The organism is Streptomyces sp. UG1 (assembly GCF_049974585.1).
Lineage (GTDB): Bacteria > Actinomycetota > Actinomycetes > Streptomycetales > Streptomycetaceae > Streptomyces.
Genome location: NZ_JBNGGG010000001.1, coordinates 283787 through 338184 on the forward strand (window position 1 = coordinate 283787; position 54398 = coordinate 338184).

Here is a 54398-nt window from a genome sequence, read left to right on the forward strand (position 1 = left end):
GACACGCTGGCCCGGCGCTGGGGCTGCCATCGGGACGGGCCCGGCAAGACGGTGTGGTTCGAGCTGGGCACCTGCGAGTGCGTCCCGCCCTCTTGTCGGTTCCCGGTCATTGCGCTTTCTTGATCTGCATGGCGGACACCACAGGAAACCCCACGTCCACTGAGGCCTCCACCGGCAACAACCCCCCACTCACCAAATCCCGTTGGCGCTACCTCGGCCCCGGCATCGTCGTCGCCGCGACCGGTGTCGGCGCCGGCGACCTCGTCGCCACCCTCATCGCGGGCAGCAACTTCGGGTACACACTGCTCTGGGCCGCGATCGTCGGGTGCCTGGTGAAGATCTCCCTCGCCGAGGCGGCCGGACGCTGGCATCTGTCCACCGGCCGCACCCTGTTCGACGGCTGGGCCAGCCTCGGCCGCTGGACCACCTGGTTCTTCGGCGTCTACGCGGTGATCTGGGGCTTCGTCTACGGCGCGGCCGCGATGTCGTCCAGCGCGCTGCCGCTGCAGGCGCTGTTCCCGAACGTGATGGACCTGGAGTGGTGGGCCATCGGCTGCGGTCTGCTGGGCCTGGTCTTTGTCTGGTTCAACCAGTACGCGATCTTCGAGAAGGTCATGACGGTCCTGGTGGGCGTCATGTTCGTGGTGACGGTGTATCTCGCGATCCGCGTCACGCCGAACCTCGGCGACGCCTTCGCCGGCCTGCTGCCCGTCCTGCCCGACGAGAAGGACTCGATCCTCAACACCCTCGGCCTGATCGGCGGCGTCGGCGGCACCATCACCCTCGCCGCGTACGGCTACTGGGTCAACGCCAAGGGCTGGACGAACACCGGCTGGATGAAGGTCATGCGGCTCGACAACCGCGTCGCCTACGCCACCACCGGCGTCTTCGTCATCGCGATGCTGTTCGTCGGCGCGGAGCTGCTGCACTCGGCGAACATCGCCATCACGAGCGGAGGCAAGGGCCTGCTCCAGCTCGGCGACATCCTGGAGGCGGAGTACGGCACGGTGACGGCCAAGTTCTTCCTGATCGGCTTCTTCGCCGCCTCCTACACCTCCCTGATCGGCGTCTGGCACGGCGTGAGCCTGATGTTCGCGGACTTCGTCGCCCGCTTCCGGGGCGAGGGCGAGCAGAAGGGCGAGAAGGTCGCCTCCGGCACACGCGAACGGTCCTGGCCGTTCCGCGCCTATCTGCTGTGGCTGACCTTCCCGCCCATCATCCTGCTCTTCCAGGGCGAGCCCTTCCGTCTGATCATCATCTACGGCGTCCTGGGCGCGGCCTTCCTGCCGTTCCTCGCCGGCACCCTGATCTGGCTCCTCAACTCCTCGCGCACCCCGAGGGAGTGGCGCAACGGGCCGGTGAGCAACGCGATGCTCGCCATCGCCGGGCTGCTGTTCCTGGTGCTGTGTGTGAAGCAGATCTGGGACCAGCAGTGGTCGGACTTCTTCTGACGGGTGCTTGTGGTGGTTCTCAGCTGACGGCCTGCCACTGCGGGGCGAGGGCGATTTTCCGCAGCCGGTCCATCGTGAGGGCCGGTGTCCCGCGGGTGGCCGGGGTCGTCTGTGACCCCGCGTTGAACGCGCTGATCAGGACACGGCGGCCGTCGGGGCGCAGGGTGTCGACGGTCCACATCACGACGCCGTCGATCCCCTTCTCGCCGGTACCCTGGCGCATCGAGACCCGGGTCCCGTCGGCGAGGGTCTCGTCGTCGGGACCGAACAGCTCGTCCCGTACGTCGCTCATGTCCGGCTGCACATTGACCTGGACGAAGCTCTCGCCCTTGCCGTCGTCGACGACGACGTAGGCGTACTCGGACTCCTGGCCGCCCTTGTCGACGACCTTCATGCCACTGGGCAGCAGGCGGGTGAGAACCCCGGCGATCTGCTGGCCGCCGACGCTCGGTGGAGTGTCCGAGGGGGAGGGGGCGCCGGTCGGCTTCTTCCTGTCGTCTTCGGGGATGGCGTCGACGAAGGGGAGCCAGGCCTCGGCCGTGACGATGGTCTTCATCTGCGCCGGAGACAAGGGGGGTTCGGGACGGCTGACCGGCTTGCCCTTCTCGGCCGGCGCGTTCCACTCGCTCACGCTCACGTGCTGCCCGGTCGCCGTGATCAGCTCCGCGTACCAGAACTTGGTGTCCGCACGCCGGTCCGGGTACTCGTACCCCTGGAAGACCTTGAACACGGAGCCGTTGGGGAGGCGCTGTACGGAGCAGTCGTCGTGGTTCGTCAGCCTCTTGTCGGGACACTCGCTCCTCAGGCGGGCGTCCTCGCCACCCGGCTCCAGCCGGTCCAGACCGACGGAGATCGCCGCCGCGCCCTCGCCGTCGTCGAAGACGACCGACGCGTACGGCAGGATCACGGGATGTGCGCCCCGGCCCTGTTCCTGGCTGACCTTGCCCTCCGGGAGCAGCGACTTCAGGGTGCTGATCATCTGCTCGGCGGTGACGCCGTTCGGTGTGGATGTGGGCGTGGATGTGGGCGAGGGGGAGGGGGCCCGAGTGCCCTCCGCGGCCACGGACGAGGTCTGCGGCTTGTCGTCGGCTCCGCTGCTGCCCGACACGAGCAGCGCACCGCTCACACTGGCGAGCGCGATCGCGGCCGCGCCCCCCACCACGGCGGCGTGCCGACGCGCCCGGAGCCGCCGGCCACGGGCCGTACCGGAGGCCGCCAGCGCGGCGCGGTCGGTGTCGAAATCGCTGCCGGTCGTGTGCAGGGCGGCGGAGAGCCGGTCCTCGAAGGGGTCGTTGTGCTGATTGCCGTGCTGGTCGTTGTGCTGGTCCATGGGCATGGGGCACCACCGTTTCGGGTCGGTCGGTGAGGAAGGAGGCAAAGAGGGCTGGGAAGAAGGAGACAAAAAGGGGCTGGGAAGAGGGAGGCAAAAGGGACTGGTCAGGGCGTGGCGTAGGCGCCGATGTCCTCGCCGAGCAGATCCCGCAGCCGGGCAAGGGCGCGCACGCACCGGGTGCGTACGGCGGCGGAGCTGGTATCCATGGCGTCCGCCGTCTCCTGGATCGACCGGTCCTCCCAGTACCGCAGGACGACCACGGCCCGGTCCTTGGCGGGCAGCTGCCCGAGCGCGTCGAGGAGGGTGAGCCGCAGCAGGGAGTCGGAGGCAGCCGCGGCCGTCTCCGGCAGGACATCGGTGGCGCGCTCGGTGCTGCTGCGCCGCCGCTGATGGGCGAGGAAGGCCCTGGTGAGCACGGTCTGCGCGTACGCGGCGGGGTTGTCGACGCGGGAGACCCGCCGCCAGCGGACGTACAGTCGGCCCAGCGTCTCCTGCACCAGGTCCTCGGCGAGATGCGTGTCCCCGGCGGTGAGCAGACACGCGGACCGATACAGATGCCCGGCGCGCGCCGCCGCGAACTCCGCGTACTCGTCCGCGCGGGCCTGTCTCATGCGTTTCCCCCCGATGCTGTGTGGCGGCCTGCCGACCGCCGATGAGGTCCTCACTTCACTGATGCGGCGGGGCAGGGAGAATGTTTCACGACAGCACCGAGAAGTTCACCGCGAGCACGAGGAACAGGACCCAGGACCCAACGGATGACCGAGCAGCCGCCACCCCCACCCGGTCCGGGCTTCGGCCCACCCCCACCGCAGTACGCGCCTTCCAGCGCCCCCGCGCAACCCCCATACACCTCCGCACCACCCCCATACGCCCCCGCGCAACCCGCGTACGCCCCGGCCCCGCCCCAGCCGGCCCCGCCCGGCCCGGAGTTCCTGGCCGTCGACAAGCACAACGCGGTCGTCGTCGACGCGTCCGGCGTCGTCTTCGAGCTGTCCGGCTACACCCTGGAGTTCCGCTGGCCGGAGATCCGCAGCGTCCACTACAAGGCGAGCCCCGACGGCAAGGCCCTGATGGTGGCCGTGGTCCACATGGACGGCCGTTTCTACGAGTGCGGCGTGCAGGCCAAGCCCCGGGCCCGGCTACAGGAGTGGTTCGCGCAGCTCGCCTGGGTGCTTGGCCATTACCGGCCGGCGGGGTGAGGCCGAGGGCCGTTTACGGCAGCCCGTGCACGTGCGGCCCCACCGCGTTCGACCACGCGTTGCCCGCCGCCGCGTCCCAGTTCGTCGACCAGGTCATCGCGCCCCGCAGGTCGGGATAGGTCCGTGAGGGCTTGAAGGAGCCGCACCCCGTGCCCTTGGTGAGGCAGTCCAGGGCGCTGTTCACGACCGACGGCGACACGTAGCCGCTGCCCGCAGCCCGCGTCGAAGCCGGCAACCCCAGCCCCACCTGGGACGGAGCCAGGCCGCCCTCCAGCTGGATGCAGGCCAGGGCGGTCAGGAAGTCCACCGAGCCCTGGCTGTAGACCTTGCCGTCGCAGCCCAGCATCGAACCGCTGTTGTAGTACTGCATGTTGACGACCGTGAGGATGTCCTTCACATTCAGCGCGGTCTGGAAGTAGGCGTTCGACGTCGACTGCATGTCGATCGTCTGCGGTGCCATCGTGAGGACGAGCGACGAACCGGCCTTCCCCGACAGGGAGCGCAGCGCCTGCGTCATGTACGTCGCGTTGAGGCCGTTCTCCAGGTCGATGTCGACGCCGTCGAAGCCGTACGTCTGCATGAGGGAGTACACGGAGTTCGCGAAGTTCGTCGCCGACGCGGCGTCGTTCACGCTCACCGTGCCGCGCTCGCCGCCGACGGAGATGATGACCTTCTTGCCCGCGGCCTGCTTCGCCCTGATGTCCGCCTTGAACTGGTCGACGGTGTAGCCGCCGAGACCGGCCGAGTCCAGGTTGAAGGTCACCGCGCCCGGCGTCGAGGTCGCGTCCGCGAAGGCGACGGCGATGATGTCGTACTGGGACTGCACGTCGGAGAACTTCTGGACCGTGGCCCCGTTGTTGAAGTTCTGCCAGTAGCCGGTCACCGCGTGCTTGGGCAGGGACGGGCCCGTCGGGGCCGCCGTGGTCGTGCCCGTCACCGTCGCCGACTTCGGTGACTCACCGGCCGCGTTGGTCGCCGTGACCTGGAAGGAGTACGACGTCGAGGCCGCGAGCCCGGTCACGGTGGCCGACGTGCCGGTCACCGCGGTCACCTTGGTGCCATTGCGGTAGACGTTGTAGCCGGCGGCGCCCGAGACCGTGTTCCAGGCCAGGGAGACCGAGGACGAGGTCGTGCCGGACACTGTCAGCCCGCTCGGCGCTCCGGGGATCGTGGGGGAGGGGTCGCCGCCACCGCCGCCGTCGGGGCCGTACACCGACACGTCGTCCGCGTAGTACGCCGCCTGTCCGTACCAGCCGTGCGTGTACACCGTGACGGAGGTCGTCGAGGCGCCGGTGGTGAAGGTGGTCGAAAGCTGCTTCCAGGACGACGAGTCGGGCGTCCAGGTCGACACGTCGGTGGTGCCGGTGCCCGTCACGCCCAGGTAGGTGTAGCCGCCCTGGACCCAGGCGCTCAGGGTGTACGTCGAGTTGGGGCGGACGGCCACCGGCTGGGTGCAGCGGGCGTTGTCCTGGCCGGCCGGGGTCGCCTTCAGGGCCGTGGCGCCGCCGTGCACGGGGGAGGAGACGGTCGTGCCGCTGTTGGCGGAGCAGGTCCAGTGGGTCAGGCCGGACTCGAAGCCGGCGTTCTTGGCGTTGTTGACGTCCGCTGCGGACGCCTGGCCCGCGGGGAGGAAGGCGAGGGCGAGGGCCGCGATGACCGCGCCCACCCGGAATCTGCGGTGTATGGACATGACAAGAGGCATGGTGAACAACTTGGTCCAGACCAATTCAACTGTCAAGAGACTCCGATGGTGGAGAAATTGTGTGCGCAACCTGCCCCGATTTGGTGTGACTTGTGCGATGAGAGTTGCTTCTCGGCTAGAGAGAAGCTGTTCTCCGGCCATGGGGGCGTGGATACAGTGCTGAGATAGTCACGCAATGAAGTCATCGGGGAGCTGCGCGTGCCAACTGCCATTGCCGTGACCAGCGCCGACATGGCGCTGCCGGCGCAGGACGAGCGAACCGTGCCCGCCGTCGTGCTCCAGGACCTCGAACGCGAGCCGCTGGAGCGGTCGCTGGCGGGCATGCAGACGCTCATCGAGCAGCACGGCCATGTCATCGTCGTCTGCTCGCACGCCGCCCCGCGGGCCACGCAGCAGCGGCTGCACACCGTACGGTCCCTGCTGGAGAGCGACCGTATCGCCGTGTTCCGGCCCGAACTGCCCCCGCTCGGACTCGCCGTCCTGGCCCGCCAGTTGCGCCAGCTCGCCTCCTGCGACCTCAGCCCCGGAGTCCTCGCCTCGGCTGGCCGGCTGCTCACCCACTACATCCACGCCGGGGCGCTCCTCGGCTCCGTCACCAAGCTCGACCGCGTCCCCGTCGACCTCAAGTCGCACGCCAAGTCCTGGATGCCCGGCAGCCAGTTCGGCGTCCTCGCCCACCCGGTCCCGCACCTCGTGCGCGTCGCCCCCGGCGTCACCCTGCCCGGCCCCGAGTTCGGCACCTCGATGCTGCTCGCCCAGGGGCAGCTCCAGTCCGACTGGGTCACCGCCACCCTGGCCAAGTCCTGGAACGCGCAGGGCCTGCGCGAGGTGGTGCTGCCCGCCGAGTCTGCGGCCTGGTGGGGCACCGCCAAGCTGATCGAGTTCTGCGCCTATCTCCCCGACCTGTCGGTGCTGTACCAGCTCGTCACCTCCGTACGGCAGAACTCCTGCCACTGGTGCGGCATCGACGTCATCGGCGACCGTTGTGTCTTCTGCTCCGCCACCCCGCCCACTCATGAGCAACCGGCCCGCGCGGGCTGAACCGGCCGCCGAGGCCGCCCCGACTCCGACCGACCGATTCCCCCAATGAGGTTGCACGGTTCATGAACTCCCGTCAGCGCCGCGGCGTGATACTCCTGCTCCTGTCGATCGTCTGCGCCCTCGGCGCCTTCGCCGGCGTCCTGTCCGTCATCAACGACGTGAAGTCCAAGGTCGGGCCAGAGGTCACCGCCTATGAGGTCAAGCGGCAGGTGGCGCCCTACACCCCGCTCAGCGCGGGCCAGTTCGAGAAGATCGAGATGCCCGAGCGATGGCTGTCGAAGAACGCCGTCACCAGCCTCCGCGAGATCCAGGGCAAGATCGCCGTCACGACCCTCAAGGAAGGCTCCCTGCTACAGAGCGACATGATCGTCGACCAGCCCGCCCTCCAGCAGGGCGAGCAGGAACTCGCCATCATGATCGACGCGGCGACCGGCGTGGCCGGCAAGATCACCCCGGGTGCCACCGTCAACGTCTACGCCACCTTCGAGGGCGAGCGCGACGGCGCCCCCGACCAGTCCAAGCTCATCGTCGAGAACGCCCGCGTCATCGACGTGGGCGAGCAGACCTCGCTCAAGCCCGACGACAACGACCGCCGTCGCGAACCCACCGACGCCGTCCCGATCACCTTCGCGCTGCAGCCCCTCGACGCCCAGCGCATCACCTACGCCGAGTCGTTCGCCGACGAGGTCCGGCTCGCCCTGGTGGCACCCGGCGCCGACTCCTCCGTCTCCCCGACGGACCGCACCTACGAACTCGCCAAGGACAAGTGAGAGGCCCCCATGCCCACGAGGATCCTCCCGGCCGTCGGCGACGCGGACGCGGTCCGGTCCCTCACGACGCTGCTCAGCCAGCTCCCCGACGCCGAGCCCGTCGCCCCGGTCACCGACTCCACCCAGCTCGTCGACACCCTCGCCCGGCTGGCCGCCGAGTCCATCGACGAACTCCCCGAGGTCGTCGTCGTCCACGAGCGCATCGGCCCCGTCCCGGCCCTGGAACTCATCCGCGAGGTCGCCCTGCGCTTCCCTGCGGTGGGCGTCATACTCGTCACCTCCGACGCCGGCCCCGGCCTCTTCCAGGCCGCCATGGACTACGGCGCACGGGGCCTGGTCGCCCTGCCGCTGAGCTACGACGAGCTGGCCAGCCGCGTCAACGCGGTCGCCCAGTGGTCCATGGGCGTACGGCGCCATCTGGGCGCCGGCGGCGACGTGTTCAGCGGCGTCGGCGGCACGGTCGTGACGGTCAGCGGCGCCAAGGGCGGCGTGGGAGCGACCCTCACGGCCATCCAGCTCGCCCTCGCCGCCCAGGCCTCCGGCCGTAGCGCCGCCCTGCTCGACATGGACCTCCAGACCGGCGACATCGCGTCCTACCTGGACATCCAGTTCCGCCGCTCGGTCGTCGACCTCGCCGCCATCAACGACATCACGCCCCGTGTCCTCGCGGACGCGGTGTTCCGCCACGACACAGGGGTGGCGTTGCTGTTGGCCCCGGGTGACGGCGAGCGCGGCGAGGAGGTCACCGACCGGGCCGCCCGCCATGTCGTCGGCGCCCTGCGCTCCCGCTACGAGGTCGTCGTCATCGACTGCGGCGCCCAGATGACCGGCGCGAGCGCGGCCGCCGTGGAGATGGCCGACACCGCGCTGCTCGTCACCACCCCGGACGTGGTCGCCGTACGCGGCGCCAAGCGCACCGTGCGGATGTGGGACCGCCTGCAGATCCGCAAGGCGGAGGAGACCACGATCGTCGTCAACCGCCACACCCGCGGCACGGAGATCCAGCCCGCCCTGATCCAGCGCATCACCGGCACCGGAATCGCCGCCACCGCGATCCCCGCGAATTTCAAGGAACTCCAGGGCGCCGTCGACGCCGGCCGGGTGCACGAGCTGGACGCCAAGAGCACGGTCAAGCAGGCCCTTTGGACGCTCGCCGGCGAGCTGGGGCTGGTCAAGGGCACGGAAGGGGCGGTCCAGCAGCGCCGCAACGGCAGGGCGCGGGGCGGCGGCGACCGGGCGGCGCTGACGTTCCGCAGGCGGAAGGAGATAGGGAGGTGAGGCGGCGGGGGGACAAGGGCCAGGTCACGATCGAGTTTCTGGGCATGACCCCGCTGATCATCATCACCCTGGTGCTGCTGTGGCAGTTCGTGCTGCTGGGGTACACGTTCACGCTGGCGGGGAATGCTGCGGACGAGGCGGCTCGCGCGGGAGCGGCCTCCGAGGGGCAGGCGGCCTGCCAGGAGGCGGGACTGAAGCATCTGCCGGGCTCGTGGGAGGGCGGCGCGAGCGTGCAGTGCCAGGCGAGCGGCGGTTACGTCACGGCCGATGTGCACCTGGAGGTGCCCGTCCTCTTCCCCGGCGCGATCGGCTTCCCGTTCACCGTCGACGGCCACGCGGGGGCCGTTCAGGAGGAGAAGGACTGAGATGTCGTACGACGCCGAAGTCCGCCGAGCCCGCGACCGCGGCCAGGTCGCCATCGAATACCTCGGGTTCATCCCGATCCTCATCCTCGTCGCCATGGCGGGCGTACAGATCGGGCTGATCGCCTACACCGCCCAGCAGGCCGGCACGGCGGCCAGGGCGGGGGCGCGGGCCGCCTCGCTGGAGGAGAGCGCGCAGGACGGCTGTGCGCGCGCCATCAGCGACTGGCTGTCCGTCACCTGCGCCCCCGCGGTGGGCGGCGACGAGGTCACCGTCACCGCCACCGTCGAGATCCCGTCGATCGTCCCCGGCTGGGACTTCGACCCTGCCCAGAAGACCGCGACCATGCCGCTCGACCGCTGAACGAGGATCCACATGAGCCTGAGGTCACGCATCAACACCCCCGAGGAGCACGGCAGCCGGGGCGAGGACGGCCATCTGGTCGCCTCCTACCGGGCCAAGCTCCTGGAGGAGATCGACCTCGCCGAGATGAGTTCGCTGGCCGCCGCCGAGCGCCGGGCCCGTCTCGAGCGGGTGCTCGGGCACATCATCAGCCGCGAGGGTCCGGTGCTGTCGACGGTCGAGCGCTCGCAGCTCATCCGCCGGGTCGTCGACGAGGCGCTCGGACTCGGCATCCTGGAACCGCTCCTCGAGGACGCGTCGATCACCGAGATCATGGTGAACGGCCCGGACGCGATCTTCGTCGAACGCGGCGGCCGGGTGGAGCAGTTGCCGCTCCGCTTCCCCTCCCACGACCAGCTGATGCAGACCATCGAGCGCATCGTCTCCACGGTGAACCGGCGCGTGGACGAGTCGAACCCGATGGTGGACGCCCGCCTGCCGTCCGGCGAGCGCGTCAACGTCATCATCCCGCCCCTGTCGCTCACCGGCGCGACCCTGACGATCCGCCGCTTCCCGCGCTCCTTCACCCTGCACGAGATGACGGGTCTCGGCTCGCTCGACGAGCCCATGGTGTATCTGCTGGCCGGATTGGTGCAGGCAAAGTTCAACGTCATCGTCTCGGGCGCCACAGGCACCGGAAAGACGACGCTGCTCAACGCGCTCTCCGGCCTGATCCCGGAGTCGGAGCGCATCATCACCATCGAGGACTCCGCCGAACTCCAGCTCCAGCAGGCCCACGTCATCCGCCTGGAGTCCCGCCCGCCGAACGTCGAGGGCAAGGGCCAGGTCACCATCCGCGACCTGGTCCGCAACTCCCTGCGGATGCGCCCCGACCGGATCGTCGTCGGTGAGGTCCGCGGCGGCGAGTCGCTGGACATGCTCCAGGCGATGTCGACCGGCCACGACGGCTCGCTGGCCACCGTGCACGCCAACAGCGCCGAGGACGCGCTGATGCGGCTGAAGACCCTCGCGTCCATGGCCGACGTCACGGTCCCCTTCGAGGCGCTGCACGACCAGATCAACAGCGCGGTCGACGTGATCATCCAGTTGACCCGCTTCCCGGACGGGGCGCGTCGAATCACCGAGATCGCTGTGTTGGACAGCCATGGGGCGGAGCCGTACCGCCTGGTGACGGTGGCCCGCTTCAACGCCCAGCCCATGACGCCGGACGGCCGCGTCCACGGCGCCTTCGCGTACCACCCCCTCCCGCGCCGCACCGCGGACCGCCTCTACATGGCGAGCCAGCCGATACCGCAGGCCTTCGGCGTCGCCCAGTCACCACTCGAACTCGCGACCAGAGAAGCCAGGTAGACGGGTCGGCCAAGTCACGTAGGACAGGCAGGACAGGTAGGACAGGTAGGACAGGTACCCCCATGGATCTCCAGACCCGCATCACACTCACCACCGGCATCGCGCTGCTGACCTGCGCGCTGGCCGTGGCGGGCGTCCACGCCTACGGCGCCGGTCGGGCCCAGCGCCAGGCCCTCGTCGAGCGCCTGTCCGCCACCGGCCAGATCACCGGCCCCGGCGGCCGCCGACGCCGCTTCGCCGACCTGGACCGCCGCCTGCGCCGTACGAGACTGGGCAGGCAACTGGAGCTGCGGCTGGTGGCGACGGGCCTGGACGTCACGCCCGGCGAGTTCTTCGTCTACATGCTGGCGACGGTGGCGGGCCTGTGGCTGATCGGCCAGGCGGCCCTCGCCCCCTTCTTCGGTCCGATCGCGGGGCTGCTGGGGGTGTGGGCCGCGGTCCAGTTCCTGAACTGGCAACGGCAAAAACGCATCGAGAAGTTCATCAACCAGCTCCCCGAACTGGCCCGCATCCTCGCCAACGCCGCACACGCGGGCCTGGCCCTGCGCACCGCGATCAGCATGGCGTCGGAGGAGCTGGAGGCCCCCGCGGGCGAGGAGCTGGCCAAGGTCTCCAACCAGTTGTCCCTGGGCGCCTCGATGGACGACGCCCTGGGCGAGCTGGCGGAACGCCTCCCGTCCCGCGAACTGGTCGTCCTGGTGACGACCCTGGTCCTGTCGAACCGGGCAGGCGGCCAGGTGGTGAGCGCGCTGCGGAACCTGACGGAGACGCTGGAGGAGCGCAAGGAGACGCGACGGGAGATCCGTACGCAGTTGTCGCAGGTGAGCATGACGTCGTACGCGGTCCCGGTGCTGGGTGTGGGGTCGCTGTTCCTGATGAACGGGGTGAAGGACGGCGCCCTGGACCGCATGACGGGGTCGCCGCTGGGGCAGGCGGCGGTGCTGATCGCGTTCGGCCTGTACGCGGTGGGCTTCATCCTGATCCGCCGTATGTCGCGGATCGACGTCTGAGGGCGGGGGACTGGTCATGGGATCGGGAATCGGACTTCTACTGGCAGCGGTGATGGCCCTGAGCGTCTGGGGCGTCTTCGCCGGCATCCGGATGTACCGCGCGGAGACGAAGCTGCCCAGCGATCTCGCGCTGGCGTTGGAGATCGGCGCCACCCGCACCGGCGCCGTGGACTCCCTCATCGACCGCATGGGCATGCGCTACGCCCCCGCCGTACTGCGCCTGATGGGCCCCAAGCTGGTCGCCAAGTACCGCCGCAGGATCGACCTCGCGGGCAACCCCGGCGGCCTGACCATCGACCGCTACGCGGCCCGGCGCGCGGTGTACGGCTTCCTCGGCGCGGTCGGCTTCCTGGTGTTCCTGCTGCGGGGACAGTTCCTGGTGGCGTTGCTGCTGCTGGCGTTCGGCGCCTTCTGGACGGAGGTCGGCATCTGGTCGGCGATCCGGATCAGGAAGGACGAGATCGAGCGCACCCTGCCGGACTTCCTGGACGTCCTGGCGGTCGTGGTCAGCGCCGGCCTCGGCTTCCGCCAGGCACTCGATCGGGTGGCGTCGAAGTACGAGGGCCCCTGGGCGGACGAACTGCGCATCACCCTGCGCCAGATGGACCTCGGCATGAGCCGCCGCCAGGCCTTCGCCGAGCTGCGGCGCAGGAACGACTCCGAGCAGGTGGCGATGTTCGTGACGGCGCTGCAGCAGGGGGAGGAGCTGGGAGCCCCGATCGTGGACACGCTGGTGGCCCTGGCCAAGGACATGCGCCGCACGGACGCGCAGAACGCGCGCCGGAAGGCGGCGAGGGCAGTACCTCGGGCCACGCTGATGATCACGACGTTCATGGTGCCGGCGACGATGATCCTGCTGGGGGCGGGGCTGTTGCTGGGGTCGGGGACGGACTTCGGGTCGTTGACGGGGGAGTAGGGGGGGGTGACAGGGGGTGACAGGGGGGTGGCCATGAGAGCTTTCATTGATCGCGTGAGCAAACAGCCAACCTCCAACTACTCCAGGCCTCTCCCTGACTTTCCCTTCGAACACCTTTCGCGACTGCAACTGGATGTGGGACAGTTGACGTCTTGCAGGTCACGATTCCAGCTGAGCGGGAGGGGGGCGGAGGACATGGGCCTCGACGGTCAAGAACCACATCAACCCAATCTTCGCCAAACTCCACAGCACCAGCCACGCGCATTCCGCCGCCAAGTGGCTGGACAGGCCTCGGGTTCACCCCAGGACGGAGCTGGCCGGCGATGACAGAGCGATGGTTTTCGGCCGAGGCCCGGAATTGGGCCCGGGGACCCTCTGGTGTTCGGGGTATGCACGCTTACGTTTCTCCCGATACTTCTCATAGGACTTGCGAGCCCAGAGGGGAACACCATGATCAACTGGATCAACACCGCCGTCGCCCACCTACGCTCTCGCGCCGCTCGCGACGACAAGGGGCAGACGGCGGTGGAGTATCTGGGCATCATCGCGGTGGTTGTGGCGATTGTGTTGGCTATTACGGGGACGGACATCGGCAACACGATCTATACCGCGATCACGGACAAGGTCGCCGAAGTCGTAGGCGGCTGATGCGGCGGCCCCGTAGGTACGACGACGCAGGGCAGGCCTTCCCCATCTACATCACGGTGGTGGCAGGCCTGCTCTTTCTCGCGTTCGCTTACCTTGCGGTCGGCCAGGCCGCGGCGAATCGGAACGGCGCCCAGACAGCCGCCGACGCGGCAGCGCTGGCGGCGGCGCAGGAGACCCGGGACCAACTCGCGGGGGACTGGTTGGAGGTCGTGGGCGACCCCACGAAGTGGCAGGACATCCTTGACGGCGGCGGCGCGGTGTTCAACGGCTGCTGGCGGGCGTACGAGCTGGCGGCCCAGAACGACGCCGGCGTCGAGGACTGCGGGGAATCGGGGGTGTTGGGCTACGAGGTGGTTGTCAGGACCGACAAGTCCGTGGGCGACTCCATTGTCCCCGGCACGGAGGACTTCAGGTCGACGGCGTCGGCCAGGGCAGTGATCGAGCCTCGCTGCGGGTTCGAACTGCCCGGTGGGGACCCCGACGACGGTGATGGCAACGACACGCTGCCCCTGCCGCAACTCACCTGCGGGGACACCGACTGGGACCCGGACCCGGACGACCCGGCGACGCTTCCGGACCCCGAGGACCTCTTCGACGTCCACCTGGCCGACTGAAAAGCGAACGACGAGTGACGAAGGAAGCAGAGGCATGAGCATTCGGTTCACCACGAAGGCCCGCAGGGGGATGGTCGCGATGACCGTCGCGGCCGGACTGGCCCTCGGTGTGGCCGGCTGCGGAGGCGGGGGCGACGATGACAAGAAGCCGGAGAAGTCGGCTTCGGCCCCTCAGGACCGCGGGTCCGATCCAAGTGCTCAGGAAGGCCAGTCCGACACACCCCTCGCCGAGATGAAGGGGGCGAGCGGCCTTCTGCTCCAAGTCACCTCAGCCGAACGCGACTCGGGGGGCTTCGTCACCGTCAGCGGCACGCTGAAGAACGACGGTGCACAACGGGTCACCGTGCCCGCAGCGGTGAGGGGCGACGAGACGGAGATACTGCGTCACGGCATGTCGCTCGGTGGCGCGACCCTGGTGGACAGCAAGGACAAGAAGCGTTACTACGTGCTGCGCGACACGGACGGACGGCCCCTGACGACCACGGGCTTCACCTCCTTGAAGGCGGGTGAATCGCTCGCCGTGTTCATCCAGTTCCCGTCCCCGCCCTCGGGCTCGTCCGAAGTGACCCTCCAGCTTCCGACGTTCGCCAGCGCCCCGATCACGATCTCCGGGTGAGGCCCCCATGACCCGCACCCCCCGCCTCCCCCTGACCCTCACCGCCGCCACCCTCATGGTCGCCGCCAACCTCCTCGGCGCCACCACGGCCGACGCCGCCGACGACCCCAGCGTCCCGCCCGGCACCGAGGCCACCGCCGCCGCGCCCGTCGAGGTGGACGCCAACGACCCCGACCTCAAGCTCCCCGAAGGCGCCACCCTCGCCGAAGCCAAGGTCCTGGACATCAAGCAGGTGGTGGAGGACCAGGGCGGCGAGGAGCGCCGCGAGGACACCAACGCGGACGTGAAGTTCGCGCTCCAGGCCGAGGTCCTGTTCCCCAAGGACAGCGCGAAGCTGACCGGCGAGGCGAAGTCCCGTATCGCCTCGATCGCGGAGGAGATCAAGACCCAGAACGCCACACGGATCCGCGTCTTCGGCTTCACCGACAACCTGGGCTCCTCGGCCCACGGCGACGTCCTGTCCCGAAAGCGCGCGAACGCCGTACAGGGAGTCCTGGCGTCGGAGCTGAACGACTCGACGATCACCTACGAGACACGGGGCTACGGCGAGGACTACCCCATCTCTTCCAACGCGACGGAGGAGGGCCGTAAGAAGAACCGGCGGGTGGAGGTGTCGTTCCCGCGGTCGGGTAGCTGACCGCGATGTGAGGCCCGCGAAACGAACATGCAGGGTCTCGAAACTCGCTGCATAACTGGCAGAGTGCCCAGCCATGGACACCTCTGAGTTCTGGACCGTCATCGAGGCCGCCCGCTCGGCCGTCGGGCCAGACAGGCCTTTCGCCGAAGCCCTGGTTGATGAGCTGGCCGCCCGCACCAAGGACGACATCCTCCGCTACCAGGAACGCTTCGACGAGCTGCATGACGCCGTGTACCGATGGGACGTGTGGGCAGCCGCCTACCTCATCGGCGGCGGCTGCTCGGACGACAGCTTCATGGACTTCCGCGCCGGCCTGATCGCGCTGGGCCGCGACTGGTACGAGAGGGCTGCGGCCTGCCCGGACAGTCTCGCTGAGCATCCTGCGGTGATCGCCGCCGCAGGGGCGTACGACGATGAAGTCGTGTTCTACGAGGACGTCAACTACGCGGCCAGCGGCGCGTTCGAGCGCGTCACCGGCGGTGAAGAGGACTTCTACGACGCCTGGGACGAGTACGCAGCCTCACGTGACCGTTCCGGACAAGACTCCGTAGATATGGTAGATATGGGCGAAGACTTTGACTTCGACGACCCCGATGAGATGCGACGCCGACTCCCGAGACTCGCCGCCCTTCACCTCCTCGACACACCACACTGAGCAGCGACAGACCGCGAGACGCGCTCTCGATAGGTCGGCTGGCAACGGGCGGAGCCCGGCACTCGATTCGAAGCGAATCCTCCCCGCCAATTGAGCCTCATGACAGACCTCGCCAAGCAGCGACTCCGTATTGCGATGTCCGCCCTCAGCGACGCCATACCTCACGTTCGTCGCCGAGATCTCCAACGGCACCTGGGAAGGCCCGTCCTCGGCGCACGGGCTGCTACCACTGAGCGAGTTTCATCCTGAAGCGGCAGGTCAGGCCCCTGGTGTGGGCGGAGACCGGCGTACTCGTGCTGCTCCTTGGCGTGATCACTAGCAGGTGATCGTCTGTCACGGGCGGCTCTCCGGGTTCCCCATCGGCACGACGGCGCCCTTCGTGGGTTCCGCGGTGGGAGGGATCTGCATGGTGGACGTGCGCTGGCGGAGATCGATGTGGAAGTGGCCTGGAGTCGGTCAACGCCCGCATCCGCCGGGCGGTCAAGACCCGAGGGCACTTCCCGAATGAGCAGGCCGCCCTGAAATGCGTCTACATGGCGATCATGGCCCTCGGTCCCACCGGCAAAGGCCAGGCCCGCTGCTACCTCAGTTACACCACTCGTTCGACAGACCCGGCTACCCGACTAAGAGCCATACCCAGCCAGAATAGTCGCCCAGGGGGCATGGTCGCGGGCGGCTGTGGGGCAAACGACCGGCACACTCAGCGACCGAGTCTGGCTAGCGTGTCCGCGTAGGAGTCGGCGTACGACGTGTGGAGCCGTCTGGCGAATCGTCGCTGCGTCCGGATGCAATGACATGACAGCTGATGGAGGAAAAAATATGACGTCCACAAGCGCAGGTCGATGGCGCCGTCGGGGTGCCTTGGCGTTGATCGCCGCGACTGGCGTGAGTATCGGTATCGCGCCGGGTACGGCCTCGGCGTATAACAGCTATACCGGCGCGACGTACGTCAAGGGCAGTTGGTCGACCAGCTCTGCCGAAGGCGTCGTCAACCTGCATACGAACGACCAGTCCGGTGCAACCTGTCTGTGGCAGGCGATGCTGTGGGCGGACGGTGCGTGGATCGCCGACAAGGGCCGGCGGTTCTACAAGTCCGATATCGACGGCGTTTTCGGTTGGGACAGCCATCAGGCGACGAGGAGCTGGCAGTACAGGCACGGCCTGTCCGTGGACGGATCAGCCGGCAAGTACTCCTGGGCCACGGCCGAGCGTCAGCTGACCTACTGGAGCGGCGGCGGCGGTACTACTCGCACGTATTACCGGGGCAAGAAGCCGAACGGCGCGGACACCGGCCGCGGCTTCTGGCTGACGAAAGACTCCCAGGGCCGGTGGAGCTTCGACGAGCCGGGAACCGGCCGGAACATCTACGCGTCGTACGAGACCAGCACGATGAAGTCTCGTTGCCTCTGACCTGGGCTCCTGTCCCGGTCCGTCCGGCAGCACCAGACGCTCCTGGTGCGTCCCGACGGCGGCAGCACCCCACAGCTCGCTGAATTCGCGGCTATCAAGCAGGTCACGGGGCTGGTGTGTGGCTGCGGTGATGTACTCGCGCCGGTCAGGGATGTGATCTTCTTCGGGAGATCGTCTGTCACCGGTGAATTTCGGTGTTCGCGAGGACGAGCAGGGCCCGCAAGAGGGTGGTGGCGTGTCGGGCGTCCACGCGGATCTTGGTCAGGAAGCGCCAGGACTTCAGGTTCGCGAAGCCGTGCTCGACGGCAGCGCGTTCGCGGTTGAGCAGGCGGTTCGCTTCCTTCTCGGCGTCGGTGAGGCGGCGGTTGCGGGTGGTCTTGCGGCCGGTGATGACGACCGGGTCGTCGGGGTCCTCGTCCAGGCCGACGAAGCCGAGGTCGGCCAGGGCTCCGAGCCCTGCCTTACGCAGATGGCCGGTGATCTTGTTGTGGCGGGCGGCAGTGATCTCGCTGGAGCGGCCGGGCTTGGCCGCGGAGATCCAGATCAGGTTGCCCCTCTCGTCGGTCAGCGCGAGAAACAGCAGGCCATGGGCTTTGTGTTTGCCGGAGAAGTTCTTCCGGTTGTCCGTCTCGTGCGACGGCGAGTGCGGACGAGGGTGCCGTCCAGCAGGACCACGACTCCGCCGCTGCGGGCGATCTTCTTCAGTGCCCGGTCCAGTCGCGGGCCCGCACAGCCAGGAGCTCGATCGTTTCCTTCACCCAGCGACGCACGGTGGAGGCGGGGACGTGGTTGCCGCCGGCCATGTCGGCCAGGCGCTGGTCGTGGCGGAGTACGGCGAGCACGACAACCGCTTGGGCGCCCGGGGTGAGCTTGCGCCACCGGGTGCCCAGCTGGTTACGTCGGCGGCGTATCAGTCCGGCGACGAGATCGATGGTCCGTTCCGACAGCGGGAGACGGACCTGGTAGACAACATCCTGAGGGCCTTCGGCGGGCTGGTTTTCGTCGCAGATTCACCAACTCCCGCCGGGGGCCGTCTTTTTACGGCAGGAATCGGCCGGTCCGCCACTGCCCTGACCTGTCAGCGCGTCAGATAGAGTCCCGCGCCGGTCCGCGAGATCCAGCCTCGGTCGGCGAGTTTGCGCAGTTGCCCGCGGACCGGCTCCACCTTCGCCGGTGTCGCATCCCACCCGCACCCGCACCCGGACCAGCCACCACCGGCTCCGGCCCGGCTCCACGATCCCCGGCGACTGTCGCCCGCTGTCTGTCGCGTCGGCCCCATGCCCAAACACCACCTCGGCGGCCTCCAGCCGGGCCACTTCCACATCGATCTCCGCCAGCTCCTTGCGCAGCACCTCGGCCCGCTCGGCCAGTTGAACCCGCCGCTCGACCGTCCACGTCAGCACGTCCACCATGCAGATCCCTCCCACCGCGGAACCTACGAAGGGCGCCGTCGTGCCGATGGGGAACCCGGAGAGCCGCCCGTGACAGACGATCACCTCCTAGTGATCACGCCAAGGAGCGGCACGAGTACACCGGTCTCCGCCCACACCAGGGGCCTGACCTGCCGCTTCAGGATGAAACTCGCTCACTGGGACAACTCCCCGAGAGCTGGCAGCGCTGGGAAGCCGAATGCTGGCTGAGCCCCTAACCATTCGATGGCACGGCCATGCGGAACCCTGCGGTGCCCTTCCCCCTCGAGGCTGAATGGCAGTGGGAGTACGACTACTACGACTGGACCTCAACGCGGCCGGATCTGGTGGCTGGGAGACGGATGTGCGGCCCCCTATGCCGATGCGGGAGAGGAAGCAGAACCGGAAGTCGACTTTGTGTCCTGGCTCCAGGACTGGCAGTCCGATCGAGGGTGGTGGTCTCAGCACCTCGAAGACCTCGACTGAGTACACCCGTGGTGGGCCAATGCCGTGAGAATCCAGGGATTTCGACGCGCCTGCGAGCGTCCGACTCCGGTGCATGTGCGCTGTCAGGCACCAGGTTCATCCCGGCCAGCGGAGATCGCTTGCCGGTGCGAGAGCGTGATGCGGCGCTGAACCAGGTCGATGTCCAGAACCTTGACCGGTAGCGCGTCACCGACTTGAACGACCAACTGCGGATGACCCGGGTGTCTCTCGCTCAGTTCGGAGTTGTGCACCAGCCCCTCGAAACCGTTCTCCATCTCTTCGATGCGAACGAACGCACCGAACGGTACGAGCTTGGTGACGTGGCCGATGATGGTCTGGCCGATCTGTCCGGTCAGCAGCGTCATCGGATCTTCGTGCAGGGCCTTGAGCGACAGTGACACGCGTTCGCGGATCGGGTCGACGTCGAGGATTTCGGCGCGGATCTCCTGACCGACAGCAACGACGTCGGAGGGGTGGTTGATGGGACGCCATGACAACTCAGGGATATTGATCATCGCCTCGAAGCCGCCGATGTCCACGAAGGTGACGCCGAAGGTGGCGATCTGGGTCACGGTGCCGGTGACGATCTCGCCTCGGTGGAGGGACTTGAGGAGGGCCCAGTTCCGGTCGCTCGGCGTCGGCTCTGTCCGCCAGCGAGCACGTACCACTCCGTCGCTGTCGGGCATGACGGCGGTGAACAGAGGCACACGCTCATCGGCGTACACGGGGAGAAGCGCTGCGGCGCCGGCACCGGACATTCGGGTGGCCAGCTCCGGGAACTCGTCCTCGTCGACAATGGCACTCTGCAGCCGACCATCCTCGTCCTGCCAGACGCATTCCACCAGGCCCTCGGGAGGGAGGGCACCGAGGACCGCGTCGATATCGGAGGACAGGTCTGGCCAGACGGCCAGCCGAGCGCGGGGGGCGAGACCGGCACGCACCGTGTCGACGGTGTCATGGGTGAGGCGGTGCCACCGCGAGGCGCCTTCGACGTATGTCTCCTCCAGGATTCCGGCACGGCACGAGGCGACGGCCCAGTGCAGACCGGCCCAGAAATCGTCGTCGCCGGGCCGCTGGACGTCTTCGCCATCGGTTTCCACGTTGCAGGGAGATGCATCCACGCGTTCCGGGAACAGCCCGAGCGCGCGAGTCCGGGCCAGCGCCTCCTCGCAGCGCTGGCTGCTGCCGATGTAGAGGTACTGGTCCCACCCCACGTGCACCGCGAAGGCATCCTCCACCTCCAGCCGACACCAGGCGCCGCTGTCGCGCAGCATGACCCGCACCAGTGCCAGTCCGATGTCGAGCGGCACCTCTGCCCCGTCGTGGAAGCCAGACAGGCCGGTCGGGAAGAGTCCGTCCAGCCCGAAGCCCTCCAGCGGCTGCTCGACACCGAAGTGGACGAGGGACGAGACCTGCGGCTCGCGAACGGCCAGGTGATCGATGCCGGTGCCCACTGCGAAGGCCTCGACCGCTTGCAGATAGGCCGCCTCGACCTGGCCATGATCGCTGACCGTGTCCTCGGCGCCGGCGTAGCAGCCGTGTTCGTCGCGGTCGGTGGGGTCGTACTTGGTGACGCGATAGACGTAGGGCAGCACATCCCCATCTTCCAGCACCCGTCGATGTGCGCTCACCCGATGTGGTGAAGGCTGGCGCTGCCCATGACCTTCCTCGTAGAGCCCGGTTCGGGCTCGTGGCCTCCAGGAAGGGCATCTGGAACCGCCCACGCCCGTTCCTCACCGTAGGCCCAGATGCCGCCTTACCAGGAGTGGGCGACGTCCACCACGAGCTTGTCGGACAGCTGGGTCACCTTGAACGGCAGGCGGGCGCGCATGCCCAGACCGACCTTGCTGTCACCCTCGAAGCTGCCGCCGAACTTGGCGTCGCGGAAGGTCTGGTAGCCCGTCAGGTCGACGCCCGGCAGCGGCTGTTTGGCCTTGCCCGGATAGGTCACCTCATCGTTGTCCAGGTCGTACGAGGCCGCTTGGACGCGGACCTCCAGGATCGCGCCGCCGGACACCGGGATCGGGTCGCCGCTGCCCTCCTGCTCGAAGGCGTCGACGTACTGGACGGTGTAGCCAAGCCGACTGGTGGTCCCTGCGGGGATGTCGAAGACGATGCGGTCGTAGCAGTCGTGACCGCCCGTCCTGATGTTCGTCAGAAACGCCGGTGCGCTATTGTTCGCCGTCTTCGGCAGGCTGCCCCAGCCAGTCTCACAGGCGGCGGCCGTCGTGCCTACGCTCCCCTCGGCGAACGCGGTCGGAGCCGCCACCACCAGGGACAGGCTCACTGTAGCGGTCGCCACGAATAACGCTCCGCGCGATGCCTTACGCATGTTTCCTCCAAGCGGAACTTGGTGATCGGTTTGGCGCCCCTTTAGACGACGACAGCAGGCACTTGGTTGTTTGCAGGCAGAGGGCTTTCACTGCGGGCCCGGTGGGGTGAACGGCAACCGTCTCGTGCTTCCACGGACCGTCTCAGGTCACGGTCTTCCGGAAGACCAGGATGCGGGAGGAAGCCGAGGTGAAGCGCGCCAAGCCGGCGAAAGAGCTGTGCGAGGCTGAGCACGGCCCCGCGCATGACGAGTGCAGTCGCGAGTTCCGGGAGCAGCTGCGAATCACACCAGCTGGAAGCTGTCGCGGGAGCGGAGGGCCGCCGAGGGCTACGTCGGGCCTCCGGAGGTCGTCGCAGAACGCGAGCAGATCCGCCTGGCACACGCACTCGGACAGCTCGTGTACGACCGCCGGGCGGCCCTGGGGCTCGGCCAGTCGGCGCTGGGCGAACGCCTGGGCATGTCCGGTGACGAGGTCGAGGCCATCGAACTGGGGGGCATGCTTCCCATCACCGCGGACTTGCTGGTCAGGTTGGCGACAGCACTCGATGTCACGGTGGAGCTGCACGTGGTTTCGGATGGACAGAACACAGTGATGTTCGAAGAACACGCGGCGTGAGTGATTCGGGACGGTCAGGCCCAGGGGCGCGATGGCCCACATGCGTGTCGGGTTCCCGGAGGGGAGGAAGCCGGGTAGGGGTTAGGGGGAGGCCGATCCGCTACGGCGTTCGGTCCCCTTGGATGGCAGGATCGGTGCCATGGGCACCGAGAAGGGCTGGGTGTACCGGGTCGACGAGCCGCACGGCTCGCAGGGCTGGCGGCCCTATGGCGCCCATCCCGAGCGCTGGCGGGGGACCGTCATCACCGACGATTCCAAAGAGACCGCCGAGTACGTCGCCGCCCTAGTCGTCACCGACCTGCTGACCGAGTGGGAGGCGAGCGGCACCGGGCAGCGGCATGTGCGCGTGATCGTCTGGGCGAACAAGGAGGGCGACGGCCCCGAGGACGCCGCGTTCACGGTGGAGATCCGGCCCGACGCCGCTGCCGTGTGACCGATCGGCGATGGGCGATCGGTGATCAGGCTCGTGTGAGGGCGCCGAGCACAAAACAGTCCCCGGTAGTGCTGCGCGTGTCCTGAAGCCTCAGTCGTCACTGCTGCCTCGGTGTCGCGCCGGCTTGCCGGGGGCCTGAACCACATCCTGTCCAAGTCACTCCGCCGGGTAGACGTCCTCACCGGCTTTGTGGCTCTTTCGGTGTTGTGGTCTATTAATTACCAATTCACACTCAGCGCTCGGAGTCAAGGGTCCTTGGGTAAAAACTTTAGTCTCCGACTCATCGGGACCACCTTCGAGCTCGCTGTGGTCGGTGCAGCGCTGCCCTGACCCGCCACCACACCTTGCGAAGGTGAGATGTTTCGATGGAGTACGTGACGACCGGCAGCCATGCGCCGTCGGGCTCGCGGCCGAGCGGCCGGCCCTCGGGCGGATACCGATCAGGGGGCTCCTGGGCCACTGACCCTCCTTCGGCCGATGGGTGCAGCCGCCGCGACTGCTCCTGCACCCTACTGGCCGGTGCCGGCCCCGCGGGCGCGCAGGGCGCGGTGACTGCGCCGCACCACCGGCACCGGAAGGTCAGTGGGAAATCCGCTTCGCGGGCGCGGCCTCGGCCAGTCTGCCGTAGAAGCCTTCACTGCCTACGTCCGGAAGCACGGGCGGACTCGTGGGGCCTCTACGCCCATGTACCCATGTGCCTCCCCCCACCGCCCAACGGTCGCCAAACCGACCCGGCGTGCATGCCCGCCGTGTCTGCGCCCACCGCCCCCGCTGAGGGTATCGCGGCTTTCGGTTCTTCCTCCGGCGGCGGGGACCGGTCCCGCGCCCCGGTGCCTAACCTGCGCCCGTGATCGCAGATGACTCGTACTCGTACCGTCGTGAGTACCGCTATTCGGGAGGCAGTTGGCTATGGCTCGGCCTGACCGCTCCCTTCGTGGCAGGCATCGGACTGATCGCACGGATGGCCCTGGACGACGAGGTGTCGGTCATCGTCCCCATCGCCGTCGGCGCGACGCTCGCCGCCCTGCTCCTGTTCGTGCTGCGCCTGGTCAAGGTGACGGCGACGATCAGCGACGAGACTCATCTGACGGCGCAGGGAGCGTTCCGCAGCCACGCCACGGCCTGGCCCGACGTGCAGGGCATCGAGATCGAGGTGAACCCCGGGGCGGGAGCGCAAGGAGCGCCGAGCCGGATCGTCGTGCTGTACGACGCGTCGGGCCGGCGGCGCACCCTGCCGCATCTCAACGACCGCAACACTCCCGACCTGGAGAGCGAGGTGGCGGCCCTGCGGGAGGTGTGGATGTGGCGCAGGGGTGAGGACTGGGCGCCCGTTCCCAAGGCGGCGAACAAGATCGCGCGCGTGCACAGGCATCCGACACCGCTGGTCCATATCGCGGTCAAGATGATGTTCGGCGGACTCGTGCTGGGAATCGTGATCTTCCTCATCGCACTGGCCTCGGGCGTGTACGACGGCTCCGACCCCAACGCGTTTGCGGACGTCGTGTTCCACCCCTTGGCGCTGATCATGGTGCCGCCCTTCGCGGCGTATATCGGAACCTTCGTGGTCGGTGCGATCCTCCGCCGTCGCTGAGGCCGGTGTTGTCCGACGGAGCCAGGCCCGACGGTCATTGTGGAGATCCGGCCGGACATCAACGCAAAGCGACCTTCGTGTCGCGGTCAGTTCCATCAGGTGTGAATCACCCCTCCGGGCGATGGCGGTCCGATCTATTTCGAACTACTTTCAAAGTCATGTCGACGGACAACAGCGCAGTGAACTTCTCCGAGCTGGTCAACAAGAACAAGCAGACACTCGCCAGACTCAAGGAATCGCCACGACTTCTGCTGCATCGCAGGGATGGTGAGGACTTGGTCCTCACCACGGCCGCCCGGGCCGAGCAGGATCAGACAGTGGTCTCGGCCGCCACCCGCATGCTGGTCGCGATGGCACGCCGGGAACCCAGCATGGAACTGCTGCTGGACATCCTTCCGGACGCGTTCCCCTGGGTCCGCTTCCTGCCGGAGCCCGATCTTCATGCCTTCGCTGTCGAACTCGTCGACACCATGCGGGCCGCCGACTCCGTCGGCAACAGTGCGTCCGTCGCCCAGATGATCATCGCCTGGCAGCACACGGCCGAGGTGTACTCCGACCCCGAATTGCTGGCCACCCTGAAGAGGGATCATGCTGAGGACTACGGTCCGGCGCCGGACCCGCGGGACGTCGCATGAGCGCGGGTCGCGGTGACCGCGCCGCACCACCGGCACCGGAAGGACAGTGGGAAGTCCGCTTCGCGGGCGCGGCCTCGGCGAAGGGCTGGGAGAACCTCGCCCAGCAGGCCCGCGAGAACACCTACCGAGCCTGGGTCATCCTGCGCACGGACCCCAGACCTGCAACAGAAACGCCCCGGCATCACCGGCTCAAGGGCAGCCTGGCGCACGGCACCTAACCGGGGACAGGCCTGCGAGCAGTGGCAGATCGAGGTGACCGGCGGAGGCCGGGTCTGGTATCTCCTGGACACTGTCCGCGACACCTGCTGGATCACGTTCGCCGGTACAGGGCATCCACGCGCTACGGATCGCTGACGGGATGGGGCAGGCCGGGATGATGGCCAGTCGCCAATCTCTCTGCTGCGGGAGGCACTTCACGCGTCACGGCCCTCTGGGGCGATCGGGGTACCCCCAGGAGTCCTGCCAGCGCCCTGGCGGCGACCGCGCGGCGCAGGGTGCGTCTCGTACCAGTACTCGTGCTCGTCATCGGTTCCCCTGTGCAGAAGCCCAACCCGTTTCAGCGGACCGTCGGTCAGCCGTTGGCCTCATCGCTCTCGTTCGGGACGTTCGCATCCACCACGGGTGGTGGGTCGGCGGGCACAGGTTCTGCGGACGTCAAGGGCCTTGAACCGTACGTGGTCGAGGTGGAGCGGGAAGAGCGGGAGCGTGAGCAGACAGGGCAGATGCGGTGCAGCGTGCCCTTGGTGCTCGCACCCGGATTCGGCCGAGGGGGCGCGGCCCGTGCCGGAGGGCCGACCTGCGGTTCTGGGATTCGGGGCGGGTTGAGGGGAGTTGGACAGCTCCGCTCCACTGGCAGCGCATGAAGCAAGGGGTCGCAGTCGTACGGAGTGGTACAGATCTGCCCAACTCAGAATCCCGGATCGACCTCACTTCCGTACGGCGTCGGACAGCTCGAACCACACGACCCTCCAGCCGGGGCCGGGTGCGTGGGAGTGACCGATCGCCGGGTAGCGGCCCCAGGCGTCCGCCAGCGCTTCCACGAGGTACAGGCCGCGACCGAAGTCCTGGTCCGGGGTGCAGGGCAAGGGGTCGGGGAGCCCCGGATGGTTGTCCATGACGCCGATGCGTACGGCGTCGCGGCGGGAACGGAGTCTGACGGTGACCGGGCCGTCCGAGTGCTTCACGGAGTTGGAGACCAGCTCGGAGGTCAACGGTTCTGCGCTGTCGGTGAGTTCGGGTGTTGGGCGTATCCGAGGAGTGCGGTGCGGTGCGGACGGTGTGGCGGGCGATCGAGAGCGCTCGCGGGTCGTTGGGGAGCTTGAGGTGACACTCCCAGGGCTGAGAGTCGGCATGCGGCGTCTCCGTGCCGGGTGAGCGGGGTGGTGAACGGCAGTTGGTGGCCTGTCTCCCTGCGCGGCCCACCCCTCCCAGGGGAGGAGGGTGCGGGCAGGCTCGCGCGATGCGCTTCCAACTGCATTGAGTTGACCGCACCCGGAGGGAACGGCATGCCACCGAGGACGACACCGACGGAGCGCCAGAGGCGACTGGGCAGTGAGCTGCGCAAGATGCGGACCGCCGCCGGGATGTCGGCGGACAGACAGCCGGCCTGCTCGGACTGGACCGGGCGAAGATCTCCAACATCGAGACGGGCATCCGCACCGTCAACCCGGAGCGGCTGCGCACTCTGGCCTGCAATTGCGCGTGCTCGGACCAGGCGTACGTGGAGGCGCTGGTGCAGATGTCCCGCCCCAGCGGGCGCGGCTGGTGGGAGCGTTACCGAGGGTCGCTCTCCCCGGGGCTCCTGGACATCGCAGAGTTGGAGTCGTACGCGGTACGTATGCGGACGGCCCACACGGCACACATCCCCGGCCTGTTCCAGACCAGCGACCACGCTCTTGAGCTGTTCCGGGCGGTCCTTCCGCCGTTGCCCGAGCATGAAGTCGCCCTGCGTCTGGCATATCACGTGGAGCGTCAGCAGGTGCTGGAGTGCGAGAACCCGCCCAAGTACGTCGGAGTGGTTCACGAGGCCGCACTGCGGATGCAATTCGGCGGACCCAAGGTCGCACGCGCGCAGCTCGAACACCTGCTGGCCGTCTCCGAGCGGCCGGCGGTGCGTCTGATGGTCATCCCCTTCGCCGCTGGTACGTTCCCTGGCGCCGGGCAGACGGTCAACTACCTCGAACGCCCAGGTCCTGGTCCGCCTGGCGCGCCAAGCCAAGCCGGCGGTCAACTGAGCGGAGGCGGTCTGTTGGATCCGTCGATCCGCCCGGTTCACGTCTCGCCGTGCGGTATCCGTAGAGCAGCGCAATGAGATCGTCTCATCCTGAAGTCGCTGGTCACGGGTCTGGTGTGACCGGTGGCCGCGGTACTTGTCCTGGTCGGCGGCGTGATCGGCTCCAGGTGATCGCCTGCCACGGGGTGTTCGCCGGAACCCGCCGCTGTTCGCGCGTGCTGCAAGCGCCCGAGCCGGTCCTACGCGGCAAGCGGCCTGTTGCGGGAGCTGGATCCTGTTCGGCAGCGATGAGTTTCGCGGTGGTACCAGGTCTGGATGTCAGACCGCTTCATCGCATTCGAATCGGGAGGTATCGTGCGGCTTCTTCTCACATCCGCCGGCATCAAGAACGCGAGCATCCACGACGCGTTGGTCGACCTGCTGGGCAAACCGGTTGCCGAGGCCAACGCCCTCTGCATTCCCACCGCGGCGTATGCCATGCCCGGCGGTGTCGGTTCGGCATGGCGGTTCATCAGTGGACGCTCCGTCATCTCACTGTGCGAGGTGGGCTGGAAGTCGCTGGGGGTGCTGGAGCTCACCGCGCTGCCCAGCCTCGGCGAGGACCTGTGGCTCCCCTCGGTCCGAGAGACCGACGTCCTGCTGGCAGGTGGCGGCGATGCCCTGTATCTGTGTCACTGGATGCGGCAGTCCGGGCTGGCCGACCTGCTGCCGTCGCTGCGCGAGACGGTCCATGTGGGAGCGAGCGCCGGGAGCATGGTGATGGCCCCCAGCGTCGGACTTCTCGATCTTCCCGCACCTGGACCACGAGAATCTCCCGGACAACTCCATGGCCAACGCGCAGATGTGGGCCGTCGGGATCCCGCGACCGGGGTACGCGATCGACGACGAGACCGCCATCAAGGTGACCGACGGCAGCGTCGAAGTCGTCTCCGAGGGGCACTGGAAGCTGTTCGCCCCTTGAGCTGGGGATGGTGTGCTCGCGCTGGTTGCCGGCGTGATCACGAGCGGGTAATCGTCCGGCGGGGGCGGTTTCCGGGGTTCTCGGGCGACGGGGCTGGGCATTCCGTAGGTTCCGCGGCGGGAGGGATGTGGATGACGGACGGGCTGACGTGGACGATCGAGCGGCGGATCGAGCTGGCGGATGGGGCCGAGCTGCTCCGCAAGGAACTGGCCGGGATTGAGTCGGAGGTGGCCCGGATGGAGGCCGCTGAAGTGGTGTTCGGGCAGTGGGCCGAGGCCACGGACGGCGGGCGTCGACAGTCGAGGATCTTGGAGCCGGAGCCGGAGCCGGAGCCGGAGCCGGAACGGGTGGTGGTCGGGCCGGGAGCCGGCGGGATGCGGCTGGTGCCGGACCGTGCCGAGGGCATGGGCGTGGAGGTCCTCACGCCCGAGTACCGGCGGATCGTGGAGATCGTGGCCGGCGCGGGCGGGCCGGTGATGGCCAAGGATGTCGCGATCGCCCTGGGCCGCGAGACGACGCCGGGCAAGGTCGAGCCGGTCCGTGGTCAGTTGCGTAAGTTGTCCGACCGGGGCTGGCTGGCGAGGACCGGGGCAGGCCGCTACCTGCCGCGCTGATCGATCGGGGCGGCGGCAGACCGGCCGGTTGTGGGCGTAACGCGAGGGCCCGCAGCGGGAGTTGGAGTGTGTGTGAAGACATCCCGCCCCGCCGAGGGCTCGCGTGACGCTGTCTATCAGGTTCGGCTTCCGGTGTCGAAGTCGACTATCACTCTCGTCGCCGTGGACCCGGGTAACCAGGCGGTCATCGTGCTCGCCGTGCTCCGCCATGACCAGCGCCTGGCCGACATGGCCGGCGGCAACAACGTCTCCGCTTCCACCGTGCGTCGCTGGCTGCAGGAGGTCGTCGAACTGCTCGCCGCCCGGGCTCCGCGCCTGGACCGGGCGCTGAAGAAGATCGTCAGGATCGGCGGTGTCGTGGTGCTGCTGGACGGCACTCTCGTCCGCACCCGCCGCCGCACCGGGACGGACAACCGGAAGAACTACAGCGGCAAACACAAGGCCCATGGCCTGCTGTTTCTCGCCCTGACCGATGACAAGGGCAACCTGATCTGGATCTCGGCGGCCAGCCCGGCCGCTCCAGCGAGACCACCACCGCCCGCCACAACAAGATCACCGGACACCTGCGGAAGGCCGGGCTCGCAGCCCTGGCCGACCTCGGCTTCGTCGGCATCGATGACCTCCCCGACGACGTCCCGGTGATCATCACCGGCCGCAAGGCCGCCCGCAGCCACCGCCTCACCAAGGCGGAGAAGGACGCGAACCGGCTACTCAGCCGCGAACGCGCTGCGGTCGAGCACGGCTTCGCGAACCTCAAGACCTGGCGCGTACTGACCAAGCTCCGGATGAACGCCCGCCACGCGACCACGCTCCTGCGGGCTCTGCTCGTCCTGGCGAACGCTGAAATCCGGCGGTGACAGACGATCACCCGCCCACGATCACGCCGCCGGCCAGCCCGATACCCCCCCTCAGCGACCCACACCAGGGATCTGACCTGCAACTTCAGGATGAAACGATCTCAATGAGCGGGTGGGGGACGGGCACGGCACCCAGTTCGCTGGGACCCCTCCCGAACCCCCTTGCCTACTCTCCGCCCATGACTGCTCCACGCAGATGGGTCTTCACGGTGGCCGCCGCGCTGATGACGGCAGGCTGTTCCAGTTCCACGGACGCCGCGCCACCGGCTTCGGCCCCGGCCTCGGCCGCGCCCAGCGCAGCGACCGCGCGGCCGAGTGCCACCGAAATCTCGGCCTTCTGCCTTAATCTGTCGACCTTCCAGGTCGGCGTCATCGCCTACAGCGCCGAAGTGGGTGCGGCGATCGAAGGGCAGCCGCTGGACTTCAAGGAGCTGCGGAGGAAGGCCGCCTTGATCGCCGACACCGGTGAACCGATGCGGGCGAGCGCGCCGTCGGACATCGCCGAAGAGTTCCGTACGGTGCTCAAGGCGATCGATACCTCGGCGAGCAATCTGAGATCGGGGGCCAAGGCGCGTGATGTCGTGGACCCTGTGTACGGCGAGCGCAACCGTCCCGCCTTCGACGCGGTGAACGACTACGACTGCGGTGCCGCGGACGGGTGACCAGCACATGATCCGGGCCGGAGGGGCGCACATGGCGGGCGCAGGGGGCGCACGTGAACTGTGTTGAAGCGCTTCCGGCGGGCCATTGTGACGCTGCCGCATCACAGCTACCCTTCAACTCCCTTTCCTCGATCGTCTTCTTTCAACTTGGCTCGCAACAGGTCGAGTTGGCCCCCATCCGGGGTCGACTCATGGCGTGGGTCCGTCACGTTGAACATGAGGGGAGTTCCGCATGACCACACCTCTCGACGGCCCCAGATTCCCGAACGACCAGGCCATTGAGTTCGTACGGGAGTTCCGGGTCACCGTGGCCCCCGAGTACGAGAACCGGGCGAAGCTTCAGACCAGTCCGCCGCTGTTCCTGCTGCGCGTGCCGCAGGCGTCGTACCGGAGCGGCGTGGACCGTGTCGTCGCCGCCCTGACCGGGGCGCTGCGGCAGCGGGTGCCGTTCGCTCATCTGCCGGCCGGAACCAGGGCGGAAGCCGACTCCAGGCTGCTCTCCGTCGGCGCCGGGACGCAGCTGTACCGCAGTGCTCCGCAGCACATGACTCCCGACCGCTTCCCGCACTTCCACGTCATGTGCGACCTGGTCGAGTACATCAGGTCGCACCCGCAGGAGTGGGCGACGAACGCGAACCAGGAAGCGGAGCTGCGAACCCACGTCAGTGAGCGACGGGCCCATCGGGGCGGTCTGTTGGCCTTCACCAGGATGGACGGACCGGCACTCGACGGGCTCGCCGGGTTCCTGGCCAACCTGAGCTGGCTGTCGTTCGTTCAGCTGCTCCCGCGGTGGCTGTGGGCCCGTCGTGCCTCCCGCAAGGTGATGCGGGGCTGGCTCGGCGCGCAGCAGGTGGCCCAGGGCAGCAACAACCTCTTCCGGCTGATGGACCGCGTGGCCGCAGAGCGATCCGTGCAGCTCATGGACGACGCATCGCACGAGGAGGCGCTCCAGGAGTTCGACTGGCTCATCCTGCGGGCCCTGCTGGAAGACCTGCGCAGACCGGCGATCGGGCGGATCCTGCCCGGTCGGCGTCGCAGAACCAGCCGCCCGGTCCTGTTCGTGGAGCTGCCTCCGGCAGGAGAGCCGGGTGCCCGTGCCGCCGAGCGTTTCCTGCGCTCCCTGCGCCGGGCCCAGGCCACCTCCCGGTCGCCGGGCCCGCTCGTCGTCGCCGTGGGCGTGCCCTCGGACGCCCTGCTGCGGGAGCTGGGTGATCCGGTCGAGAGCACGTTCCCGGAAGCGAGCGTGCGCCTCGCCGACAACGGCTCCGCCGACGAACCCGCCGTCCTGGTCCCCATCTCCGAAGGCGCCCTGGCGGCGCGCGGCGTGCCGGTCCTTCCCGTCGAGCCGAGAACGTTCAGGTTCAGCCGACACGTCCCGGCCTCGATCGTGAGCGGCGTGACCACGCTCGCCCTGCTCACAGCGGGACTCGTGCTCCCCGGCGTGATCCCCGCGGCCCGCGACTGCCTCGGCGGCACCAGTTCCGTGGCGGAGTCCGCCCCCACGGAGCCGATACCGGTGGAGGCCGCCGCCTGGTACGGGGCGGCCGTGAAGACCATCGACGAACAGAACGCGCGTGTCGCGCAGTACGCCGCCCGGGGCCGCGCCGTGCGGACCGTCGTCGCCTTCGTGTCCGACCCGCCGAAAAACGATGACGAGACGCGTTTCGACGGGACGATCCCGGAGCTGCGCGGCATTGCGATGTGGCAGGAGCGGCTGAACCGGGAGGCTGCCGCCGACAACTCGCTGATACCCCTGCGCGTGGACGTACGCGAGGCCGGAGTGGCCTTCCGCGACGCCGAGAGCGAGGCGAAGAAGCTCGTCGCGGAGATAACGGACGAGGAGAGCGTCCCGGCAGCCGACCGAGTCGTCGGCGTACTGGGCTTCGCACAGAGCCGGAAGGAGACCCAGGCCGCCCTCCGAGTCCTCGGCGAGGCGGGCATCCCCTCGATCGGCACCACCGCCACCGCCGACGAGATGCTCTCCGGCCCGGCCACCCGGACCTACTGGCCGTCCACACCGTTCAACTCGCGCGAGGCCACGATCGAGGCGGGCTTCGCGCACACGGAGAACATCGTGGCCGAGCCCGGCTCGGAGGACCGCTGCACCCCGGCCGGGCACGCGATCGTGATCGAAAGCTCCGCGGACCTGTACAGCCACAGCCTCGCCGGCCGGTTCGTCAGCGAGTTCGACGGCACGCACCAGGTGTTCGACTTCCACCAGGACGGCGACTTCGGCCCCGCGCCACTGCGCGGTGCGGTCAGCCAGCCCGACGCCGATCTGCTGGCACGGGCGCTGTGCGACGCGCTGGAGGACAAACCGGACTCGGTGGTGTACTGGTCGGCGCGGGCCAAGGACTTCACCGCGCTCATCAACTCCATGGACACCGCCGGGACGTGCACCGCGCGTGACGTGACGGTGCTCGGCGGCAACGAGCTGACCAACGTGGCGCAGACGGGCGCCTTCGCCAACAAGGACTGGCTGCGCCTGTACTACTCCGCGCACCGGCTGCCCGCCGACGATCCGGACGCGAGCGACAGGACCCGGCAGTTCGTGGCCGAGTACGACGCCTATGTGAGGGACACCACCGAAGGCACGGATCCCTGGCGCCAGGACGGCCACTCCGCGGTCTCCTACGACGCCTTCCACGTCCTGTCGCAGGCCGTGCGCCAGGCCGGGCTGCGCGACCCGGACATCGACCGCGAGTCCGTGCTGCTGGTCCTCGGCACCGGCATCGCCTTCAACGGAGCCACCGGATACGTCTCCTACGACGGTGCCAACGCCCCACCCCACGACAAGACCCTCGTCCTGCTGCGCCAGTCGGGGAACCATCCGGAGGCCGTCCTCGCCTGCGGCGCCTACCGCCAGGGCCAGTCGAGTGAGGCACAAGGGCCGCCCTGCGCGGGCTGAGCATCTGCCACTCAGGGTGGGTACCTCCCGTGCGTACCCACCCTGAACGAAGCCCGCCGCGTCAGTAGTTGGCGGCAGCCTTCCTGTCCGCCGCGCTGTACGCCGCGCTCGCCTCACGGACCGTGTTCGCGATGGCGTTCAGGGCCTGGTGGATCTCCATGGCCTTGATGTCCCTTCTGGAGGGCTTCCAGGTCCGTGTCCAGCTTCTTGGCCTGCGCGGTGATGTCCCCTGCGGCCCTCTCCAGTTCCGCGTAAGTGACCAGCATCGTGCCGTTGTCTACTGCCATGGATTGTTCAACTTCCCTTCCACGTCGGGTGCGTTGGGGGAAAGGAGAGACGCTGGTCGCGCGTTACATGCCGGAGAAGGCCGACGTCTTGCCCGCCGCCGGGGCGCCGCCGGCCGAGCCGGAGCCGCCCGCGTCGATGCCCGCCAGGGCCTGGTAGATCTCTTCGGCGGTGCTGCCGGCGATGCGGCGGTTGTCGTTGACCGCGTTCTGGAAGCGGACGAGCAGGTTGCCGATGTGGGCCATGCGCTCGTTGATCTCGGTCTGCTTGCGGTCGAAGGACACGGCACCCTGGCCTTGCCACTTGCCCTCGACGCCGTCGATCACGGCGTGGAGCTGCTGCAACTGCTGCTTCACCGACCCGAAGCGTTCGTTGAGTTCCTGCTCGAACTGCCGCAGTACGTCGTCAGTGACCTTCTGGGTTCCCGCCATCTGCCCGCCGCACGCCCTCGCCCGACGTCACAGCCGAGCAGTTGCGGGCCCGCAACTGGTGGAGCGGCACCCTTCATGCAGCGCATCAAGGAACTGGGCGCCCAGGGCGTCGTGTGCCGGCCGGGCGAGGAATCTTCGTCTCGCGCAGGCGGGGGAACCTGCTGGTGCAGACGGGCCTCATGGGAGGGGAGGGCCAGCCACGCGCGGCTCGCCCGGGAGGGGTCCCGGGAACTGCTCTGTAGCGTGCGGGGGTGAGCAATACCCGAGAAGACGTCAAAGCGTTGATCTGGGTGATCGGCGGTATCGCCGCCCTCGTCACGATCGGTCTGACCATCACCCTCGCCATCGGTGGCATCAGTTGGCTGACCGCTCCATTCCGCGGCGAAGTCGACAAGCGAGACCGCACCGACGGTTCAGGTGAGTTCCGGATCGCCACGTACGAGGAGTTCTTCGGACTCTGTTCCACGGTGCAGTCCAAAGAAGGAACCATCAAGGCCCTGGAAGAGGAGGACAAGACGGCCTCCGAGTCGAGGCGGGCTCAGATCAGAACCTCCCTCACCGCCTTGAAGTCGTCCCGGATCGAAGCGGTCAACGAATACAACGCCAAAGCCGCACAAGAGCACCGGAGCGCCTTCAAGGACAAGGACCTGCCGCCGCGGCTGGACGTGAACGACATGAGTACCACGTGTGCGCCGTGACGAAGAGGAGAAGGAGAGAAAGGGAGAAGGCCATGAAGCGCGTCAAACGCACCGCACTGGCCGTCGCCGCCGTTCTGTCGGTCGGCTTCAGCGCCGCCGCCTGCGAGGACGACTCCACACAGGCGAAGGAGACGGAGGCGAAGCAGAAGGGCTACGACAGACTCGTGGCGAACCAGCCGATCGAGGTCCCCGAGTACTCCACGACGCGCGAGACCATCAACAGGTGGATCAAGACCTGGGGGAAGGCAAGCTCGAAGGGCAAGCTCAGCTACGTCTACCTTCAGAACGCCAAGGGGGAGTACGGCTACTTCGTTCTGAAGGGCCTCCCCGTCTCGTACTGTGCGCTGGGTACGCCACCGTCGAAGACGGAGTCGAACAACAGCGGCGGTCTGGTCAACGTCCCCCTCCCGGAAATGGACGGCACCTACAGCGACGGGTCCGGGACCTGCAACACCTACTACGGCTTCGACGCCACCACGGGTGCCTACATGGAGTTCACCCTCGGCATGAACCAGAGCTTCTTCCTCTTCGACCAGCCCTCGACGCTGCCGGAGTTCAGCTCCGCGTCCCAGATGGGGCCCAGCTCGATCGAGGACGTGGCCCCCTGAGCGGCCGAGGCGCGGAAGATCCGGCGAACCTGCACACCGTTCACCGAGTGGTCATACGAGACCTGAGCGGCCGTCACGTTCCGAGGAGTGCCGAGGAATTTGGCGGGGATTTGCCCGCTGTGGAAACCGGGGCGCAACACCGTGCGCGGAGCGAGATGGCGGGCTGTGTGAGGGTGTCGGCGCATCTCTTGACCAGATCATCACGCAGGTGAAGCCGGTCCACTCGATTCGGCCCGGTGCTCCCGCCTCCCAGTGGTCCGCTCACCTGCGGCGTGCTTGGATCACGTGCTCGGTGGTGTCGCCGAGAAACGGTTCCCTGTCCTGGGAAGCGGGCGGACACCACCCCTGATCAAGAGCTCACTCGAAGGGAACCGCTCCCCATGAACCTCAGCCCCCAGGTGAACACGGCCGAACTGTCGGACGCCGCCCTGGACAACGTCTCCGGCGGTATGGCCGCCAGCGGCTCCGGCGCCCTCTCGGGCAGCCTCTCCGGCGGTCTCGCCGGTCACCTCCACGCCGAGACCCCGCTCGGCGCTGTCTGCGCCGACGTGGTCGCCGCAGCCTCGGCGGAGGGTGTCACGGCGGGCGTGAACGTCAGCGCCATAGCCGGCTGACGACACAGGCCCTCCATGGCCCGGCGGGCGGACCGCAGGAATGCATCCGTGTGTTTTCTGTATTTCTGCGGTCCGCCCCAGGCAGCCACATGCCCGGTGACTGACCCGGTCACCCGGCCCCGACCGTCACCCGAACCCCCACCCCAACCCCCCACCCCGCCATAACCCCCGCCCCCGCCTCCAGCACATGCCGCGACCGCAGCCGAGGCAACCCCAACCGACCCGGCGCCATGGTCCGTACGGCGACGACACGCAACCCCCGGTCGAGGTAGGCGACATCGATCGGCATGCGCATGCGGAACGTGTGCACGCTGCTCGCCGGAGTCAGCAGCATCGCCCCGTCGATGGCGTCACGCCCGAGGAGCCCCTTCGTGCGGGTCCGGTACGACGAGGCGATCTCCAGGGGGACCGACACGTCGCCCCGTTCGCCGTGAACGATCAGCGTCCCGTGCCCGTCACGCCACCGCCGCCCCATCCCGGCCCCTCCCGCCGCTCCCGGATTCTCGGTTGTCCGGCCAGTGTTACCCGGGTAGGAAAGGTCTCATGACTGGACTCGGCGCAGTGTTCCGTCCCCAACTCGCACCCGAACGACTCCGCACCGTCGCCCGGCTCGCCGACGACGCGGGCCTCGAAGAGCTGTGGCTCTGGGAGGACTGCTTCCGGGAGGGCGGGATCTCCACCGCGGCGGCCGCCCTCGCCTGGACCGAGCGGATCAAGGTCGGCGTGGGGCTGCTGCCCGTACCGTTGCGGAACGTCGCGATCACCGCCATGGAGGCCGCCACCCTGCACCGGATGTTCCCGGGACGGCCGATCCTCGCCGTCGGACACGGTGTGCAGGACTGGATGGGGCAGGTCGGGGCCCGGGTCGATTCCCCGGTGACCCTGCTGCGGGAGCATCTCGACGCCCTGCGCGCCCTGTTGCGCGGCGAACTGGTGACCGTCGAGGGGCGGTACGTCAAGCTCGACGACGTCGCCCTGGACTGGCCGCCCGCGGAGCCCGTGCCCGTCATCGCCGGCGCCACCGGGCCCCGCTCGCTGCGGCTGGCCGGTGCCGCCGCCGACGGGACGCTGCTCACGGCCGGGACTCCGCCCGAGGGCGTACGCAGGGCGCGGCAGCTCATCGACGAGGGGCGGGAGTCGGCGGGGCGGACCGGTACCGAGCCGCACGAGGTCGTCGTCTACCTGCTCACCGCCACCGGGGCCGACGGGCCCGCCCGGCTCAGGGCCGAACTGGCGGCCGAGGGGCTCGCCTCCGTGCCCGATCTCGGCGTCGCCGGGGACGCGGGGGCGGTGGCGAAGGCCGTACAGCGGCTCGCGGACGCCGGCGCGGACACCGTGGTGCTCCAGCCGACGGGGGACGAGCCCGACCCGGAGGGCTTCGTGCGGTTCGTGGCGGAGGAGGTGCGGCCGTTGGTGCCGTAGCGCTCCGCTGGGGGTGCCGCGATGGGCCGTCGATCGTGTGCGGCGCCGTCGTGGCTTGTCGCGCCCACGCGGCGGAGCCGCAAATCGACACAGCCCCGCGCCCCTTCAGGGCGCCGCCGAACCGCAGTGGATCGGCGCGGGGCGTTGTCAGTGGCTGCTGCCACACTCCTGGGCATGAGCGATGACCCGGACCCCGACAGCATCGACCACGACCTGGACGTACGGCTCCGCGAGGTGCTCGACGCCGACCTGGAGGCCTTCCTCGCCCACGAGCACGACCCGGAGGCCCTGCGGCGGTCGAGATTCACGCCCCGGCCGCGCGACGCCTTCATGAAGCACTGGCGGACGAGCGTGCTCGGGGACGAGACCTGTCTCGTGCGGACGGTCCTGGCGGGGGACGATGTGGCCGGCAGCGTCGTCTCCTGGTGGGACGGTGAGCGCCGCTTCCTCGGGTACTGGCTCGGGCGGCCCTACTGGGGGCGCGGCATCGGCACCAAGGCCCTTGCCCTCTTCCTCGACACGGAGCGGATCCGGCCCCTGTACGCCGACCCCTTCCACGCCAACACCGCCTCCGTACGCCTCCTCGAACACCACGGCTTCCAACGGTCCGGCACCGTCCGGCACGGCGACGACGAGCATGTGCTGCTGGTGCTGTCCGGCCCCGGTCGGCACGGCCGCTGATCTCCTGCCGTCCAACCGCCGAAAACCAGCGGCGGCCGCCGACCCCGCCCTGCGATCATGACCGCATGGCAGAGCACAGCCGTTCGTTCGAGGAACTCGTCGCCGAAGGCGCCGCCGTGCCCACCGAGGGCTGGGACTTCTCGTGGTTCGAGGGCCGGGCCACCGAGGCGCGGCCGAGCTGGGGGTACGCCGTGTCGCTGGCCGAGCGGCTGGCCGGTGCGAGCGCCGCGCTCGACCTCCAGACCGGGGGCGGGGAGGTCCTCGACTTCGCGCTCGGCCGGGCCCCGAAGGCGCCCGTGCTGACCGCCGCCACCGAGGGCTGACCGCCGCCACCGAGGGCTGGCCGCCGAACGTCGCCAAGGCCACCGCCCTGCTCGCCCCGCGCGGTGTCGCGGTCGTCGCCTCGCCCGAGGACGCCCCGCTGCCGTTCGCCGACGCGGCTTTCGACCTCGTCACGAGCCGGCATCCGGTGCGGGCGAACTGGACGGAGATCTCGCGCGTGCTGCGACCCGGCGGTGCCTATTTCGCCCAGCACGTCGGGCCGCACAGCGTCTTCGAACTCGTCGAGTACTTCCTCGGGCCCCAGCCCGACGAGGTCCGCAGCGGCCGCCATCCCGACCGGGAGCGCGCCGACGCCGAGGCCGCCGGCCTGGAGATCGCCGATCTGCGGGCGGAGAGACTCCGCATGGAGTTCCACGACATCGCCGCCGTCGTCCACTTTCTGCGCAAGGTGGTGTGGATGGTCCCCGGGTTCACGGTCGAGGCGTATCGGCCCCAACTGCGCGCTCTGCAGGAGCAGATCGAGTCCGAGGGCCCCTTCGTCGCCCACAGCACCCGCCATCTCTTCGACGCGCGCAAGCCGAGCCCTTGATCCTTGAGCAGGCCTCCCGAAGTTGTCCGGTGCGAACGGGCTCGGCCCCGTCGGAATCGCCGTCAGCGCTCCGCACCACAGGGGCAAGGGTGCAAACCGTGCATTCGTGGGCGAAGGTCCCCAGTCCCCTGCGCATCCAAGGGTGCTCACCTTCTCCACATTGTTATAGGCGCTGACTCGCTTTCCTCAGGGCTCTCACGTAAGTTCAGACCAAGGTAATTCGCGTACGCAAAGCTGCGTGGCGGCACCGCGCAGCGGAGGGGGCTGCGCGGTGCCATGTCCCGGTGACACCCCGCTGCTGGACGCGCGTCGCTTCGGTGTCGCATCCGCCCGGCCTCTTGACGTGCGAAGTCAAGGGGGCGTTCGCGGTCGGGGTCACCCGGGGGAGGGAGGTGCGGACAAGTCGCCTGGCGGGCCTCAAGTAGCGGCAAACCCTCCGGATCCATCCGTATCCCTCCCGTTTCCCCTGGGAATACGGCTCGAACCCGCCATGAATCCGCCACGAAGGCGCCCTCTCGCGGCCACCACCCCGTCGCCGAGCGATTTCGGAGAGTAGTTGTGGCACGCCGATGCGCGCAGCATCACTTACGAAGGGTTATGGTGGAAGCCCCCCCTCGGGCCGGTCCGTCTCCCCCCCACGGACCGGCCCGTTTTTTTGCCCCGACGCCTGCGGTCCCGCTCGAGGAGCCGCCCCGGGCGCCCGGCGGCCAACCCGCACCCGAACCCCCGGCCCAGGCCCCACAGGGGTACGCTTCGCCGGAGGGGACCGCCGTACGGAGGGGCTGACGAACACGTGAACCTGCGCGACAAGCTGCGCAACCTGCTGGTCAGGCTGTACGCACGCCGGGTGGAGGGCCACCTGGACCACGCTCAGGTGCCCAAGCACATCGGCGTCATCATGGACGGCAACCGGCGCTGGGCGAAGGCCGCGGGTTCCACCACCGTGCACGGTCACCGGGCGGGTGCCGAGAAGATCGAGGAGTTCCTCGGCTGGTGCACCGAGATCGACGTGGAAGTCGTCACCCTCTGGCTGCTGTCGACCGACAACTTCGACCGGCCGCAGGAAGAACTCGTCCCGCTGCTCGGCATCATCGAGGACGTCGTACGGACCCTCGCCGCCGACGGCCGCTGGCGAGTGCATCACGTCGGCACCCCGGATCTGCTGCCCGCGCCGATGCAGACCACGTTGAAGGAGGCCGAGGAATCCACGGCCCACGTCGACGGGATACTGGTCAACGTCGCCATCGGCTACGGCGGACGCCAGGAGATCGCCGACGCCGTGCGCTCCATGCTTCTCGACGCCCACGACAAGGGCACCTCGATGGAGGACCTTGCCGAGACGGTCAGCGTCGACCTGATCGGCCGCCACCTCTACACCGGTGACCAGCCCGACCCCGACCTCGTGATCCGCACCAGCGGCGAGCAGCGGCTGTCCGGATTCATGCTCTGGCAGACGGCCCACTCCGAGTACTACTTCTGCGAGGTCTTCTGGCCGGCCTTCCGTAAGGTCGACTTCCTGCGCGCCCTGCGCGACTACGCGGCCCGACACCGGCGTTACGGCGGCTGAGGACCCTTTCGGCCACCGGATCGCCGTATTTCGGCGAGGTGAAAGTCACCTTCTTCGGTACAGAAGTAACAAGGAGTTCACCGGGGCGCCGTCATATGCGCTGGCATGGCACCGCGTGTTCGAGGGCATAAGGCAAGCAGGTCGACGCCCGAACCACGGGTGTCGTATCTCAGCGGGCGGCGCCGGAGCCGTCCGCCCGGGAGGCCCTTTGCACCAGCCCGACCGTGCGGTCACGGCACGGAAGAAGCAGTGGAGGGCCGGTTTTCGGCCCGTGCCTGGTGCACAGCGAGGCCGACGACCGGTCCAGCTCCACTCCGTCGCTCCCCGACCTCATCCGAGGGGGTACGTCCTTCCGTGGTGACCAGCACAAAGCGCCACAAGCCAGACCGGCGCACCTACGTTCTCGACACCAGCGTCCTGCTGGCCGACCCGAACGCCCTGAACCGCTTCGACGAGCACGAGGTCGTGCTCCCCATCGTCGTGGTGACGGAACTGGAGGCCAAGCGGCACCATCCCGAACTCGGCTACTTCGCCCGGCAGGCACTGCGCCTGCTCGACGACTACCGGGTGAAGCATGGCCGTCTCGACGCCCCCATCCCGATCGGGGACCTCGGCGGGACCGTCCGTGTCGAGCTCAACCACTCGGACCCCAGCGTTCTGCCGACCGGCTACCGCCTGGGGGACAACGACTCCCGCATCCTCGCGGTCGCCCGCAATCTGCAGGCCGAGGGGTTCGACGTCACCGTCGTGTCGAAGGACCTGCCGCTCAGGATCAAGGCCTCGTCCGTCGGTCTCCTCGCCGAGGAGTACCGCGCCGAGCTCGCCATCACCGATTCCTCCGGCTGGACCGGAATGTCCGAACTGACCCTGCCGGGCGAACAGGTGGACATCCTCTTCGAGGAGGGGCATGTCTTCGTCCCCGAAGCGGCCGACATGCCGGTGCACACCGGGCTGACCATCCACTCCGAGCGCGGCAAGGCGCTGGGCCGGGTCACACCCGAGGGCAACATCCGTGTGGTGCGCGGCGATCGGGAGGCCTTCGGCATCAAGGGCCGCAGTGCCGAGCAGCGGATCGCGCTCGACCTGCTGCTCGACCCGGACGTCGGGATCGTGTCGATGGGCGGCCGGGCCGGCACCGGCAAGTCGGCGCTGGCGCTGTGCGCGGGTCTGGAGGCGGTCCTCGAGCGCCGTCAGCACCAGAAGGTGATGGTCTTCAGGCCGCTGTACGCGGTGGGCGGGCAGGAGCTGGGCTATCTGCCGGGCACCGAGGCCGAGAAGATGAGCCCCTGGGCGCAGGCGGTCTTCGACACCCTCTCCGCGGTCACCAGCCGAGAGGTCATCGAAGAGGTCACCGCGCGCGGCATGCTGGAGGTGCTTCCCCTCACGCACATCCGCGGACGCTCGCTGCACGACGCGTTCGTGATCGTGGACGAGGCGCAGTCGCTGGAACGGAATGTGCTTCTTACCGTTCTGTCCCGAATCGGTGCCAATTCGCGGGTGGTTCTCACCCACGACGTGGCCCAGCGGGACAATCTGCGGGTCGGGCGCTACGACGGTGTCGTCGCCGTCGTGGAGAAGCTGAAGGGTCATCCCCTCTTCGCCCACGTCACCCTGACGCGGTCCGAGAGGTCCCAGATCGCCGCCCTTGTGACCGAAATGCTGGAGGACGGGCAGATCTGACCCAAGTGCACAACTTGCGGTAGCTACTCGTCGGTTGGCGCCGTTCGGAAGGCGGGAGAGCCTATCCGGGCGGCGCCTCGGCGTGTGCGGCTTTCCGCAAAACCCCAGGGACAAACGAGGTGTGAGCTTTCACACGCAACACAGAATTGCCTTGCGGCGTCCGCGTGCGGCAGAGTCTCACTCCTGTCAGGCCCCGCATACGACACACCTGTACCCCCAGCGGTACGGACCCACAGCGACACCACCACCAACTGCATAGTGACGTCGTATGCCGCCCGAGTCAGTACGCGGCGCTCCCTCGCGGGAGTTGCCCACCGGGTCCGTGCCTCCCGTGACCCCGCAGTTGGGAGGCCAGTGCCAGGGGCAAGATTGCGTCCGCCAGGGTCACCGAAGCGGGCGATGCTGGAAGGAAACCGTGTGAGTCCGATTTCGGTCAGGGGATTCGCAGTGGCCTCGGCCACCGCGGTCACCGCTGTCGGAAGCGTCGTCGGCGTTGCCTCGGGCAGCACCGCGCAGAACAACGACGCCGAGGCGACGGCAGCCGATTCGACGCTCCTCGCGGACATACCCGCGGGCCAGCAGGCCCAGGTGCAGACCGAGTCCGTGTCGGCGCAGGCCGATGTCCAGGCCATCGCCGCGGACGTGAGCGCCAAGAAGGACGCCGAGGAGGCGGCCCGCAAGGCTGCCGCCCAGAGCGCGATCGAGAAGAAGGCAGCCGCCGAGAAGGCGGCCAAGGAAGCCAAGGAGCGCGAAGAGGCCGAGGCGAAGGCGTCCCGGTCCTCCGCCGCCGACTTCCCCGTCCAGAGCTCGTACACCGTCGCGCAGATCCAGGCGATGGCGCGGTCCATGGTGCCGAGCGACCAGTGGCAGTGCTTCAGCAACATCGTGGACCACGAGTCGAGCTGGAACTACCGGGCGGTCAACCCCTCCTCCGGCGCCTACGGCCTCTTCCAGGCCCTGCCCGGTTCCAAGATGTCGTCCGTCGGCTCGGACTGGCAGACGAACCCGGCCACCCAGATCAAGTGGGGCCTGAACTACATGAACGAGCGCTACGACAGCCCCTGCGGCGCCTGGAGCTTCTGGCAGGCCAACCGCTGGTACTGATCATCGGTACCGAGCCCGCGCTCAACCCCGCAGAGCCCCTCACCGTCCTTCGGTGAGGGGCTTTCGCTCTTGTGCGGACCGTGCCATGTACGGTCGGAATCCACGACTCCAGGGGGAGTGGTGGGGAGAGACGGGGGAAGAGGACGGATCATGTCGCGAATGCCAGGGTGGCTCGGCCGGCTCGGTGCCGGGCTGACCGAGATGAGCGAGCGGTTGGACGAGCGCCGCGCCGCGGTGGAACGGGAGAGCGCCGAACTCCAGCCGGCCCGGCAGTCCGCCGCCGCTGAACCGGCCCCCGGCGACGCCCCACCGCCCTCCGGCCACGTCCCGGCGCCCCCCGACTACGCGCCCAGCGCTCCGCCGCCCCGACCCGACCCCGCACAGGTCGTGCCGTGGGGCGTACGGGTCGCGGCCGAGGCGGGCTGGCGGCTGCTGGTGCTGGCCGGCACCGTCTGGGTGCTGATGCGGGTCATCAGTGCCGTCCAACTCGTGGTGCTGGCCTTCGTCATCGCCCTGCTCCTGACCGCGCTGATGCAGCCCTCGGTGGCCTGGCTGACCCGGCGCGGAGTGCCGCGCGGGCCCGCCACCGCGCTGACCGCGATCCTCGGGTTCGTCGTCATCGGGCTGATGGGCTGGTTCGTGACCTGGCAGGTCATGGAGAACATCGACAACCTCTCCGACCAGGTCCAGGACGGCATCGACGAGCTGCGCAACTGGCTGCTCAACAGCCCCTTCCACGTCACCGACAAGCAGATCAACGACATCGCCGAGAACCTCCGCAACGCGATCGGCGCCAACACCGACGAGATCACCTCGGCCGGCCTCGAAGGCGTGACGGTCGTCGTCGAAGCCCTCACCGGCATTCTGCTGGCCGCCTTCTCCACCCTCTTCCTGCTCTACGACGGCAAGCGCATCTGGCAGTGGACGCTGAAGCTGGTGCCCGCAGCGGCCCGGCCGGGCGTCGCGGGCGCCGGCCCGCGCGCGTGGGCGACGCTCACGGCGTACGTACGCGGCACCGTCCTCGTCGCCCTGATCGACGCCGTCTTCATCGGCATCGGCATCTACTTCCTCGATGTGCCGATGGCCGTGCCGCTGGCCGTCTTCATCTTCCTGTTCTCCTTCATCCCGCTCGTCGGCGCGGTGGCCTCCGGCGCCCTGGCCGTGGTCGTGGCGCTGGTGACCCAGGGCGTCTTCACCGCGGTCATGACCCTCGCCGTCGTCCTGGCCGTCCAGCAGATCGAGGGCCACGTCCTGCAGCCGTTCATCCTCGGCCGCGCGGTCCGCGTCCATCCGCTGGCGGTCGTGCTGTCGGTGGCGGCCGGGGGCATGGTGGCGGGGATCGGCGGCGCGGTGGTCGCCGTACCGCTGGTGGCGGTGTCGAACACGATCGTGGGGTATCTGCGGGCGTATGCGCAGGAGTCGGCACCGCGGCTCCCGGCAACGCAGGAGACCCCGCCCACCGAGGGTGAGCGGGGTCCACAGGGCGAGGGCGACTACTCGACGTCGGCCAGCACTGCCTCGGCCTCCAAGGCGGAGCCGACGGCCTGAACCACGGACGCGATCTTGAACGCCTCCTGAACGACCTCGCGGTCCACGCCCGCCTTGCGCAGCACCTGCTCGTGCGAGTCCAGGCACATGCCGCAGCCGTTGATGGCGGACACCGCGAACGACCACAGCTCGAAGTCGACCTTGTCGACACCGGGGTTGCCGATGACGTTCATCCGGAGCCCCGCGCGCAGGTTGCCGTACTCGTGGTCGGACAGCAGGTGCCGGGTCCGGTAGAAGACGTTGTTCATCGCCATCACCGCGGCCGCGGACTTCGCCGCCCGGTACGCCTCCGGCGACAGGTTCGCCTTCGCCTCCGGTGCCAGCTCGCGCAGCACGATCGGGGAGCGGGAGGCGATCGCCGTGGCGAGCACCGTGCCCCAGAGCTGCTGGGCCGGGAGATCCGAGTTGCCGATGACCGAGCCCAGGTTGAGCTTCAGGTCCTTGGCGTAGTCCGGTATGCGGGACTTCAGGGAGTCGAGGGACATGGCACTCACTCTCCGGCGAGGAGCTTGACCGGGTCCAGGGTCTCGTCGCCCTTGCTCCAGTTGCACGGGCACAGCTCGTCGGTCTGCAGGGCGTCCAGGACCCGCAGGACCTCCTTGGGGTTACGGCCGACGGAGCCGGCGGTCACCATGGAGAACTGGATCTCGTTGTTCTGGTCGACGATGAACACGGCACGCTTGGCGAAGCCGTCCTCGCCCTCGATGCCGAGGTCGCGCATCAGCTCGTGCTTGGAGTCGGCCATCATCGGGAACGGCAGGTCGCGCAGGTCGTCGTGGTCCTTGCGCCAGGCGTGGTGGACGAACTCCGAGTCACCGGAGAAGCCGAGGACCTGGGCGTCGCGGTCGGCGAACTCCTCGTTCAGCTTGCCGAAGGCCGCGATCTCGGTCGGGCAGACGAAGGTGAAGTCCTTCGGCCAGGCGAAGACGATCTTCCACTTGCCCTCGTAGGTCTTGTGGTCGATCGTCTCGAACTCCCTGCCCTTCTCCAGCGAGACGCAGGCGGTCAGTTCGAACTCGGGGAACTTGTCACCGACAGTGAGCACACGCTCTCCTTGCAGCGAGGAGACACCCGTTCGGTACAGGTGTCTCCCATGGGGTTGGACCTTACCGATCCTGGCACAAGCTGCATTGATATGGGAAATAGCTATGCTCGGTCAGGTTGATCGGAGGAGCCTATCGATGACCGTCGGTAAGAGGAGACAGCCCAGCCTCGCCCAGTTGCGGGCCTTCGCCGCCGTCGCCGAGCATCTGCACTTCCGGGACGCGGCCGCCGCGATCGGCATGAGCCAGCCCGCGCTCTCGGGTGCCGTGTCCGCGCTGGAGGAGACCCTCGGCATCACGCTGCTGGAGCGCACGACCCGCAAGGTGCTGCTCTCCCCGGCCGGCGAGCGGCTGGCCGTACGGGCGAAGGCGGTGCTGGTCGAGGTCGGCGCGCTGATGGAGGAGGCGGAGGCGGTCCGGGCGCCGTTCACCGGCGCGCTGCGCCTCGGGGTCATCCCGACGGTGGCGCCGTATCTGCTGCCGACGGTGCTGCGGCTGGTCCACGACCGGTATCCGCACCTCGACCTCCAGGTCCACGAGGAGCAGACCGCGAGCCTGGTCGACGGGCTCACCACGGGCCGCCTCGACCTGCTTCTCCTCGCCGTGCCGCTCGGTGTGCCCGGTGTGGCCGAACTGCCGCTGTTCGACGAGGACTTCGTGCTGGTCGCGCCCCTGGACCACCCGCTCGGCGGCCGCGAGGGCATTGCGCGCGAGGCGCTCAAGGAGCTGAACCTGCTACTGCTCGACGAGGGGCACTGCCTGCGCGACCAGGCCCTCGACATCTGCCGCGAGGCGGGGAGAGCGGACGCCCCGGTCACGACCACGGCCGCTGGACTGTCCACCCTGGTGCAGCTCGTCGCCGGCGGCCTCGGCGTCACCCTGCTGCCGCGCACCGCCGTCAAGGTCGAGACCAGCCGCAGCAACCAGTTGCTGACCGGCTGCTTCGCCGACCCGGCCCCGACCCGCCGCATCGCCCTCGCGATGCGCACGGGCGCCGCCCGCAGCGCGGAGTACCAGGAACTGGCGGCCGCACTGCGGGCGGCGCTGAGCCCGCTGCCCGTACGGGTGCTGGAGGCGGACGCCCCCTAGGTGACGCTCACTCCGTGCGCAGCCCGTCCGGCCGCATCAGCCGCAGCAGCGGGGGCAGGCTGAGCAGGGTCACGGCGAGGACGACGCCCGCGCCGACGCCCGTCATCGACAGCACGCTCGTCCAGTCCACGACGATCGGGGTGGCCGTCATCTTCAGCAGGATCGCGCCCAGGGTCAGCCCCACCACCGTGGACAGCAGCAGGCCCAGGGCGATCGGGATGGCCGTCTGCCACAGCACCGACAGGCTCAGCGTGCGGCGCCGGGTCCCGAAGGCGACCAGCGAGGACAGCAGCTTCTTGCGGTCGCGGAGCTGCTCGAGCTGGGAGACCAGCAGGCTCGCGCCGATCAGCGCCATCACGGCGACGGCGCCGACGAACAGGCCGGTGCGGATGGTGTCGTAGCGGTCGGTCGTCCGGGTGGAGGCCCAGGTCATGGGCGACGACAGCGGGTCCACGGCCGCCGCCGTGTTCCGTACCCGCTCCATCACGTCGGACACGGAGCCGTCGATCTTGAGGTACACCTGCCCCCTCAGCGCCGGCGCGACGGACGCGGGCAGCGCCTTCGGGGTGAGCAGGAAGCCGCCTCGCTCGCGGCCCATCTGGTCCAGCCGCGTCTCGGCCGGCTTCAGGTCCTTCGGCACGGTCCAGGCGGCCTCCTGGCGCCGCGGGCCGCCTTCGTACGACGGGTCGAGGTACACGGTCCGGCCCGGCTCCGTCACCAGCGTCCGGGTGTCGTCGTCCTCGGCGTTCGACACGTAGAAGGCGTCACCGTCCCGGCACGAGGGGAGCTTGGCCACCTCGCGCAGCGACGCGCAGTCGCCGACGGTCATCTCGGCGCCCACGTCCGGATCCATGCGCCGCTCGCCCAGGTAGCCCTCGGCGTACGCGTGGACCTGCCGGACGCCCTCGGTGTCCCGGAACTTCTCGGCCGCCGGGCCGAGTGAGGCGCCACGGGACATGGTGACCTGCATCTGCGCCCGCTGGGTGTCGTACCCGGTGTCCTCGATGTAGCCGCTCTCCACCCCGGCGAACAGCATCTGCAGCGCGATCGCCCCGGCGACCGCCACCGCGACGCCGTTGACCATGCGGGCCGCCGTGCCGCTGCTCAACTGGAGCCTGCGCACGGCCAGTTGCCAGGCGACACCGCCCGAGCCGAGCCGGGCGACGACCGCCTCGACGATCCAGGGCAGCAGCGTGGTCACGCCGATGAGCAGCAGGAGCACACCGCCGATGACCAGGTACTCGTTGAAGGTGCCGCCGTCGCGGCCCTGGCCGATCATCGGCCACAGCATCGCCAGGCCGCCCAGCGGCAGCAGCAGCCGCCACCACAGCTTGCGCCGCGAGGGCTTTGCCGTGCGCACCACGCCGAGCGGCTCGATGACCACCCCGCGCATCGCGAACATCGTGACCAGCACGGCCGCCGCCGGCACCGCGAGGCCGACGAGCACGGCCAGCATGGGGGAGGGGTTGAGATAGCTCGGGAAGACGCTGACGTCGAACACCTCGACCGAGCCCGCGATCTCCCGCCCGACCATGAAGAAGACCGCGCCGAAGACCAGTCCGAGCGCGGCGCCCGCCAGCGCCTCGCCGGCCGCGACCCGCCGGGTCATCCGGCTGTCGGAGCCGACCAGCCGCAGCGCCGCGAGCCGTCGGTCGCGCCGCTCGCCGCCGAAGCGCACGGCCGCGGCGATGAACACGGCGACCGGCAGCAGCAGCACCACGAAGACGACGACGACCATGAGGATCAGCACCGGGTCGGTCCGTGTCTCGACCGGGTTCGTGTCCCCGAACCGGTCGATACGGGCCACCCGGGAGCCGTCGATGTGCGGCGCGAGGCCCTCGCCGCCCCGGAAGAAGGCGAGTTCGTGCGAGCCGATCAGCCCGCTCTCCCCGATGGTGCCGACGATCCGCTCCGGCAGCCGCTCGCGCAGCAGCTTGGCGCCGTCCGACTCCAGCAGCCTCTTCAGCGCGGGGGAGACGACTATCTCGCCCACCGCCGGGAACTTGTCCACCCCCGGCGGCAGCGGTGCCTTCGCTCCCTCGGGTTCCAGCGCCCGGCCGCGGACGTCCTTGTTGCGGAAGTCCGTGTCGACGTCCGCGACGATCAGGGTGGCGTCCGACTTCTTCTTGTCCGTAGGGCCGAAGTGGATGTCGGAGCGGGCGCTCTCCCGTTCGTGCCGGACCGTCAGCATGTTCGGGACCGCCGTCGTCAGCAGCAGCAACGCCACCCCGAGGCCGACCCCGACCGCCGTCAGCAGGGCCCGGACCCATCCTTCGCGTCCGCCGGCGAAGGCGAACCGGACCCCCATGCCCAGATCCCGGGCCCACTGACCCGTGTTCATACGACGCGCTCCATGTCCCGGGACCTGCCGTCCCGTACGACGATCTCGCGGTCGGAGTAGGCGGCCACCCGAGCCTCGTGCGTGACGAGGACGACGGCGGCGTTGGTGGAGCGGGCGGCGTCCGTGAGCAGCTCCATCACGCGCTCGCCGTTGAGGGAGTCCAGCGCGCCGGTCGGCTCGTCGGCGAACAGCACGCGCGGGTTGGTCACCAGCGCCCGGGCGACGGCGACGCGCTGCCCCTGGCCGCCGGAGACCTCACCGGGCCGCTTCTTGCGCAGATCGTCGACCTCCAGCCGCTCCATCCAGGTCAGGGCGGCCTTCTCGGCCTCCTTGCGTGAGGTGCCGTTCAGCCGCAGCGGAAGGGCGACGTTCTCCACGCAGGTCAGCTCCGGCACGAGCTGCCCGAACTGGAAGACGAAGCCGAACTCCGAGCGCCTGAGCGCGCTGCGCTGGGCGTCGCTCATGGTGGCCAGCTCGAGCCCGTTGTAGGTGATGGAGCCCGAGTCGGGCGGCACGATGCCGGCGAGACAGTGCAGCAGCGTCGACTTGCCGGAGCCGGACGGGCCCATGACGGCGACGACCTCGCCGGGGTGGATGGAGAACTCGGCGCCGTCGAGCGCGAGGGTCGGGCCGTAGGCCTTGCGCAGCTCTTCGGCCGCGAGCAGGGAACCGGGAGGCGGAGTCACTTGACCACCACCTCGGCCAGCTTGTCGAGGCGTGCGGCGGTCAGCTCCAGCCAGCGCAGGTCGGCCTCGAGATGGAACAGGGCGTGGTCGCAGATGAGCTGGTCGGCCAGGTTCCCCTTCCTCTTGCGGTCGGTGAGGATCCGCATCAGCCGCAGATGCTCGGCGCGCTGGGTGTCGAGGATGTCGGCCGCGTTGCGCCGGGTGAGCAGGGCGAGGACGACCTTGGTGTAGAGGGTCGACTGGAGGTACGGCTCCGGCTTCTCGGGCGTCGCGAGCCACTGCTGTACGTCGGTGATCCCGGCGTCCGTGATGGCGTACCGCTTGCGCTCGGGCCCGCCGCCCGGCTCGATCCCGTCGACCTCGACGAGCCCGTTCTTCAGCAGCCGGGACATCGTGGAGTAGACCTGGCCGTAGTGCAGCGGCCGGTCGTGACCGAACTTCTCGTCGAAGGCCCGCTTCAGGTCGTAGCCGTGACGCGGGCCCGATTCCAGGAGCCCCAGGAGGGTGTGACCAATGGACATGGCGAGGACTCTACACGGGGTGTATACGCAGCATGTATACGCCGGGTGTGCAGCTCGTGGCCGTGGGTGCGGAGCCCCAGGTGGGAGTCGATTGTCACGGTTCTGCTACTGGGACTCGGGGGGCTGCGCGGGCGGGCGGCCGCGCCGGGGGATCGGCTTGGCCTCGCCCGGCAGCCGCCCCGCCTCCGCCAGGGCGCGCCGCAGCAGGAACTCGATCTGCGCGTTGGCCGAGCGCAGTTCGTCCCCCGCCCACCGGGCCAGCGCCTCGTACACCGACGGGTCCAGCCGCAGCAGCACCTGCTTGCGCTGCTGCGGTCGCCGCTTCGGCGAGGAGTCCTCCGAAGGAACCGTCACTGGTAGAGCGTCCCGGTGTTGAGGACCGGCTGCGGGGACCTGTCGCCGCACAGCACCACCATCAGGTTCGACACCATCGCCGCCTTACGCTCCTCGTCCAACTCCACGATGTCCTGCTCGGTGATCCGCGCGAGCGCCGCCTCGACCATGCCCACCGCTCCGTCGACGATCTGCCGCCGGGCCGCGACGACCGCCCCGGCCTGCTGCCGCTGGAGCATCGCGGAGGCGATCTCGGGAGCGTACGCGAGATGCGTGAAGCGCGACTCGATGATCCGCACTCCGGCCGCCTCCACGCGCGCGTGCAGTTCGGCGGCGAGCTTCTCGGTGATCTCCTCGGCGTTGCCGCGCAGCGAGAGCCCGCCCTCGTCGTGGGCGTCGTACGGGTACTCGATGGCTATGTGCCGCACCGCCGCCTCGGTCTGGGTGGAGACGAACTCCAGGAAGTCGTCCACCTCGAACGTGGCCTGCGCGGTGTCCTCGACCTTCCACACCACCACCGCGGCGAGTTCGATCGGGTTGCCGTAGGCGTCGTTGACCTTCAGCACGGCCGTCTCGTGGTTGCGGACCCGGGTCGAGATCCGCGTGCGGGAGGTGAAGGGGTTCACCCAGCGCAGCCCGTCCTCCCGGATCGTCCCCCGGTAGCGGCCGAAGAGCTGGACGACCCGCGCCTCGCCCGGCGCGACCATGTTCAGACCGGACATGGCGAGCAGTGAGCCGAGCGCAGCGAGCGCGCCGGGCACGATCAGCGTGGCCTTGACGCCGGCGACGGCCGCGGCGACGGCCCCGCCCGCCACCAGCCCGCCCCCGACCAGCAGCCCCACCAGGCCGAGCAGCAGGGCGCGTCCGCCGCCGATGCTGTGCGCCGTGAACTCCCGTACTCGTGGCTCGGGCATGTCGGGTACGTCAGTGGTGTTCGACATGGGCTGTATCCCCCGTTTCATCCGGAAACACTGGCGTGCTTCCACTAGCGTCGATCTATCTAAGTGATAACACTTTACCCCGCCCGAGCAACCCTACACACCCCCCGACCGTCGGTTCTGGTGGGACAGGTGCTGATTGTCACGTCCGCAAAAGGCCGGATCGACAGGCCTTTGTCACATCTTCCGGTGTTAGCTTTCTGAGCTGACCTGGGCGGCGAACCTGTGTGGCAGCAGTGCACACCAGAACGAAGCGGAGCGGATCGGACCCATGGGACGAGCGGAAGAGAGACGAGCGCGGCAGCGCGGCGGCCGCCGCGCCGCACCCCGGCGTTCGTCCGGGACGCCGTCGAACACGGGCGCCGGCGAGTCGACCACCGTCATCGGCACACCGTCGGACGCGGTCGGCGGCCGGGCCGCGGCCCGCCGGGCGGCCAGGTCCGGGGGCAAGGGCCGAATACGACGGCTGTTCACCTGGAAGAAGATGCTCGGCACGTTCCTCGGCATCTGTCTGCTCGGCGTAGGTGCCTTCATCGCGCTGTACATGATGATCGAGATTCCCCAGGGCAACGACGACGCCAAGCTGCAGAGCAACATCTACAAGTACAGCGACGGTTCGGTCCTGGCCCGCACCGGTGATCTCAACCGTGAGATCGTGCCGCTGTCCGAGGTGCCCAAGCCCGTGCAGCGGAGCTTCGTCGCCGCCGAGAACAAGACCTTCTACAAGGACTCCGGCGTCGATCTCAAGGGCACCGCCCGCGGCCTGCTCAACACACTCACCGGAAAGGGCGCCCAGGGCGGTTCGACGATCACCCAGCAGTACGTCAAGAACTACTACCTGACGCAGGAGCAGACCGTCTCCCGCAAGCTCAGGGAACTGGTCATCTCGCTCAAGCTGGACCGCGAGAAGTCCAAGGACTACATCCTCGCCGGCTACATCAACACCAGCTACTACGGCCGCGGCGCCTACGGCATCCAGGCCGCCGCGCAGGCCTACTACCGCGTCGACGCCAGGGACCTCGACGTCGAACAGGGCGCCTATCTCGCGGCGCTCCTCCAGGCGCCGAACCAGTACGACTGGGCCATCGCCAGCGACAAGGGCAAGCGCATGGCCAAGGCGCGCTGGAACTACGTGCTGGACAACATGGTCGAGCAGGACTGGCTGGGCAAGGCCGAGCGCGAGGCCATGAAGTTCCCGGAACCCAAGGCGCCCAAGGCGGACGCCGGTCTGAAGGGCCAGGCCGGCTACCTGGTGAAGGCGGCCAACGACGCGCTCGACAAGCAGCTTGTGGACCAGGGGATCGCCGAGGACAAGGAGCAGGCCGAAAGGCTGCGTAACGTCGGCGGCTGGACCATCACCCTCAACATCGACAAGAAGAAGCAGGCGGCGCTGGAGAAGGCCGTCAAGACGCAGTTGACCAGCAAGCTGGACGCGAAGAAGCGCAAGGTCGACGGGAACGTCCAGGCCGGTGCGGTGTCCGTCGACCCCAAGACCGGCGGGGTCGTCGCGATGTACGGCGGCGTGGACTACTTGAAGCACTTCACGAACAACGCGACCCGCACCGACTACCAGCCCGCCTCGACGTTCAAGCCGGTGATCCTCGCGGCGGCCGTGGACGAGCGCTCCGAGACCCAGGACGGCGAGCCGATCACGGCGGACACCGTTTACGACGGCACGAGCAAGCGCCCCGTCGTGGACAACGGCACCAAGGTCGGCTTCGCGCCCGAGAACGAGGACGACGTGGACTACGGCGACATCACCGTCCAGACGGCGATGAACAAGTCCGTCAACTCCGTCTTCGCGCAGATGGGCGTCGACGTCGGCATGCCCAAGGTGATGGAGGTCGCGGGCAGGCTCGGCATGAACACCGAGGGCCTGCAGGCGGTGCCCGCGCAGACCCTCGGCTCCATGGGCGCCAGCCCGCTGGCCATGGCCGGGGTCTACGCGACCCTCGACAACCACGGCAAGAAGGTCACCCCCGCCATCATCAAGAAGGTCGAGCACGACGTCCGCGCGGTCGAACTCCCGGACCCGATCGGCGACCAGGTCATCAGCCGCGAGGCCGCGGACACGGTGACCTCGGTGCTGACCGGAGTGGTCGACGACGGTACGGCGCGGGCGTCCGTGCGGAACAACCCGCTGCGCGACGGCCAGCAGGTCGCGGGTAAGACGGGTACGTCCGACGAGAACATCTCGGCCTGGTTCACCGGCTTCACACCCGACCTGGTGACCTCGGTCGGGCTGTTCGGTGAGGAACCCAAGCCCCCGTACAAGCACGTCTCGATGTACAAGGCGGCCGGCCTGCCCCGGATCAACGGCGGCGGTTTCCCGGCGGAGATCTGGGCGGCGTACATGTTCGGCGTGACGGACACGGACGCCGAGTTCGACCTGGACACCGATCAGGGCGCCGCGGTCAAGCCGACGTTCACCCCGCCGCCGACGCCGACGGACGATCCGACGACGAAGGAGCCGACGGAGGAGCCGACGACGAAGGAGCCGACGGAGGAGCCGACGACCAAGGAGCCGACGGAGGAGCCGACGACCGAGGAGCCGACGGAGGAACCGACCACGGAGGATCCGTCGGCACCCTCGACGATCGAGCCGACGGATCCGATAACCCTGGATCCCGGCAGACCCGACAACGACCAGTAGGAACGAGGAGGGCGCCCAACATCACAGCGGGTGCCCTCCTCGTTCCAGGTGGGCCTGGAGGTCCGGCGTCAGTTGCAGAGCGTGGCCGACGCCTGGGAACACATCACGGCCAAGGGGTCGCTGTTCTCGTACCTCACAGGACCCGCGTACTGACTGAAGGTGCCCTCGTCGACCTTGCAGGCCGCCCCCGAC

The 54398-nt window shown here is 68.8% G+C and carries 59 protein-coding genes and 4 pseudogenes (2 of these 63 running past the window's edge); 45 read left to right on the plus strand and 18 right to left on the minus strand.

The features are described 5' to 3' along the window. Both ACP4J3_RS01295 and ACP4J3_RS01300 read left to right on the plus strand, forming a co-directional pair. Positions 1-123: the 3' end of an ATP-binding protein gene (locus ACP4J3_RS01295; protein ID WP_426529390.1), read on the plus strand. 336 nt of this gene lie to the left of the window's left edge; 123 of the gene's 459 nt are visible here — the last part of the coding sequence; its start codon lies off the left edge, out of view; its stop codon occupies positions 121-123. 5 nt (positions 124-128) lie between these two features. Further along, on the plus strand, positions 129-1451 hold the full coding sequence (locus ACP4J3_RS01300) for an Nramp family divalent metal transporter (protein WP_426529391.1): 1323 nt from the start codon (positions 129-131) through the stop codon (positions 1449-1451). Between the two features lie 19 nt (positions 1452-1470). Here ACP4J3_RS01300 and ACP4J3_RS01305 read toward each other — a convergent pair whose 3' ends face one another. Both ACP4J3_RS01305 and ACP4J3_RS01310 read right to left on the minus strand, forming a co-directional pair. Beyond that, entirely contained in the window at positions 1471-2787 is a 1317-nt protein-coding gene (locus tag ACP4J3_RS01305; RefSeq protein ID WP_426529392.1) for a hypothetical protein, read from the minus strand. A gap of 101 nt (positions 2788-2888) precedes the next feature. Continuing rightward, positions 2889-3395, minus strand: a complete 507-nt coding sequence (locus ACP4J3_RS01310) for a SigE family RNA polymerase sigma factor (protein WP_426529393.1) — start codon at positions 3393-3395, stop codon at positions 2889-2891. Between the two features lie 144 nt (positions 3396-3539). Between ACP4J3_RS01310 and ACP4J3_RS01315 the strand changes: the two genes are divergently transcribed. Beyond that, positions 3540-3983, plus strand: coding sequence for a hypothetical protein (locus ACP4J3_RS01315; RefSeq protein WP_426529395.1), 444 nt, complete (start codon positions 3540-3542; stop codon positions 3981-3983). Positions 3984-3996: 13 nt separating this feature from the next. On the opposite strand, the gene ACP4J3_RS01320 is transcribed toward ACP4J3_RS01315, so the two are convergent. Continuing rightward, positions 3997-5673, minus strand: a complete 1677-nt coding sequence (locus ACP4J3_RS01320) for a chitinase (RefSeq protein ID WP_426529397.1) — start codon at positions 5671-5673, stop codon at positions 3997-3999. A gap of 243 nt (positions 5674-5916) precedes the next feature. On the opposite strand from ACP4J3_RS01320, the gene ACP4J3_RS01325 reads away from it, so the two are divergent. The 15 genes and pseudogenes from ACP4J3_RS01325 (at position 5917) to ACP4J3_RS01395 (ending at position 17356) form a co-directional block, all read left to right on the plus strand. Further along, a complete protein-coding gene (locus tag ACP4J3_RS01325) occupies positions 5917-6726 on the plus strand; it encodes a hypothetical protein (protein WP_426529770.1) in 810 nt (269 codons plus the stop codon). 62 nt (positions 6727-6788) lie between these two features. Further along, positions 6789-7496, plus strand: a complete 708-nt coding sequence (cpaB, locus tag ACP4J3_RS01330; protein ID WP_426529399.1) for a Flp pilus assembly protein CpaB — start codon at positions 6789-6791, stop codon at positions 7494-7496. Between the two features lie 9 nt (positions 7497-7505). Beyond that, complete coding sequence (locus ACP4J3_RS01335) at positions 7506-8774, plus strand: AAA family ATPase (RefSeq protein ID WP_426529401.1); 1269 nt, start codon at positions 7506-7508, stop codon at positions 8772-8774. Positions 8775-8818: 44 nt separating this feature from the next. Beyond that, entirely contained in the window at positions 8819-9139 is a 321-nt protein-coding gene (locus ACP4J3_RS01340; RefSeq protein WP_426529772.1) for a pilus assembly protein, read from the plus strand. Position 9140: 1 nt separating this feature from the next. Continuing rightward, entirely contained in the window at positions 9141-9500 is a 360-nt protein-coding gene (locus tag ACP4J3_RS01345) for a TadE/TadG family type IV pilus assembly protein (RefSeq protein ID WP_426529403.1), read from the plus strand. Positions 9501-9512: 12 nt separating this feature from the next. Next, positions 9513-10850: a CpaF family protein gene (locus ACP4J3_RS01350; protein ID WP_426529405.1), complete on the plus strand. Its 1338-nt coding sequence runs from the start codon at positions 9513-9515 to the stop codon at positions 10848-10850. Between the two features lie 62 nt (positions 10851-10912). Continuing rightward, entirely contained in the window at positions 10913-11860 is a 948-nt protein-coding gene (locus ACP4J3_RS01355; protein WP_426529407.1) for a type II secretion system F family protein, read from the plus strand. Positions 11861-11876: 16 nt separating this feature from the next. Further along, complete coding sequence (locus ACP4J3_RS01360; RefSeq protein ID WP_426529409.1) at positions 11877-12776, plus strand: DUF5936 domain-containing protein; 900 nt, start codon at positions 11877-11879, stop codon at positions 12774-12776. A gap of 450 nt (positions 12777-13226) precedes the next feature. Beyond that, the gene (locus ACP4J3_RS01365; protein WP_426529411.1) at positions 13227-13424 is read left to right on the plus strand and encodes a Flp family type IVb pilin; all 198 of its coding nucleotides are present in this window, start codon (positions 13227-13229) and stop codon (positions 13422-13424) included. Next, a complete protein-coding gene (locus tag ACP4J3_RS01370) occupies positions 13424-14038 on the plus strand; it encodes a pilus assembly protein TadG-related protein (RefSeq protein WP_426529413.1) in 615 nt (204 codons plus the stop codon). The genes ACP4J3_RS01365 and ACP4J3_RS01370 overlap by 1 nt, the downstream gene beginning before the upstream one ends. 34 nt (positions 14039-14072) lie before the next feature. Further along, entirely contained in the window at positions 14073-14654 is a 582-nt protein-coding gene (locus ACP4J3_RS01375) for a hypothetical protein (RefSeq protein ID WP_426529415.1), read from the plus strand. 7 nt (positions 14655-14661) lie between these two features. Continuing rightward, a complete protein-coding gene (locus ACP4J3_RS01380; protein WP_426529417.1) occupies positions 14662-15291 on the plus strand; it encodes an OmpA family protein in 630 nt (209 codons plus the stop codon). A gap of 73 nt (positions 15292-15364) precedes the next feature. Then, on the plus strand, positions 15365-15946 hold the full coding sequence (locus ACP4J3_RS01385) for a DUF4240 domain-containing protein (RefSeq protein ID WP_426529419.1): 582 nt from the start codon (positions 15365-15367) through the stop codon (positions 15944-15946). Between the two features lie 440 nt (positions 15947-16386). Further along, positions 16387-16524: pseudogene (locus ACP4J3_RS01390) on the plus strand (transposase); the annotation flags it as partial. A 241-nt stretch (positions 16525-16765) separates the two neighbouring features. Continuing rightward, a complete protein-coding gene (locus ACP4J3_RS01395) occupies positions 16766-17356 on the plus strand; it encodes a peptidoglycan-binding domain-containing protein (protein WP_426529421.1) in 591 nt (196 codons plus the stop codon). Positions 17357-17534: 178 nt separating this feature from the next. On the opposite strand, the gene ACP4J3_RS01400 is transcribed toward ACP4J3_RS01395, so the two are convergent. From ACP4J3_RS01400 to ACP4J3_RS01420, 5 genes are all read right to left on the minus strand, one after another. Continuing rightward, positions 17535-18089: a transposase family protein gene (locus tag ACP4J3_RS01400; protein WP_426529774.1), complete on the minus strand. Its 555-nt coding sequence runs from the start codon at positions 18087-18089 to the stop codon at positions 17535-17537. Beyond that, complete coding sequence (locus ACP4J3_RS01405; RefSeq protein WP_426529423.1) at positions 18058-18198, minus strand: hypothetical protein; 141 nt, start codon at positions 18196-18198, stop codon at positions 18058-18060. Before ACP4J3_RS01405 ends, ACP4J3_RS01400 begins: the two co-directional genes overlap by 32 nt. Before the next feature lie 168 nt (positions 18199-18366). Beyond that, positions 18367-18768 carry a hypothetical protein gene (locus ACP4J3_RS01410; protein WP_426529425.1) on the minus strand — a complete coding sequence of 134 codons (402 nt, stop codon included), beginning with the start codon at positions 18766-18768 and terminating at the stop codon, positions 18367-18369. Positions 18769-19334: 566 nt separating this feature from the next. Continuing rightward, positions 19335-20846: a S1 RNA-binding domain-containing protein gene (locus tag ACP4J3_RS01415; RefSeq protein WP_426529427.1), complete on the minus strand. Its 1512-nt coding sequence runs from the start codon at positions 20844-20846 to the stop codon at positions 19335-19337. A gap of 161 nt (positions 20847-21007) precedes the next feature. Beyond that, a complete protein-coding gene (locus ACP4J3_RS01420; protein ID WP_426529429.1) occupies positions 21008-21583 on the minus strand; it encodes an AMIN-like domain-containing (lipo)protein in 576 nt (191 codons plus the stop codon). A gap of 250 nt (positions 21584-21833) precedes the next feature. Here ACP4J3_RS01420 and ACP4J3_RS01425 point away from each other — a divergent pair, with 250 nt between their 5' ends. The 5 genes from ACP4J3_RS01425 to ACP4J3_RS01445 all read left to right on the plus strand — a co-directional run bounded on the left by ACP4J3_RS01425 (position 21834) and on the right by ACP4J3_RS01445 (position 25076). Then, on the plus strand, positions 21834-22199 hold the full coding sequence (locus ACP4J3_RS01425; protein WP_426529431.1) for a helix-turn-helix domain-containing protein: 366 nt from the start codon (positions 21834-21836) through the stop codon (positions 22197-22199). A gap of 139 nt (positions 22200-22338) precedes the next feature. Beyond that, positions 22339-22632, plus strand: a complete 294-nt coding sequence (locus ACP4J3_RS01430; RefSeq protein ID WP_426529433.1) for a hypothetical protein — start codon at positions 22339-22341, stop codon at positions 22630-22632. A gap of 847 nt (positions 22633-23479) precedes the next feature. Next, positions 23480-24223 carry a hypothetical protein gene (locus ACP4J3_RS01435; RefSeq protein WP_426529435.1) on the plus strand — a complete coding sequence of 248 codons (744 nt, stop codon included), beginning with the start codon at positions 23480-23482 and terminating at the stop codon, positions 24221-24223. Positions 24224-24381: 158 nt separating this feature from the next. Next, positions 24382-24858 (plus strand): hypothetical protein, encoded by a 477-nt coding sequence (locus tag ACP4J3_RS01440; protein ID WP_426529437.1) that lies wholly within the window; start codon positions 24382-24384, stop codon positions 24856-24858. After that, entirely contained in the window at positions 24855-25076 is a 222-nt protein-coding gene (locus ACP4J3_RS01445) for a hypothetical protein (protein WP_426529439.1), read from the plus strand. The genes ACP4J3_RS01440 and ACP4J3_RS01445 overlap by 4 nt, the downstream gene beginning before the upstream one ends. A gap of 708 nt (positions 25077-25784) precedes the next feature. Here the strand turns inward: ACP4J3_RS01445 and ACP4J3_RS01450 are convergent. Further along, positions 25785-26069 carry an ATP-binding protein gene (locus ACP4J3_RS01450; protein WP_426529441.1) on the minus strand — a complete coding sequence of 95 codons (285 nt, stop codon included), beginning with the start codon at positions 26067-26069 and terminating at the stop codon, positions 25785-25787. A gap of 294 nt (positions 26070-26363) precedes the next feature. Between ACP4J3_RS01450 and ACP4J3_RS01455 the strand changes: the two are divergent. From ACP4J3_RS01455 to ACP4J3_RS01490, 8 genes and pseudogenes are all read left to right on the plus strand, one after another. After that, positions 26364-27052, plus strand: a pseudogene (locus ACP4J3_RS01455) (helix-turn-helix domain-containing protein); the annotation flags it as partial. A 354-nt stretch (positions 27053-27406) separates the two neighbouring features. After that, positions 27407-27805, plus strand: a pseudogene (locus ACP4J3_RS01460) (peptidase E); the annotation flags it as partial. 112 nt (positions 27806-27917) lie between these two features. Next, positions 27918-28052: a hypothetical protein gene (locus ACP4J3_RS01465; RefSeq protein WP_426529800.1), complete on the plus strand. Its 135-nt coding sequence runs from the start codon at positions 27918-27920 to the stop codon at positions 28050-28052. A 131-nt stretch (positions 28053-28183) separates the two neighbouring features. Next, on the plus strand, positions 28184-28666 hold the full coding sequence (locus tag ACP4J3_RS01470; RefSeq protein ID WP_426529802.1) for a hypothetical protein: 483 nt from the start codon (positions 28184-28186) through the stop codon (positions 28664-28666). Positions 28667-28798: 132 nt separating this feature from the next. After that, positions 28799-29308: a hypothetical protein gene (locus ACP4J3_RS01475; RefSeq protein WP_426529443.1), complete on the plus strand. Its 510-nt coding sequence runs from the start codon at positions 28799-28801 to the stop codon at positions 29306-29308. Beyond that, the gene (locus tag ACP4J3_RS01480; RefSeq protein WP_426529776.1) at positions 29230-29523 is read left to right on the plus strand and encodes a transposase family protein; all 294 of its coding nucleotides are present in this window, start codon (positions 29230-29232) and stop codon (positions 29521-29523) included. The genes ACP4J3_RS01475 and ACP4J3_RS01480 overlap by 79 nt, the downstream gene beginning before the upstream one ends. A gap of 209 nt (positions 29524-29732) precedes the next feature. Beyond that, positions 29733-30185, plus strand: coding sequence for a hypothetical protein (locus tag ACP4J3_RS01485; RefSeq protein WP_426529445.1), 453 nt, complete (start codon positions 29733-29735; stop codon positions 30183-30185). A gap of 232 nt (positions 30186-30417) precedes the next feature. Continuing rightward, on the plus strand, positions 30418-33093 hold the full coding sequence (locus ACP4J3_RS01490; RefSeq protein ID WP_426529447.1) for an ABC transporter substrate-binding protein: 2676 nt from the start codon (positions 30418-30420) through the stop codon (positions 33091-33093). Between the two features lie 350 nt (positions 33094-33443). On the opposite strand, the gene ACP4J3_RS01495 is transcribed toward ACP4J3_RS01490, so the two are convergent. Further along, a complete protein-coding gene (locus ACP4J3_RS01495) occupies positions 33444-33809 on the minus strand; it encodes a WXG100 family type VII secretion target (protein WP_426529449.1) in 366 nt (121 codons plus the stop codon). Between the two features lie 251 nt (positions 33810-34060). Between ACP4J3_RS01495 and ACP4J3_RS01500 the strand changes: the two genes are divergently transcribed. The 3 genes from ACP4J3_RS01500 to ACP4J3_RS01510 all read left to right on the plus strand — a co-directional run bounded on the left by ACP4J3_RS01500 (position 34061) and on the right by ACP4J3_RS01510 (position 35729). Then, positions 34061-34507 carry a hypothetical protein gene (locus tag ACP4J3_RS01500; protein WP_426529451.1) on the plus strand — a complete coding sequence of 149 codons (447 nt, stop codon included), beginning with the start codon at positions 34061-34063 and terminating at the stop codon, positions 34505-34507. A 32-nt stretch (positions 34508-34539) separates the two neighbouring features. After that, positions 34540-35115 carry a hypothetical protein gene (locus ACP4J3_RS01505; protein WP_426529453.1) on the plus strand — a complete coding sequence of 192 codons (576 nt, stop codon included), beginning with the start codon at positions 34540-34542 and terminating at the stop codon, positions 35113-35115. Positions 35116-35495: 380 nt separating this feature from the next. Next, complete coding sequence (locus ACP4J3_RS01510; protein WP_426529455.1) at positions 35496-35729, plus strand: hypothetical protein; 234 nt, start codon at positions 35496-35498, stop codon at positions 35727-35729. Between the two features lie 109 nt (positions 35730-35838). Here the strand turns inward: ACP4J3_RS01510 and ACP4J3_RS01515 are convergent, their stop codons facing one another. Next, entirely contained in the window at positions 35839-36204 is a 366-nt protein-coding gene (locus ACP4J3_RS01515; RefSeq protein ID WP_426529457.1) for a DUF192 domain-containing protein, read from the minus strand. A 68-nt stretch (positions 36205-36272) separates the two neighbouring features. Between ACP4J3_RS01515 and ACP4J3_RS01520 the strand changes: the two genes are divergently transcribed. From ACP4J3_RS01520 to ACP4J3_RS01550, 7 genes and pseudogenes are all read left to right on the plus strand, one after another. Beyond that, positions 36273-37151 carry an LLM class flavin-dependent oxidoreductase gene (locus tag ACP4J3_RS01520; protein WP_426529459.1) on the plus strand — a complete coding sequence of 293 codons (879 nt, stop codon included), beginning with the start codon at positions 36273-36275 and terminating at the stop codon, positions 37149-37151. A 174-nt stretch (positions 37152-37325) separates the two neighbouring features. Beyond that, a complete protein-coding gene (locus ACP4J3_RS01525; RefSeq protein ID WP_426529461.1) occupies positions 37326-37832 on the plus strand; it encodes a GNAT family N-acetyltransferase in 507 nt (168 codons plus the stop codon). A gap of 65 nt (positions 37833-37897) precedes the next feature. Beyond that, positions 37898-38703, plus strand: a pseudogene (locus ACP4J3_RS01530) (methyltransferase domain-containing protein). 793 nt (positions 38704-39496) lie between these two features. Beyond that, on the plus strand, positions 39497-40270 hold the full coding sequence (locus ACP4J3_RS01535) for an isoprenyl transferase (protein ID WP_426529463.1): 774 nt from the start codon (positions 39497-39499) through the stop codon (positions 40268-40270). Between the two features lie 354 nt (positions 40271-40624). Next, the gene (locus tag ACP4J3_RS01540; RefSeq protein WP_426529465.1) at positions 40625-41950 is read left to right on the plus strand and encodes a PhoH family protein; all 1326 of its coding nucleotides are present in this window, start codon (positions 40625-40627) and stop codon (positions 41948-41950) included. Between the two features lie 399 nt (positions 41951-42349). Then, on the plus strand, positions 42350-43054 hold the full coding sequence (locus ACP4J3_RS01545) for a transglycosylase SLT domain-containing protein (RefSeq protein WP_426529467.1): 705 nt from the start codon (positions 42350-42352) through the stop codon (positions 43052-43054). Positions 43055-43204: 150 nt separating this feature from the next. Then, positions 43205-44602, plus strand: a complete 1398-nt coding sequence (locus ACP4J3_RS01550) for an AI-2E family transporter (protein WP_426529469.1) — start codon at positions 43205-43207, stop codon at positions 44600-44602. Here the strand turns inward: ACP4J3_RS01550 and ACP4J3_RS01555 are convergent. Together ACP4J3_RS01555 and ACP4J3_RS01560 are read right to left on the minus strand one after the other, a co-directional pair. Next, positions 44548-45087, minus strand: a complete 540-nt coding sequence (locus ACP4J3_RS01555) for an alkyl hydroperoxide reductase (RefSeq protein WP_426529471.1) — start codon at positions 45085-45087, stop codon at positions 44548-44550. The genes ACP4J3_RS01550 and ACP4J3_RS01555 overlap by 55 nt on opposite strands. 5 nt (positions 45088-45092) lie before the next feature. Further along, the gene (locus ACP4J3_RS01560; RefSeq protein ID WP_426529473.1) at positions 45093-45647 is read right to left on the minus strand and encodes a peroxiredoxin; all 555 of its coding nucleotides are present in this window, start codon (positions 45645-45647) and stop codon (positions 45093-45095) included. A gap of 136 nt (positions 45648-45783) precedes the next feature. On the opposite strand from ACP4J3_RS01560, the gene ACP4J3_RS01565 reads away from it, so the two are divergent. Further along, positions 45784-46734, plus strand: a complete 951-nt coding sequence (locus ACP4J3_RS01565; protein WP_426529475.1) for a LysR substrate-binding domain-containing protein — start codon at positions 45784-45786, stop codon at positions 46732-46734. Between the two features lie 7 nt (positions 46735-46741). Here the strand turns inward: ACP4J3_RS01565 and ACP4J3_RS01570 are convergent, their stop codons facing one another. From ACP4J3_RS01570 to ACP4J3_RS01590, 5 genes are all read right to left on the minus strand, one after another. Then, positions 46742-49075, minus strand: coding sequence for an ABC transporter permease (locus ACP4J3_RS01570; RefSeq protein WP_426529477.1), 2334 nt, complete (start codon positions 49073-49075; stop codon positions 46742-46744). Continuing rightward, positions 49072-49761, minus strand: a complete 690-nt coding sequence (locus ACP4J3_RS01575) for an ABC transporter ATP-binding protein (protein WP_426529479.1) — start codon at positions 49759-49761, stop codon at positions 49072-49074. Before ACP4J3_RS01575 ends, ACP4J3_RS01570 begins: the two co-directional genes overlap by 4 nt. Next, positions 49758-50282, minus strand: coding sequence for a PadR family transcriptional regulator (locus ACP4J3_RS01580; protein WP_426529481.1), 525 nt, complete (start codon positions 50280-50282; stop codon positions 49758-49760). The genes ACP4J3_RS01575 and ACP4J3_RS01580 overlap by 4 nt, the downstream gene beginning before the upstream one ends. Positions 50283-50387: 105 nt before the next feature. Continuing rightward, entirely contained in the window at positions 50388-50636 is a 249-nt protein-coding gene (locus ACP4J3_RS01585; protein ID WP_426529483.1) for a hypothetical protein, read from the minus strand. Continuing rightward, positions 50633-51556, minus strand: coding sequence for an SPFH domain-containing protein (locus tag ACP4J3_RS01590; protein ID WP_426529485.1), 924 nt, complete (start codon positions 51554-51556; stop codon positions 50633-50635). Before ACP4J3_RS01590 ends, ACP4J3_RS01585 begins: the two co-directional genes overlap by 4 nt. 268 nt (positions 51557-51824) lie before the next feature. On the opposite strand from ACP4J3_RS01590, the gene ACP4J3_RS01595 reads away from it, so the two are divergent. The 3 genes in view from ACP4J3_RS01595 to ACP4J3_RS01605 are tightly spaced (at most 30 nt apart) and all read left to right on the plus strand, a layout consistent with a single transcriptional unit that may run on beyond the window. Further along, positions 51825-54206 carry a transglycosylase domain-containing protein gene (locus ACP4J3_RS01595; protein ID WP_426529487.1) on the plus strand — a complete coding sequence of 794 codons (2382 nt, stop codon included), beginning with the start codon at positions 51825-51827 and terminating at the stop codon, positions 54204-54206. A gap of 30 nt (positions 54207-54236) precedes the next feature. Further along, positions 54237-54359, plus strand: a complete 123-nt coding sequence (locus ACP4J3_RS01600; RefSeq protein ID WP_426529489.1) for a hypothetical protein — start codon at positions 54237-54239, stop codon at positions 54357-54359. A gap of 6 nt (positions 54360-54365) precedes the next feature. Further along, positions 54366-54398: the start of a hypothetical protein gene (locus ACP4J3_RS01605; RefSeq protein ID WP_426529491.1), read on the plus strand. It continues 99 nt past the right edge of the window; 33 of the gene's 132 nt are visible here — the first part of the coding sequence; its start codon is at positions 54366-54368; the stop codon falls past the right edge of the window.

What these genes read in the sequence shown, in the direction of transcription:
- ACP4J3_RS01300 (WP_426529391.1), top strand. Translation starts at nt 129, where the DNA reads ATGGCGGACACCACAGGAAACCCCACGTCCACTGAGGCCTCCACCGGC.
- ACP4J3_RS01305 (WP_426529392.1), bottom strand. Translation starts at nt 2,787, where the DNA reads ATGCCCATGGACCAGCACAACGACCAGCACGGCAATCAGCACAACGAC.
- ACP4J3_RS01310 (WP_426529393.1), bottom strand. Translation starts at nt 3,395, where the DNA reads ATGAGACAGGCCCGCGCGGACGAGTACGCGGAGTTCGCGGCGGCGCGC.
- ACP4J3_RS01315 (WP_426529395.1), top strand. Translation starts at nt 3,540, where the DNA reads ATGACCGAGCAGCCGCCACCCCCACCCGGTCCGGGCTTCGGCCCACCC.
- ACP4J3_RS01320 (WP_426529397.1), bottom strand. Translation starts at nt 5,673, where the DNA reads ATGTCCATACACCGCAGATTCCGGGTGGGCGCGGTCATCGCGGCCCTC.
- ACP4J3_RS01325 (WP_426529770.1), top strand. Translation starts at nt 5,917, where the DNA reads ATGGCGCTGCCGGCGCAGGACGAGCGAACCGTGCCCGCCGTCGTGCTC.
- cpaB (WP_426529399.1), top strand. Translation starts at nt 6,789, where the DNA reads ATGAACTCCCGTCAGCGCCGCGGCGTGATACTCCTGCTCCTGTCGATC.
- ACP4J3_RS01335 (WP_426529401.1), top strand. Translation starts at nt 7,506, where the DNA reads ATGCCCACGAGGATCCTCCCGGCCGTCGGCGACGCGGACGCGGTCCGG.
- ACP4J3_RS01340 (WP_426529772.1), top strand. Translation starts at nt 8,819, where the DNA reads ATGACCCCGCTGATCATCATCACCCTGGTGCTGCTGTGGCAGTTCGTG.
- ACP4J3_RS01345 (WP_426529403.1), top strand. Translation starts at nt 9,141, where the DNA reads ATGTCGTACGACGCCGAAGTCCGCCGAGCCCGCGACCGCGGCCAGGTC.
- ACP4J3_RS01350 (WP_426529405.1), top strand. Translation starts at nt 9,513, where the DNA reads ATGAGCCTGAGGTCACGCATCAACACCCCCGAGGAGCACGGCAGCCGG.
- ACP4J3_RS01355 (WP_426529407.1), top strand. Translation starts at nt 10,913, where the DNA reads ATGGATCTCCAGACCCGCATCACACTCACCACCGGCATCGCGCTGCTG.
- ACP4J3_RS01360 (WP_426529409.1), top strand. Translation starts at nt 11,877, where the DNA reads ATGGGATCGGGAATCGGACTTCTACTGGCAGCGGTGATGGCCCTGAGC.
- ACP4J3_RS01365 (WP_426529411.1), top strand. Translation starts at nt 13,227, where the DNA reads ATGATCAACTGGATCAACACCGCCGTCGCCCACCTACGCTCTCGCGCC.
- ACP4J3_RS01370 (WP_426529413.1), top strand. Translation starts at nt 13,424, where the DNA reads ATGCGGCGGCCCCGTAGGTACGACGACGCAGGGCAGGCCTTCCCCATC.
- ACP4J3_RS01375 (WP_426529415.1), top strand. Translation starts at nt 14,073, where the DNA reads ATGAGCATTCGGTTCACCACGAAGGCCCGCAGGGGGATGGTCGCGATG.
- ACP4J3_RS01380 (WP_426529417.1), top strand. Translation starts at nt 14,662, where the DNA reads ATGACCCGCACCCCCCGCCTCCCCCTGACCCTCACCGCCGCCACCCTC.
- ACP4J3_RS01385 (WP_426529419.1), top strand. Translation starts at nt 15,365, where the DNA reads ATGGACACCTCTGAGTTCTGGACCGTCATCGAGGCCGCCCGCTCGGCC.
- ACP4J3_RS01395 (WP_426529421.1), top strand. Translation starts at nt 16,766, where the DNA reads ATGACGTCCACAAGCGCAGGTCGATGGCGCCGTCGGGGTGCCTTGGCG.
- ACP4J3_RS01410 (WP_426529425.1), bottom strand. Translation starts at nt 18,768, where the DNA reads ATGGTGGACGTGCTGACGTGGACGGTCGAGCGGCGGGTTCAACTGGCC.
- ACP4J3_RS01420 (WP_426529429.1), bottom strand. Translation starts at nt 21,583, where the DNA reads ATGCGTAAGGCATCGCGCGGAGCGTTATTCGTGGCGACCGCTACAGTG.
- ACP4J3_RS01430 (WP_426529433.1), top strand. Translation starts at nt 22,339, where the DNA reads ATGGGCACCGAGAAGGGCTGGGTGTACCGGGTCGACGAGCCGCACGGC.
- ACP4J3_RS01440 (WP_426529437.1), top strand. Translation starts at nt 24,382, where the DNA reads ATGTCGACGGACAACAGCGCAGTGAACTTCTCCGAGCTGGTCAACAAG.
- ACP4J3_RS01445 (WP_426529439.1), top strand. Translation starts at nt 24,855, where the DNA reads ATGAGCGCGGGTCGCGGTGACCGCGCCGCACCACCGGCACCGGAAGGA.
- ACP4J3_RS01465 (WP_426529800.1), top strand. Translation starts at nt 27,918, where the DNA reads ATGGCCAACGCGCAGATGTGGGCCGTCGGGATCCCGCGACCGGGGTAC.
- ACP4J3_RS01470 (WP_426529802.1), top strand. Translation starts at nt 28,184, where the DNA reads ATGACGGACGGGCTGACGTGGACGATCGAGCGGCGGATCGAGCTGGCG.
- ACP4J3_RS01490 (WP_426529447.1), top strand. Translation starts at nt 30,418, where the DNA reads ATGACCACACCTCTCGACGGCCCCAGATTCCCGAACGACCAGGCCATT.
- ACP4J3_RS01495 (WP_426529449.1), bottom strand. Translation starts at nt 33,809, where the DNA reads ATGGCGGGAACCCAGAAGGTCACTGACGACGTACTGCGGCAGTTCGAG.
- ACP4J3_RS01505 (WP_426529453.1), top strand. Translation starts at nt 34,540, where the DNA reads ATGAAGCGCGTCAAACGCACCGCACTGGCCGTCGCCGCCGTTCTGTCG.
- ACP4J3_RS01510 (WP_426529455.1), top strand. Translation starts at nt 35,496, where the DNA reads ATGAACCTCAGCCCCCAGGTGAACACGGCCGAACTGTCGGACGCCGCC.
- ACP4J3_RS01515 (WP_426529457.1), bottom strand. Translation starts at nt 36,204, where the DNA reads ATGGGGCGGCGGTGGCGTGACGGGCACGGGACGCTGATCGTTCACGGC.
- ACP4J3_RS01520 (WP_426529459.1), top strand. Translation starts at nt 36,273, where the DNA reads ATGACTGGACTCGGCGCAGTGTTCCGTCCCCAACTCGCACCCGAACGA.
- ACP4J3_RS01525 (WP_426529461.1), top strand. Translation starts at nt 37,326, where the DNA reads ATGAGCGATGACCCGGACCCCGACAGCATCGACCACGACCTGGACGTA.
- ACP4J3_RS01545 (WP_426529467.1), top strand. Translation starts at nt 42,350, where the DNA reads ATGCTGGAAGGAAACCGTGTGAGTCCGATTTCGGTCAGGGGATTCGCA.
- ACP4J3_RS01550 (WP_426529469.1), top strand. Translation starts at nt 43,205, where the DNA reads ATGTCGCGAATGCCAGGGTGGCTCGGCCGGCTCGGTGCCGGGCTGACC.
- ACP4J3_RS01555 (WP_426529471.1), bottom strand. Translation starts at nt 45,087, where the DNA reads ATGTCCCTCGACTCCCTGAAGTCCCGCATACCGGACTACGCCAAGGAC.
- ACP4J3_RS01565 (WP_426529475.1), top strand. Translation starts at nt 45,784, where the DNA reads ATGACCGTCGGTAAGAGGAGACAGCCCAGCCTCGCCCAGTTGCGGGCC.
- ACP4J3_RS01570 (WP_426529477.1), bottom strand. Translation starts at nt 49,075, where the DNA reads ATGAACACGGGTCAGTGGGCCCGGGATCTGGGCATGGGGGTCCGGTTC.
- ACP4J3_RS01580 (WP_426529481.1), bottom strand. Translation starts at nt 50,282, where the DNA reads ATGTCCATTGGTCACACCCTCCTGGGGCTCCTGGAATCGGGCCCGCGT.
- ACP4J3_RS01590 (WP_426529485.1), bottom strand. Translation starts at nt 51,556, where the DNA reads ATGTCGAACACCACTGACGTACCCGACATGCCCGAGCCACGAGTACGG.
- ACP4J3_RS01595 (WP_426529487.1), top strand. Translation starts at nt 51,825, where the DNA reads ATGGGACGAGCGGAAGAGAGACGAGCGCGGCAGCGCGGCGGCCGCCGC.